Annotated in this window: 44 protein-coding genes and 1 pseudogene (1 of these 45 running past the window's edge); 28 read left to right on the plus strand and 17 right to left on the minus strand. The window is 37.0% G+C overall.

Annotated elements, in window-relative coordinates; genetic code table 11:
- Positions 1 to 447: 447 nt before the first annotated feature.
- From mreB to BMX40_RS04340, 6 genes are all read left to right on the plus strand, one after another.
- The gene (gene mreB / locus BMX40_RS04315; protein ID WP_090867219.1) at positions 448 to 1,449 is read left to right on the plus strand and encodes a rod shape-determining protein; all 1,002 of its coding nucleotides are present in this window, start codon (positions 448 to 450) and stop codon (positions 1,447 to 1,449) included.
- A gap of 52 nt (positions 1,450 to 1,501) precedes the next feature.
- Positions 1,502 to 2,308 carry a flagellar hook-basal body protein gene (locus tag BMX40_RS04320; RefSeq protein ID WP_090867221.1) on the plus strand — a complete coding sequence of 269 codons (807 nt, stop codon included), beginning with the start codon at positions 1,502 to 1,504 and terminating at the stop codon, positions 2,306 to 2,308.
- 48 nt (positions 2,309 to 2,356) lie between these two features.
- Positions 2,357 to 3,178 carry a flagellar hook-basal body protein gene (locus BMX40_RS04325; RefSeq protein ID WP_090867223.1) on the plus strand — a complete coding sequence of 274 codons (822 nt, stop codon included), beginning with the start codon at positions 2,357 to 2,359 and terminating at the stop codon, positions 3,176 to 3,178.
- 85 nt (positions 3,179 to 3,263) lie between these two features.
- A complete protein-coding gene (locus BMX40_RS04330; protein ID WP_090867225.1) occupies positions 3,264 to 3,629 on the plus strand; it encodes a DNA-directed RNA polymerase subunit beta in 366 nt (121 codons plus the stop codon).
- Between the two features lie 107 nt (positions 3,630 to 3,736).
- Positions 3,737 to 4,156, plus strand: coding sequence for a 3-hydroxyacyl-ACP dehydratase FabZ (gene fabZ, locus BMX40_RS04335; protein ID WP_090867227.1), 420 nt, complete (start codon positions 3,737 to 3,739; stop codon positions 4,154 to 4,156).
- Positions 4,157 to 4,362: 206 nt separating this feature from the next.
- Positions 4,363 to 4,719, plus strand: coding sequence for a hypothetical protein (locus BMX40_RS04340; protein WP_090867229.1), 357 nt, complete (start codon positions 4,363 to 4,365; stop codon positions 4,717 to 4,719).
- Between the two features lie 134 nt (positions 4,720 to 4,853).
- On the opposite strand, the gene BMX40_RS04345 is transcribed toward BMX40_RS04340, so the two are convergent.
- Positions 4,854 to 5,042 carry a YjfB family protein gene (locus BMX40_RS04345; protein ID WP_090867231.1) on the minus strand — a complete coding sequence of 63 codons (189 nt, stop codon included), beginning with the start codon at positions 5,040 to 5,042 and terminating at the stop codon, positions 4,854 to 4,856.
- 331 nt (positions 5,043 to 5,373) lie between these two features.
- Here BMX40_RS04345 and BMX40_RS04350 point away from each other — a divergent pair, with 331 nt between their 5' ends.
- The 4 genes from BMX40_RS04350 (at position 5,374) to BMX40_RS04365 (ending at position 10,669) form a co-directional block, all read left to right on the plus strand.
- Complete coding sequence (locus BMX40_RS04350; RefSeq protein ID WP_090867233.1) at positions 5,374 to 6,237, plus strand: TetR/AcrR family transcriptional regulator; 864 nt, start codon at positions 5,374 to 5,376, stop codon at positions 6,235 to 6,237.
- A 19-nt stretch (positions 6,238 to 6,256) separates the two neighbouring features.
- Complete coding sequence (locus BMX40_RS04355; protein WP_090867234.1) at positions 6,257 to 7,120, plus strand: efflux RND transporter periplasmic adaptor subunit; 864 nt, start codon at positions 6,257 to 6,259, stop codon at positions 7,118 to 7,120.
- A gap of 3 nt (positions 7,121 to 7,123) precedes the next feature.
- Positions 7,124 to 10,192 (plus strand): efflux RND transporter permease subunit, encoded by a 3,069-nt coding sequence (locus tag BMX40_RS04360; protein WP_090867236.1) that lies wholly within the window; start codon positions 7,124 to 7,126, stop codon positions 10,190 to 10,192.
- Between the two features lie 204 nt (positions 10,193 to 10,396).
- Entirely contained in the window at positions 10,397 to 10,669 is a 273-nt protein-coding gene (locus BMX40_RS04365) for an HU family DNA-binding protein (protein ID WP_090867238.1), read from the plus strand.
- 346 nt (positions 10,670 to 11,015) lie between these two features.
- Here the strand turns inward: BMX40_RS04365 and BMX40_RS04370 are convergent, their stop codons facing one another.
- From BMX40_RS04370 to BMX40_RS04385, 4 genes are all read right to left on the minus strand, one after another.
- Positions 11,016 to 11,219, minus strand: coding sequence for a DUF2187 family protein (locus tag BMX40_RS04370; RefSeq protein WP_090867240.1), 204 nt, complete (start codon positions 11,217 to 11,219; stop codon positions 11,016 to 11,018).
- Positions 11,220 to 11,615: 396 nt separating this feature from the next.
- Entirely contained in the window at positions 11,616 to 12,062 is a 447-nt protein-coding gene (locus BMX40_RS04375; protein ID WP_090867241.1) for a threonine/serine exporter family protein, read from the minus strand.
- A gap of 199 nt (positions 12,063 to 12,261) precedes the next feature.
- Positions 12,262 to 12,972 carry a threonine/serine exporter family protein gene (locus BMX40_RS04380; RefSeq protein ID WP_090867698.1) on the minus strand — a complete coding sequence of 237 codons (711 nt, stop codon included), beginning with the start codon at positions 12,970 to 12,972 and terminating at the stop codon, positions 12,262 to 12,264.
- A 153-nt stretch (positions 12,973 to 13,125) separates the two neighbouring features.
- Positions 13,126 to 13,530, minus strand: a complete 405-nt coding sequence (locus BMX40_RS04385) for a hypothetical protein (protein WP_090867243.1) — start codon at positions 13,528 to 13,530, stop codon at positions 13,126 to 13,128.
- Positions 13,531 to 13,709: 179 nt separating this feature from the next.
- Here BMX40_RS04385 and BMX40_RS04390 point away from each other — a divergent pair, with 179 nt between their 5' ends.
- Entirely contained in the window at positions 13,710 to 14,786 is a 1,077-nt protein-coding gene (locus tag BMX40_RS04390; RefSeq protein WP_090867245.1) for a glycosyltransferase family 4 protein, read from the plus strand.
- 135 nt (positions 14,787 to 14,921) lie between these two features.
- Here BMX40_RS04390 and BMX40_RS20085 read toward each other — a convergent pair whose 3' ends face one another.
- Positions 14,922 to 15,071, minus strand: a complete 150-nt coding sequence (locus BMX40_RS20085) for a hypothetical protein (protein ID WP_170840660.1) — start codon at positions 15,069 to 15,071, stop codon at positions 14,922 to 14,924.
- Positions 15,072 to 15,196: 125 nt separating this feature from the next.
- Between BMX40_RS20085 and BMX40_RS04395 the strand changes: the two genes are divergently transcribed.
- The 6 genes from BMX40_RS04395 to BMX40_RS04420 all read left to right on the plus strand — a co-directional run bounded on the left by BMX40_RS04395 (position 15,197) and on the right by BMX40_RS04420 (position 24,767).
- On the plus strand, positions 15,197 to 15,496 hold the full coding sequence (locus BMX40_RS04395) for a PTS sugar transporter subunit IIB (RefSeq protein WP_090867246.1): 300 nt from the start codon (positions 15,197 to 15,199) through the stop codon (positions 15,494 to 15,496).
- 269 nt (positions 15,497 to 15,765) lie between these two features.
- Entirely contained in the window at positions 15,766 to 15,969 is a 204-nt protein-coding gene (locus tag BMX40_RS04400; protein ID WP_090867248.1) for a hypothetical protein, read from the plus strand.
- A 430-nt stretch (positions 15,970 to 16,399) separates the two neighbouring features.
- On the plus strand, positions 16,400 to 19,477 hold the full coding sequence (locus BMX40_RS04405; RefSeq protein WP_090867250.1) for a S8 family serine peptidase: 3,078 nt from the start codon (positions 16,400 to 16,402) through the stop codon (positions 19,475 to 19,477).
- A 460-nt stretch (positions 19,478 to 19,937) separates the two neighbouring features.
- Entirely contained in the window at positions 19,938 to 21,395 is a 1,458-nt protein-coding gene (locus BMX40_RS04410) for an APC family permease (protein WP_090867252.1), read from the plus strand.
- 125 nt (positions 21,396 to 21,520) lie between these two features.
- Entirely contained in the window at positions 21,521 to 22,954 is a 1,434-nt protein-coding gene (locus tag BMX40_RS04415) for a sodium:solute symporter family protein (RefSeq protein ID WP_090867254.1), read from the plus strand.
- A gap of 163 nt (positions 22,955 to 23,117) precedes the next feature.
- A complete protein-coding gene (locus BMX40_RS04420; RefSeq protein WP_090867255.1) occupies positions 23,118 to 24,767 on the plus strand; it encodes an amidohydrolase in 1,650 nt (549 codons plus the stop codon).
- Positions 24,768 to 24,814: 47 nt separating this feature from the next.
- On the opposite strand, the gene tagD (BMX40_RS04425) is transcribed toward BMX40_RS04420, so the two are convergent.
- The 5 genes from tagD (BMX40_RS04425) to BMX40_RS04445 form a co-directional block, all read right to left on the minus strand.
- On the minus strand, positions 24,815 to 25,207 hold the full coding sequence (gene tagD, locus BMX40_RS04425; RefSeq protein WP_090867257.1) for a glycerol-3-phosphate cytidylyltransferase: 393 nt from the start codon (positions 25,205 to 25,207) through the stop codon (positions 24,815 to 24,817).
- A 230-nt stretch (positions 25,208 to 25,437) separates the two neighbouring features.
- A complete protein-coding gene (tagD, locus tag BMX40_RS04430; RefSeq protein ID WP_090867260.1) occupies positions 25,438 to 25,830 on the minus strand; it encodes a glycerol-3-phosphate cytidylyltransferase in 393 nt (130 codons plus the stop codon).
- A 38-nt stretch (positions 25,831 to 25,868) separates the two neighbouring features.
- On the minus strand, positions 25,869 to 27,044 hold the full coding sequence (locus BMX40_RS04435) for a CDP-glycerol glycerophosphotransferase family protein (protein ID WP_090867262.1): 1,176 nt from the start codon (positions 27,042 to 27,044) through the stop codon (positions 25,869 to 25,871).
- A complete protein-coding gene (gene tagD / locus BMX40_RS04440) occupies positions 27,037 to 27,435 on the minus strand; it encodes a glycerol-3-phosphate cytidylyltransferase (protein ID WP_090867264.1) in 399 nt (132 codons plus the stop codon). The genes BMX40_RS04435 and tagD (BMX40_RS04440) overlap by 8 nt, the downstream gene beginning before the upstream one ends.
- Positions 27,436 to 27,657: 222 nt before the next feature.
- Positions 27,658 to 30,225, minus strand: a complete 2,568-nt coding sequence (locus BMX40_RS04445; protein WP_090867266.1) for an SH3 domain-containing protein — start codon at positions 30,223 to 30,225, stop codon at positions 27,658 to 27,660.
- Positions 30,226 to 30,622: 397 nt separating this feature from the next.
- Between BMX40_RS04445 and BMX40_RS04450 the strand changes: the two are divergent.
- From BMX40_RS04450 to BMX40_RS04485, 8 genes and pseudogenes are all read left to right on the plus strand, one after another.
- A pseudogene (locus BMX40_RS04450) lies at positions 30,623 to 31,819 on the plus strand (CDP-glycerol glycerophosphotransferase family protein); the annotation flags it as partial.
- A gap of 121 nt (positions 31,820 to 31,940) precedes the next feature.
- Entirely contained in the window at positions 31,941 to 32,768 is an 828-nt protein-coding gene (locus tag BMX40_RS04455) for an ABC transporter permease (protein ID WP_090867269.1), read from the plus strand.
- Between the two features lie 15 nt (positions 32,769 to 32,783).
- The gene (tagH, locus tag BMX40_RS04460) at positions 32,784 to 33,557 is read left to right on the plus strand and encodes a teichoic acids export ABC transporter ATP-binding subunit TagH (protein ID WP_090867271.1); all 774 of its coding nucleotides are present in this window, start codon (positions 32,784 to 32,786) and stop codon (positions 33,555 to 33,557) included.
- Between the two features lie 151 nt (positions 33,558 to 33,708).
- Complete coding sequence (locus BMX40_RS20755) at positions 33,709 to 35,532, plus strand: S-layer homology domain-containing protein (protein ID WP_090867273.1); 1,824 nt, start codon at positions 33,709 to 33,711, stop codon at positions 35,530 to 35,532.
- Between the two features lie 345 nt (positions 35,533 to 35,877).
- Positions 35,878 to 38,553: an S-layer homology domain-containing protein gene (locus BMX40_RS04470; protein ID WP_090867274.1), complete on the plus strand. Its 2,676-nt coding sequence runs from the start codon at positions 35,878 to 35,880 to the stop codon at positions 38,551 to 38,553.
- 509 nt (positions 38,554 to 39,062) lie between these two features.
- Complete coding sequence (locus tag BMX40_RS04475) at positions 39,063 to 39,323, plus strand: hypothetical protein (protein ID WP_090867275.1); 261 nt, start codon at positions 39,063 to 39,065, stop codon at positions 39,321 to 39,323.
- A 226-nt stretch (positions 39,324 to 39,549) separates the two neighbouring features.
- Positions 39,550 to 41,544 carry an acyltransferase family protein gene (locus BMX40_RS04480; RefSeq protein ID WP_090867277.1) on the plus strand — a complete coding sequence of 665 codons (1,995 nt, stop codon included), beginning with the start codon at positions 39,550 to 39,552 and terminating at the stop codon, positions 41,542 to 41,544.
- Positions 41,545 to 41,869: 325 nt separating this feature from the next.
- Complete coding sequence (locus BMX40_RS04485; RefSeq protein WP_090867280.1) at positions 41,870 to 43,645, plus strand: phosphodiester glycosidase family protein; 1,776 nt, start codon at positions 41,870 to 41,872, stop codon at positions 43,643 to 43,645.
- 86 nt (positions 43,646 to 43,731) lie between these two features.
- Here the strand turns inward: BMX40_RS04485 and BMX40_RS04490 are convergent, their stop codons facing one another.
- Together BMX40_RS04490 and BMX40_RS04495 are read right to left on the minus strand one after the other, a co-directional pair.
- Positions 43,732 to 45,705 (minus strand): CDP-glycerol glycerophosphotransferase family protein, encoded by a 1,974-nt coding sequence (locus BMX40_RS04490; protein WP_090867282.1) that lies wholly within the window; start codon positions 45,703 to 45,705, stop codon positions 43,732 to 43,734.
- Positions 45,706 to 46,130: 425 nt separating this feature from the next.
- Positions 46,131 to 47,687: a glycosyltransferase family 2 protein gene (locus tag BMX40_RS04495; protein WP_090867284.1), complete on the minus strand. Its 1,557-nt coding sequence runs from the start codon at positions 47,685 to 47,687 to the stop codon at positions 46,131 to 46,133.
- Between the two features lie 354 nt (positions 47,688 to 48,041).
- Between BMX40_RS04495 and BMX40_RS04500 the strand changes: the two genes are divergently transcribed.
- The gene (locus tag BMX40_RS04500) at positions 48,042 to 50,615 is read left to right on the plus strand and encodes a bacterial Ig-like domain-containing protein (protein ID WP_090867285.1); all 2,574 of its coding nucleotides are present in this window, start codon (positions 48,042 to 48,044) and stop codon (positions 50,613 to 50,615) included.
- An 83-nt stretch (positions 50,616 to 50,698) separates the two neighbouring features.
- Here BMX40_RS04500 and BMX40_RS04505 read toward each other — a convergent pair whose 3' ends face one another.
- From BMX40_RS04505 to BMX40_RS04520, 4 genes are all read right to left on the minus strand, one after another.
- Complete coding sequence (locus BMX40_RS04505; RefSeq protein ID WP_090867287.1) at positions 50,699 to 52,468, minus strand: S-layer homology domain-containing protein; 1,770 nt, start codon at positions 52,466 to 52,468, stop codon at positions 50,699 to 50,701.
- Positions 52,469 to 52,644: 176 nt separating this feature from the next.
- Positions 52,645 to 53,646, minus strand: a complete 1,002-nt coding sequence (locus BMX40_RS20530) for a cyclin family protein (RefSeq protein WP_211753613.1) — start codon at positions 53,644 to 53,646, stop codon at positions 52,645 to 52,647.
- Positions 53,647 to 53,745: 99 nt separating this feature from the next.
- Positions 53,746 to 55,065: a nucleotide sugar dehydrogenase gene (locus BMX40_RS04515; RefSeq protein WP_090867291.1), complete on the minus strand. Its 1,320-nt coding sequence runs from the start codon at positions 55,063 to 55,065 to the stop codon at positions 53,746 to 53,748.
- A complete protein-coding gene (locus BMX40_RS04520) occupies positions 55,049 to 56,335 on the minus strand; it encodes a glycosyltransferase family 4 protein (protein WP_090867293.1) in 1,287 nt (428 codons plus the stop codon). Before BMX40_RS04520 ends, BMX40_RS04515 begins: the two co-directional genes overlap by 17 nt.
- Positions 56,336 to 56,621: 286 nt before the next feature.
- On the opposite strand from BMX40_RS04520, the gene BMX40_RS04525 reads away from it, so the two are divergent.
- Both BMX40_RS04525 and BMX40_RS04530 read left to right on the plus strand, forming a co-directional pair.
- Positions 56,622 to 57,233 (plus strand): sugar transferase, encoded by a 612-nt coding sequence (locus BMX40_RS04525; RefSeq protein ID WP_090867700.1) that lies wholly within the window; start codon positions 56,622 to 56,624, stop codon positions 57,231 to 57,233.
- A protein-coding gene (locus BMX40_RS04530; RefSeq protein WP_244513357.1) for an acetyltransferase crosses the window boundary here: on the plus strand, positions 57,226 to 57,671 show its 5' portion. The gene runs 178 nt beyond the window's last position; 446 of the gene's 624 nt are visible here — the first part of the coding sequence; it begins with the start codon at positions 57,226 to 57,228; the stop codon falls past the right edge of the window. The genes BMX40_RS04525 and BMX40_RS04530 overlap by 8 nt, the downstream gene beginning before the upstream one ends.

The following is a 57,671-nucleotide window of genomic DNA, read 5'->3' on the forward strand; positions in this document are numbered from 1 at the left end:
TCACCTCCAAAGAATCGACGTTCAACCCGATAAATCAACGCTCACCCCCAAGGAATCGACGTTCAACCCGATAAATCAACGCTCACCCCCAAAGAATCAACGCTCACCCCCAAGGAATCAACGTTCACCCCCAAAGAATCGACGTTCAACCCGAGAAATCAACGCTCACCTCCAAAGAATCGACGTTCAACCCGAGAAATCAACGTTCACCCCCAAAGAATCGACGTTCAACCCAAAGAATCAACGCTCACCCCCAAAGAATCAATGTTCAATACCAATAAATCTCCCCCTTTAAATAATCATTCACCAAATTTCCAATAAAAAATTCCATCCTTTTTCCTATAATTTGCAGTTTATTGTATATATTTGTGGTAAAATATCATATAAGTAGCATTGTGTTTTCGGACAGGTGCAAGTAATAATTAATGTTGGGAGGATTTATCGTTCATGTTTTCTAGGGATATAGGAATCGATCTTGGAACTGCAAATGTACTGATACATGTAAAAGGTAAAGGTATTGTGTTAGATGAACCATCGGTTGTTGCGATGGATAGAAATACAGGTAAAGTTTTAGAAGTTGGGGAAGCAGCACGTCGAATGGTAGGACGTACGCCGGGGAATATTGAGGCTATTCGACCTTTGAAGGACGGAGTTATTGCTGACTTTGATGTGACAGAAGCGATGTTGAAATATTTTATAAATAAAATTAATGTAAAGGGCTTCCTTTCTAAACCGCGAATGCTCATATGTTGCCCAACAAATATTACTAAAGTAGAGCAAAAAGCGATCAAAGAAGCGGCTGAAAAATCTGGTGGAAAGAAAGTTTACTTAGAAGAAGAGCCGAAAGTTGCAGCAGTTGGAGCAGGAATGGAAATATATATGCCTAGTGGAAATATGGTCGTTGATATCGGTGGCGGTACAACGGATGTAGCGGTATTATCCATGGGCGATATTGTAACATCGGAATCGATCAAGATGGCTGGAGATAAGTTTGATGGAGAAATCCTTCAGTTTATTAAGAAAAAATACAAGCTGTTAATTGGGGAACGTACAGCTGAAGATATAAAGATTAACGTCGCAACAGTTTTTAAAAATTCTCGTGACGAAGCAATGGATATACGTGGTAGGGATATGGTTACAGGATTACCTCGTACGATTACAATCCGATCAAATGAAATTGAGGAAGCATTACGTGAACCAGTATCACTTATCGTTCAAGGTGCTAAGCAAGTTCTAGAGCGTACACCACCAGAGCTTTCTGCGGATATTATTGATCGTGGAGTGATTTTAACTGGCGGTGGAGCAATGATCCACGGAATTGATGAACTATTAGCAGAAGAGCTTAAAGTTCCAGTATTCATGTCAGAAGAGCCAATGCATTGTGTTGCAAAGGGTACAGGAATTATGCTTGAGAACATTGATAAAGTTGAAAAAAGTAAGATTGTTTAATAATTACCCATATCATACGAAAAGTAAACCTGAAAATTAGGGGGAGAACGACTTGTTAAGAGGTTTTTATACAGCGGCTAGCGGAATGATCTCGCAGCAACGCCATCAAGAAGCACTTGCTAATAACATTGCAAATGCGAATACACCAGGTTATAAAGCGGATCAAGCAACCTTGAGAGCATTTCCCGAAATGTTAATGCACGAAATGGGTGGAAAAAATATTCCGACACAAAATAACGTAAAATTTCCAATTAGAAACCCAATTGGATCCCTAAATACGGGAGTTTATGTTGATGAAATGGTTCCTAATTACATGCAAGGTGATATTCGCGATACAGGCATATCAACGGATTTAGCACTTGTTAATGGGAACATGCCAGATGAAACAGGAAGTATATTCTTTACTGTTCAAAATGCTGCCGGAGAAGAGCGTTATACAAGAAACGGTAATTTTACAGTGGATGGTCAAGGTTATCTTGTTTCCAACCAAGGGTATTATGTATTAGATCAAGCTGGAAATCCAATCCAAACAGATGGTATGGAATTTCATGTAACGGATAATGGAGTTATTCAATTGGATGGTGGTCAAAATATTCCATTAGGTATAGCATATACCGAAAATGCCAATGACCTTGAAAAAGAAGGAAATGACCTTTTTGCTGGAGAAGCAGGAGCGGTTCCAGAGGGTGCCACTTTTACAGTACAGCAAGGATTTTTAGAGGGGTCAAATGTTGATGCAATGCAGTCCATGACAGAAATGATGGAAGCGTATCGTATGTTTGAAACGAATCAACGTGTTCTAAAAGCTTATGACGAAAGCATGGATAAAGCAGTAAATGATGTGGGCCGTATTGGCTAATTTATATAGAAATTACGATCAAGAATTTGATCAGGAGGAAAAATTGTTATGTCTAGAATGATGATACAAGCAGCAACAACGATGAACCAGCTGCAAAACAAGTTAGATTTAATTGGACATAATCTAGCAAATAGTGAAACAACCGGTTATAAAAACCGTACAGCACAGTTTTCATCCTTGTTGGTTCAACAACTGAATAATATGAATGATCCGGCAAATGCAGAAGGGAGATTAACTCCTGAAGGTATCCGCGTTGGTTCCGGAGCAAAATTAGGTGCCATTAGCAATGATTTGTCATTAGGTTCAATTAAAGAAACTGGTCGCTCATTAGATGTTGCTTTACTAGAAGAAAATCACTTGTTTCAGGTTGAAGTAACTGAAAATGATGTTACAGAAACGCGCTACACAAGAGATGGATCGTTTTATTTAAGTCCCGTAGAGAATAACCAAGTAATGTTAACAACAAAGGATGGTCATCCAGTTTTAGGACCAAATGGGGCTCGTATTGTTTTTGCAGATGGCTTTGATTCAATTAGTATTTCAGAAAATGGGGAAATACTTGCAAAGCGCGGTGACCAAATGGAAAATGTTGGAGAGTTAGAAACAGTTGAAGCAGTTCGTCCTAGGGTATTGGAAGCAACAGGGGATAATAATTTTCGCTTACCCAATTTAGATGAGCTAGGCTATGACTTAAATGATATCATTCAGCTTGCAGCCCCATCTATGAAAAGCGGAGCACTGGAGACATCCAATGTTGATATTGGGAATCAAATGAATGATATGATCTTGACACAACGATCCTATCAATTTAATGCCAGAACCATTTCAACAACAGATCAAATGATGGGACTTGTGAATCAATTAAGATAGTTGTATCATATGACGATTTACTCTTGATAGTAGGTTGTTGTATCGATAAAGTAAACTAAGAAGTAAGGGTAAGGAGAACCAAAACATGGAGAACCAATCGGAACAGAAATCCAATCAAAAGCGGACAAAAAGCAAAGAAAAAGAAGCTTCTGTTGAGAAAAAAAGAAAGAGATCAAGGAACTACGAAGAAGAGATAACAGAAACGGATAAGAAAACGAGAAAAGAACAAAAGAAAAAACAAAAGGCAGAAAAAAGAAAATATAAGCGATCTCGTCGTCGTATTTTTCCGATTTGGCTACGTATCATAGTTGTTCTTTCGTTAGCTGGGGCTGCTTTGATAGGTGGATTGATGATTGGGTATGGCGTTATCGGTGATGGGGATCCAAATGATGCACTTAAATCTGAGACATGGCAACATATTATTGATATTATAAAAAAAGAAGAAGAATAATTCTAGGGAAGCTTACACATTGATGAAAAACTGTTGTAAGCTTTTTTCATTTTCGTAACATTTTTTGCTATAATGAGAAAAGATACATATGAGAAAGGGCGTTATACATGGATATTGAACAAATAAAAGAAGTCATTCCTCACCGGTACCCTTTTTTATTGGTGGACAAAGTGACTGAAGTTGAAGAAGGAAAACGCGTTGTTGGTTTGAAAAATGTTACCGTTAATGAACCTTTTTTCCAAGGCCATTTTCCTGAATATGCGGTAATGCCAGGCGTCTTAATTGTCGAGTCATTGGCCCAGGTTGGAGCAATTGCAGTCTTAGGGAAAGAAGAAAACAAAGGTAAATTAGGGTTTCTTGCTGGTGTAGATAAATGCCGTTTTAAGCGTCAAGTAAGACCTGGAGATCAATTGAAGTTGGAAGTAGAAATTACGCGCTTAAAAGGACCGATCGGAAAAGGTAAAGGAATTGCAACGGTGGATGGCGAGATTGCTTGTGAAGCGGAAATTATGTTTGCGATCCAATAAATTCCTGCATGAATCCTTGTAGTTCACACAAACTAGAGTAACTATCTAAACGATAGTTATTCTTTTTTTATGGTCGAATGATGTTTTTCAATAATTAATTTCTACAAAATGCGCATAAACCAACGATTTTCACTAAATTTTGTATCACTTAGAGTAAAAGTGGGTAGACTATTGACGAAAGTGAACAACTAAAGGAGGAAATTGTCATGGAAAGGAAATGGTTAGTAAAGCTAGGTACACCAATATTGGCTTTATCCTTAGTCACTGCATGTGGTACTGATGATGAAGAAGATCCGGTAGATGATGAAATCATTGAAGACCCAGCTGAGGAAGATGATGCACCATTAAATAATGATGAACTGGAAGATGACATGAATGGTGACGAGGGTCAAAATGAAGATGGTACTGGAGAAGATGGTACCGGTGAAAATGGTGACCAAGGTGGAGATAATGGCGAAGGTCTAGGCGAGGATGAAGGACTTGGAGATGACAATGGCCTAGATGAAGACGGTACTGGTGAAAATGGTGGCATGAATACAGATGAGAATGACGACGAAGAATAATTTCTCGTCTTAAAAGTATCCCCTGTTGTCTCAAACAGGGGATTTGTTTTGAGAAACTGTACTAATAAAACAGGCATTCACCGTATGGATAGTGAATGCCTGTTTTTAAGCAACTTTTCTTGTTATGTATTAACTTATACTTGAAGATCGATTTGGTTCCCGATAGAAGGGTGTGGTGCATCACTAACAGACTGCTGAAGCATATCCGTTAACTGTGCTCCTTGTTGTTCCATCGTATTCATCATCTTGTCCATTAAAGCAACACTTGCATCCGAACGAACTTGGTTCTGACTCATTGCGACTGACATAGCAGCAACATCCATCCTAAAACCTCCAATCAACTAAACTTACATTAAGTGTAACATAAACAACCCCAAACCATAACCCCAATCGGTGCCAGGCACCGACAATATTCGACGTGATTTACTAGGTGCCAGGCACCGACGATATCCGACAATATCCACTAGGTGCCTGGCACCGATTAAAGTACCGATTTTGGTGGTGGTGACCGTTTAGTCATTTTTACATTTTGTTAACGTTATTCTGCTTGTTATTTTTCTTAGGGTGCGTGTATAATGAAAAATGTGTTCAATTTGCAAACGGGAATGACTGACCGGTCAGTCAACAAGATTCACATAGAAAAGAGGTGAATGTGTGAATACCAAAAAAATGAAATTGATTGAAATTGGGTTAACCTTGTTTGCGGAGAAGGGATACCATGCAACTTCGATTTCAGAAATCGCAAAGCAAGCTGGGATTTCTAAGGGAGCCTTTTATTTATATTTTCAATCAAAAGAAGACTTTGTAACGACTGCTTTCCAGTATTTTCATGAAAAGATTTCCGAACAGATGGAGAAGGTAGATGAATCCCATGATGATCCGAGAATTTCTTTAGCGAGTCAAATTACCGTATTAACTGAATTTATCTACTCCTATAAAGGGTTTATCACCATGCATTTACGGGAGAATATCTCCATAAGTGGGAAGACGGATGAATTAATTAAACAAATGAAAGTAGAGAATTTCTATTGGTTGCGTAGTAATCTACTAGCGATATACGGAGAGAAAGTATCACCAATTCTGCTTGATTGTATTATTCAATTGGAAGGTTTAATAAATAGTTATTTCAAGTGGATTGTAATAGATGATATTAACATTGATCGTTCGAAGGTAGGCGGCTATATTGTCCGACGAATTGATCAGTTGATTCAGGCCATGCTTGAAGAAGGAGAAGAACCTCTTGCAACAATTGACAACTTTCCAAAGGACACAGAAGAATCATCAAATGTCCAACACATGTTAAACAAGTTACGGGAAAAAATAAAAACATTACCTTTAGATCAATCAAAGTTATCTGATTTAAACGAAGTACTTGATGAAATTGAAGTTGAAATGACGAAGGAAGAGCCGAAAAAGCTACTAATACAAGGCTTTTTAGCACATGTTCAGCGATATCCTGTTTTACAAGAAGAATGTGAACAAATTGCAAAACAGTTTGATATAGAATTATTAGATTAATACGGAGGAGTTTGAAGAGATGAAAAAGATGTTAACAATTGCAGTAGCTTTCCTATTCATTGGAATACTTACTGCATGTACGGAAGAGGATGAACCAAACGAAGCTGCGGAAGAAAGAATTGCTCCAGTGGAAATAGAGAAGGCAACAGAAGGGGATTTAGTTGTAGAACGCTCTGTTTTTGGGCGAACTTCTCCTAATCGTTTAACTCCAATAATGGTTCAGAACCCAGGGGAAATCGATGAGTTAGAAGTAGAAGATGGTGATACCGTAGAAGAAGATGATCGCATTGCCAAATTAAAAACAGCTGTTGGAACACAGTATGTAGATGCGGACGAATCAGGGAAAATTGTCAATTTGGAAGCAGAAGAAGGATCGATGGTGTCCGATGCGGATCCATTAGCAATGATAGCGGACATGGAAACAATGAAGCTTGAATTCAATGTAACATCAGATATGTTAGCACACATCGAAAAAGAGGATGTGTTCATAGCTGTAATTAATGAGAAGGAATATGACGCTGAAATTACGAATGTTGGTGAAATGCCAAACGATTCTGGGATGTATTCCGTGATCGCAACGGTTGATAATGAAGATGAGGCAATTTTAACCGGTCTCGTAGCTAAAATGGATATTCCTATTTCACGGGTGAAAGATACCGTACTCGTTCCAACAGCTGCAATTGTTGATGAGAGCGATGAGACATTTGTATACGTCATTGCCGATGATGAGGCGGTAAAAACAAGTGTAACCATTCGTGAAACACAATCAGGTCAAACAGCGGTAGAAGCTGATATTCAAGCAGGGGACCAAGTAGTTGTAAATGGCCAGCTCTTGCTATCAGACGGAACCAAGGTATCGATTGTTGAAGAAAGTGGGGAATAAGCAGTGAAGCTCGTAAATACATCCGTAAAGCGTCCTGTTGGGGTTATCATGGTCGTATTAGCTGTAATTGCACTTGGAGTTGTTTCACTTCGCGGGTTAGCGGTTGACCTTTTCCCGAAAATTGACTTGCCAATTGCAGTTATTGCTACTTCATATGATGACGCAGCACCACAGGAAGTAGAAAATTTAGTAAGTAGGCCGATCGAATCGGCGATAAGCTCTGTGGAAGGCATTGATACAATCCAATCCCAATCTCAGTCCGGAGCATCTCTTGTTGTGATGATGTTCAATAATGGGGTCGATTTGGATCAAGCCTTGCTCGATGTTCGAGAGCGGGTTGATCAAACAAAAGGATTTTTACCGGAAAGTGCTGGGGAGCCAAATATCATGCGTTTTAACCCGGATCAAATGCCGGTAATGTGGGTTAGTATCACTGGAAAGGATGCTGCAGCATTAACAGAGATTGCGGACGATCAAATTGTTCCGTACTTTGAACGCCAAGGCGGGGTAGCTTCTGTAACAGTAGAAGGTGCCAAAACAAGAGAAATTCAATTGGTTCTTGACCAATCAAAAATGCAGCAATATGGTGTAAATCCGCAAGAAATTACCCAAGCTTTAAATAGTCAAAATCAATCTGCTTCGGTTGGAACTGTTGAACGTGGGGATAAAGATTTACAGCTACGTATTACAGGGACATTTGATTCATTAGACGATATTTCACAAACCATTATCCAAACGCAAGCAGGAGCTACAATTCATGTAGAGGATGTAGCGGAAGTAAACGATACATTTAAGGATTCCAATGGATTGACATTAGTAAATAGCAAGGAATCCATTGTATTATCCATCATGAAGAAGACAGACGGCAATACAGTAGAAGTTGCTTCCAATATCAAAGATGGTATTGCTGATTTAAACGAGGAATTAGTCGACGGTGTTGATTTGGATATCGTAATTGATACGTCGGAATTTATCCAATTGTCCATTGATTCTGTTGTTAAAAACATATTACTTGGTGGCGTCATGTCACTTATCGTACTCCTATTGTTCCTGAAAAGCGTTCGGGCAACGATTGTAATTGGGGCTTCCATTCCAATTGCCATTATTTCTACCTTTACACTCATGTACTTCACTGGTGAAACGTTAAACGTACTGACATTAGGTGGATTGGCACTAGGGTTAGGTATGATGGTGGATAGTTCCATCGTAATTTTAGAAAATATATATTCCTATCGACAAAAAGGGTATAGCCTGAAGGAATCTGCGATGAAAGGTGCTTCGGAATTAGCGCCAGCAGTTATCGCGTCAACAACGACGACATTGGTTGTATTTTTACCAATTGTATTTGTTCAAGGGATTGCTTCCGATCTGTTTACACCATTAGCATTGGCGGTTGCTTTTTCCTTAATCGCATCGCTTGTTGTCGCATTAACACTCGTTCCAATGCTATCATCTAAATTGTTATCAAAAGCAATGGAGGACCACGGAAGACGCTATTGGTTTAACCGCTTCCTAGATCGGGTCGGAAATGGCTATGCGAGAATTTTAAAATGGACGTTAAAACATCGGAAAACAACGGTTGCGGCAACTATTATAGCTATCATTGGAAGTTTGGCACTTACTCCATTAATCGGTGCCGAATTTATGCCAGCCTCTGATCAAGGTCAGGTGCAGGTCAATGTGGAAACAGCAACAGGTACCTCCTTGAGTCAAACAGAAGAAGTTGTGGAAAAAGTAAATGAACGTTTAGCTGCCTATGAAGAGTATATTGAAATGAATTACGTAAGTGTTGGCGGTGGAGATATGACAGGCATGGGAGGTGGCGGAGGAAATCAAGCTACCTACATGATGCAGCTAATCCCAGCTAGTGATAGGGATAAATCAACAACAGATATTGTGCAAGAAATGGATGAAGATCTCCAGCGTGTGCCTGGTGCAGAAATTTCTGTAAGTGCATCGGATGCTGGTATGAGTATGGGTGACCCAATTCAAATTCAGTTAAATGGAGCCGAGCATGAGGTGCTACGTGAGCTTGCAGATCAGATCGTAACAGAGATTGAATCGATTGATGGGATTCATAATCCGTCATCTGCTGCCTCAGAAGGTGTACCGCAAATGAATATTGTGGTAGATAAAGAAAAAGCAGCAATGCATGGTTTAACACAGGATCAAATTTTAGGTCAAATTAGTTTGCAGTTTACGGGCCAATTGGCAACGCAATATCGTGAAGAAGGACATGAAATGGATGTCACACTCATTTATCCAGAAGAAGAGCGTAGTACCATTAGTGACTTACAAGACTTGAAAATATCAACACCTACTGGAGCGGTTATCCCATTAGAGGAAGTAACGCAATTCCAGGAAATGCAAGGACCTGTATCCTTGCTACGACAAAACCAGCAGCCACAAATGAACATATCTAGTGATGTTTTAGATCGTGATTTAAACAGCGTGGTATCGGATGTAGAAGATAAATTGAAATCCATTCCGTTCCCAGAAGGATATAGTTATTCCATGGGTGGGCAAGCAGAAGACATGGCTGAATCGTTTGCGGACTTAGCATTAGCCTTGGTGTTCTCGATATTCTTGGTTTATGCTGTCATGGCGATTCAATTTGAGAACTTCTTGTTCCCATTCATCATCATGTTCTCCCTACCGGCAACGGTTGTAGGGGTCATGCTTGGGTTATTTATTACCGATCTACCGCTAAGCATCCCAGGATTTATTGGGATTATCATGCTTGCAGGTATCGTAGTAAACAACTCCATTGTCCTTGTTGACTACATTAACATTTTACGAAGCAGGGGTATGGACCGATTTGAAGCAATTATTGAAGCTGGAAAAAGTAGGCTACGCCCAATTCTAATGACAACATTGACGACAATTCTCGCGATGATTCCATTAGGTCTTGCCTTAGGTGAAGGGGCAGAAATGCAGCAGCCGCTTGCGATTACAATCATTTTCGGATTGACGGTGTCCAGTCTATTTACACTTGTATTAATTCCAGTTGTTTATTCCATGTTCGATGATTTAACAGCGAAGATGGTACGAAGAAAAAAGAAAAAGGCTTAAGAAGATAAGTTGAAGGAAAGAGCTTCCATATGGGGGCTCTTTCAATGTGTTGATGACTTTGAAAAATAATAGGAATATTACTTGGGAATTTTGCCAAAATAGAACTTTCTCTACAAATTTTTACATAATAAGCTATTTATACTTTGCTAAATGGCGCGAATATAGTAGAATAGAGACAAACTTATAATAGGAGAGTTGATACATATGAACAAAACAGAATTAGTTTCTGCAGTAGCAGAAAAAAGTGAACTTTCAAAAAAGGATGCAACTGCTGCAGTTGAAGCAGTTTTCGAATCAATTTCAGATTCATTAAAAGAAGGCGAAAAAGTACAATTAATTGGCTTTGGAAACTTCGAAGTACGTGAGCGTGCTGCTCGTACAGGAAGAAATCCACAAACTGGTGAAGAAATTCAAATTCCAGCAAGCAAAGTACCTGCTTTCAAACCAGGTAAACAATTAAAAGACTTAGTAAAATAAGTCAGACTTAAAAGGTGTTCTCGCTTCAAGTAGAAGTGGGAACACCTTTTTTAAATAGTTTTGTATATGGATTTTGGTGTACGCTCTTTCTAAGCAACCGCTTTTGATTAGTGGCTAGCTCATGTTGAATTACTCTTTTATGTTTTTACATAGACTGGGTGGAATATCGTTCGCAGAGATCGTAAAGGTCCTGCCTTTTTTATTCCGTATATAAGTGGCAGTAATATAACCGCTTCAAAGTTGATAGTTAAAACCAAGAAGAATATGTGGAGAACCAGTTGCAAATAATTGTTTGATTCGTTCGTTTAGCATCAGTGGGGAATGAAGAACCCCACTGATTGAGGATTTACTTTATTGTGTAATTACCATGTCTAACAACTGTGTTTGGCATTTCATAGCCTAATACCTTTGCAGATTCCTTCGATATTTCCACTAGTACACTATTGTCTCGAACCAAAAATACGGTACCTTCGTATAAGTTGTCTTTTCGATCAAAAAGAATAACATCTCCTATATTTGCAGTAGTCTTTCCGGATGATACATTGTTCATATTTATCTTCCTTTCAGAGTTCATTTTGTAAGTTGAGTTATCTTTTCACGTTCATAAGTACAAGGTGTCTATTCGGCATACGCTTATTTGCTATGTATATGAATTGGGTGATTATAAAAAAAGCCACCTTAATACAGGTTGGCGGATAACGGTTTAATCACCATACATGTAATTAATCGGATCGTGTGTGCACCATCGATTTAAATGATTGTTGCGACCTTTTTTCTATAAGTATGCCTTTATTTTTATATTTATTATTTCTATTTTATAACTATGAGTAATTATTTTCAATCTATTTCGTCAATTTTAGATATTTTGTCATAGATTTGTTTTGGGACTTTTATACTATATTGGCGAGATGCGAGATTTAAAAAAGGAGGGCTTAACAAAAAATGTTTAAGCCCTCCTTTTGGATCGTGCTACTTTTCGAAAGATCTGGTTTGCTACTTCAGAAAACATAAGACCAATCGCGATCCCACCCGCTAGTAGCATTACTTTTGCAGAGTACTGTACTGCTGCATAATAATCATTTACTACAAAGCTTCGCATTGCTTCATAAGCCATTCCACCAGGAACAAGGGGGATGATCCCAGATACAGTAAAGATAATAATTGGCGTTTTATAGACCTTGGCACAAATTTGCGTTAAAACGGCAACTAACATAGAACCAAAAACAGTTGCTGGTACCGTATCCATCCCATTATCGACTAACACATAATAGAGGATCCAACCAGCCATACCTACGAAACCACATTGAATTAACGCACGACGCGGAGCATTAAACAAAACCCCAAAACCAGCAGCCGCTACAAAACTCGTAACCAACTGAGCAACAATAACCACACAAACAACCCCTAACTACACCGGTGCCAGGCACCGACAAAATATGACAAAACCCAACAAACGACAAATGCCGACACTATTTGGCAGGTGCCAGGCACCGACATTTTCCGACAAACATCAGGCGTGCCAATGTTCGACAACATCCAACAGGCAGGTGCCTGGCACCCCTGGGTCACCCCTGGTACCTAATCAGAGGTGTTTAGATGAAGGCGAGGACGCTGGCGATTCCGGCTCCGATGGCGAATGCAGTGAGGACGGCTTCGGCGCCTTTGGATACCCCTGCTACGAGGTGTCCTGCCATCAGGTCTCGGACGGCATTTGTGATATGTAAGCCTGGTACTAGCGGCATGACAGCACCAATGATAATTTTGTCGAGCTCTAGTCCGATTCCTAATGTAATAAATCCTACAGCAATCAATCCTATAATCAGCGAGGCGAAGAATTCTGCGATAAAACGGATTTCAACCAATCGCTCCGATCCTAGCATTGCTGCAAAGCCAAGTCCACCCGCAATACACGCTGGAATAAAGTCTGCCCACGTTCCACCGAACATAATTGTAAAGCAACCACTCACAAATGTAGCCGCAATCACCAACAACGTATTCGAATAGACAGAATGATTCCGGTCTAACTCCTTTAATGAGTCAAATGCTTCATTCAATTCCAATTCCCCAGATACGATCATTCTAGAAATTCGATTTACTTCAGCAATTTTATATAAATCGGTAGTACGCTTGGCGATACGCATGAAATTAGCTGCTTCTGCACGATCGACAGAAAAATTAATACCAGTAGGCGTTGCATAGCTTTGTGGATTTTCCACTCCAAAAGCGATGGCAATTCGGTCCATGGTATCTTCAACTCGGTATGTCTCCGCACTACATTCCAACATGATTTTTCCAGCGAGCATACACACCTTGGCAATATTATTTTGATTTTCCACATGACTACCAACTTTCAAGCTTTGAATATTCTCTACATATTATAGTAGCTATTTGTAAGATATGAAAGGAAAATAAAAAAGATGCTCTACATTAAAACCAAGCATCTTTGTAACAGTTTATTATGGAGCCATCATAAATAAAGAAACAATGGATATGATCGGTATCGCATTCATAAGTGCTAAACTTACAAAGGAAAATGTATTTACTGCTTCTTTATTTTCTTTCGTGACATCAACAGAACGCTGTAACAATACGAAGAATGAACCTATAGCCATGATCAAAATGACAATCATTCCAGGGATTAATAATTCATCAAAGGAACCAACCGTTTCCATATTGGCCATGCCAAACACAATCAAAATGATCGGAATTGCTTCACTGATTCCAACACCAATAAAAAGATTGGTTTGATACTTCTCTTTTAGCGTCGGATTTTCCTTTAACTTTTCAAGATTTATTTTGTAGAAGAATAAAATCGGTATAACTGCAAGAACCGCTGCTAATACAAACACATAAGGACTCACATAGGGTCACTCCTTTTTCAGATTTTTTAAAATTAAGTACTAGATAATATTACCATATTAATATAACTACCTCAATGGAAGACTAAGAATGTTGTAAAATTTGCATCGCTTATATTGTAAAGCTATAATTTAGTCTAGAATTAATAGGGAAATTGATAATATTTATATAGGAGAATTTTATGTTTTCAATTGCCGATTTTACAATCGCTTTTTTTATCTCATTATTTTCAGCTTGGTTGTTAACTTATCCCGTAAATAAACTTGCTGTCAAAATAGGAGCTGTTGACTTTCCTAATGATCGAAAAATACACACGAAAGTTACACCAAGATTAGGTGGGTTAGCAATATTTGTTGGAGCTTTTTTAGGAGCTATTTATTTGCAACCTTACCATGAACACTTGCCAGAAATTATATTTGGAGCTATCACGATTATCATTACAGGTGCGTTGGATGATCGATACACGATTAGACCCGTTGTTAAGCTTACTGGGCAGTTAATAGCAGCCTCTTTTCTAATATCGGGAGGGTTAATAATAGAGAGAATAACCTTGCCGTTAATTGGTGTTGTTGATTTAGGTTTTTTTAGTGTATTAATAACCGTACTATGGATCGTAGGCATAACAAATGCTATAAATTTAATTGACGGTTTAGATGGGCTTGCAACAGGTGTGTCTTCAATCGCGCTCATAAGTATTTTTGTAATGGCAATCATTGATGCGCAGGTATTGGTTGCTTATTTTTGCATTGTCTTAATCGGAGCAAACATTGGTTTCTTATACCATAACTTCTATCCAGCAAAAATTTATATGGGAGATACCGGTTCTAACTTTTTGGGGTATATGATTGCTGTTGTGTCCATACTGGGGTTGTTTAAAAATATAGCTATATTCAGTTTTGTTTTACCTATTGTCGTGTTAGCAGTTCCTATTTTTGATACATTGTTCTCTATTATCCGACGTGCAATAAAAAAAGAAAACATCATGATTGGAGACCGAATGCATATTCATTACCAGATATTAGACTCGGGGTATAGTCATCGTAAAACGGTCTTGATCTTATATGGCATAAGTGCATTATTTGGGACATTAGCCGTATTACTTTCCAATGCCTCGATAACTACTAATTTAATTGTCATGTTCTTCCTATTGATTTTACTTCATATTCTTGCTGAGATAGCAGGACTTGTAATGGGCGGAAGAAGACCGATTCTAAGTATGGTTGGAAATGTTTTGAAAATGAATAGAAAGGTTGAATAGACCTTGCTAAAGCTGGTGGAGAACCTAACGGTGATTTAAACCTTCAAAGGTTTGCATCACCGTTTTGATATTTCTTTTGAGCGTGTTAAGTGTTTATTCCCTTGCCTCTAGTTAATATGAAAAACAACTGAAATTCTATTTAACCCATTTCGGGACATCCAAGGAACATAAAATTTCTAATTCCTTTTCTCTTATATCTGTATAAGAACTTATTTGGATTAAATCCTCATCAACGAATGCCGGATGCGTCATTACTTCAACTGATTCAACATTTAACTCTCGCAATCTACTAAATATGTCTTTGTTAACGCCGCTCCCGTAGAAATCAAGGTATAGTTCTTCTGTTAATAATAGTTCAGTATACTCTTTTAATGAATCTACATATCGAATGGTTACGAGGAGGAAAAATGATGAAAATAATTCTTGTTTGCTCAGCGGGGATGTCTACATCGATGCTTGTGAAAAAAATGCGTACAGCTGCAGAAGAACGTGGGATCAAAGTTAATATTGACGCGGTGCCGGAGTCACAGTTAAAGAATAATCTTGAAGGTTTAGATGTTGTCCTAATAGGTCCTCAAGTTCGTTATCTTGAGAAAAAAATCAGAGAATTTGTGGAACCAAAAAACATCAAGGTCGATATTATTGATTCAATGGCATATGGTATGGTGCAAGGTGATAAGGTATTGGAGCAGGCAATTAATTTGAAGTAAAAAGTAAGTCTGTAATTGCACGGTTTTATCTGTGCAAGCAATGGAAGAAGCTATCCAATGATTCATATTTTGGATAGCTTCTTGTTTTATAGGTAAGCAGCGTTTATGAACTCTAATTCGTATTACTAACAAATTAACAAATAGAGGGATTGTATAGAGTTTCCATATCCGATGGAAGCTTTTTTCTTACATAAAATATACCAATCTCCTATTAAATAGGTCGTTGGCACCAGTGGAAGTTAGGTTTATAAATAGGCTTTACTCAATACGTGAAAAGTAACAACCATATTTTCCAACGACAAGTAGGAGATTATGCACCTGGATTAGCTTCCGATGAGAATGGTGCTTCTGCAGAAAGTACGTACATTTATGCAGCTGGAGAATTTGAGCAGTTAACAGCTGAAGAAGGAAACTTAATGATCCGTGCACGTATCGCACAGCCTGTTGATGGAATGGTAACGAAGCGAATGTAACATTATTACATAAGAAAACATTTCTTTATAGTAAGTCTCTATAGATTTTGCCCTTACAGAAATCATATTAGTCTAGCAATCTATTTATTACTGATAATTTGTTCTTTTTAAAGAATTTAAACCAGTTCTATTTACCTAACTCGGCGCGCTAGGTACACATGTATAATTCATTATATCGAACCGATTTTTCCTAATATTCACTAATAATAATTTTATTAGTCCGATATACCTAAATGAGTTTTGTAGAATCAAGTAAGAATTTCACTATTTTCATAGAATCCATAAGGAATTATCACCAGGACTTTCGGTACTTGTCTAACTATTAAGAATTATCTATCATAAATGTACCTCATAGTAATTAAGTCATAGAGAATGAAAAGGAAAGGAGAAGGAGGAAGCTTGGCAAAAAATCTTAAAAAGGAGGAAGTATATGGTTAAGAGAATATCAGCATTTTTATTAGTCTTTTTACTGGCTTTTAGTAATGTATCCTTTGCAACAGGGAGTATTGTGCAAAGTGGGGATTTGCAACGGGAAAACCTATCGAATTCTGATACATTAGAAGAAACAATTGATCCAAATAAAGAAGTTCGTGTGATTGTTGAATTAGAAGGTGAGGCTCCGATTGAGAAGGCAACAAAGAAAGGTGTAAAGTTTGGTGATTTAGCTAAAGTAGAAAAGAAACAACTGAAAAAAGCAGCTAAAGAAAAGAAAAAAGCTGTTAAAAATGAATTAAAAAAGAAAAAAGTAAATGCCGAATACTTACAGGAATTTGACATTGTTGTTAATGGATTCAGTGCAGAAGTGAAGTACGGAGAAGTCGAATCTATTAGTGAAATTGATGGAGTTAAAGATGTTTATATTGCCAATGAATATGAACGTCCAATTGCTGAGCCAGATATGGTCAGTAGTAAAGAATTAGTTGAGGCGCAGCAAGCATGGCGTGACTATGGCTTCAAAGGGGAGGGTATGGTTGTCGGTGTCATTGATACTGGTATCGACCATAACCACCAAGATATGGTTCTTTCTGATAGCGAATCGGTTGAATTAACGGAAGAAGAGGTTAATCAAGTTATCGCAGAAGAAGAGTTGCCAGGTCTTTATTACACGGAAAAAGTTCCATATGGTTACAACTACATGGATGAGAATCATGAATATACTGATGATTTTCCAGGCGCATCCTCTCATGGTACTCATGTAGCTGGTACGGTAGGTGCAAATGGTGATGAAGATAATGGTGGAATCTTAGGTGTTGCTCCAGAGGCACAACTTTTAAATTTAAAAGTTTTTGGTAATGATCCAGAGAATCAAACAACATTTGGGGATGTCTACATTAAAGCGATCGATGACGCGATTAAGTTAGATGTAGATGTACTAAATATGAGCCTTGGTTCTCCATCTGGATTTGTAAGTGAAGAATCACCTGAGCAACAGGCAGTGACAAGAGCAGTAGAAAATGGCGTATTAATGTCTATCTCTGCTGGAAACTCTGCAATGTTTGGGGACGGATATTTTTATCCATATGCTTCTAATCCTGATTACGGTGTAAGCGGATCTCCTGGTGTTGCTTATGATTCATTACAAGTTGCTTCTCTTGAGAATAGCTTTATGTCCGTTGAAGCATTAGAGTATTCGATTAATGGTGAAACGGAAACCGCTGGATATTTATCAGCCGGTCAAACCCCTCCTCCAATGGATGGAACAACCGTTGAATTAGTTGAAGCAGGTCTTGGATATCCAGAGGATTTTGAAGGGAAGGACGTTGAAGGGAAATACGCATTGATCCAGCGTGGTGAACTTGCCTTTACAGACAAAGCACTAAATGCACAAGCAGCAGGTGCAGCAGGTGTGTTCATTTATAACAATGTGGATGGAATCGTTAACATGGCAACAGATCCGTCTATTGTTATTCCACAGCTTTTCTTACTAAAAGCTGACGGTGATCGTTTTGCAGAAGCTTTAGCAAATGGTCAAGACGTATCCGTAGCATTCCATGGTGAGAAAACGTCTATTGTAAACCCAGCAGCGGGACAAATGAGTGAGTTTACTTCTTGGGGATTAACGCCAAACCTTGATTTCAAACCAGAAATCACTGCTCCAGGAGGACAAATCTATTCCACGTTAAATAATGGGGAATATGGAATTAAGAGTGGTACTTCTATGGCAGCTCCACATGTATCTGGTGGTGGTGCACTTGTTCTCGAACGTGTTGATACGGAATTTGATTTACAAGGAGCAGATCGTGTAAATCTAGCAAAAAATATTATGATGAACACTGGTGAAATAGTAGATTTTGATGGCGCACCTGTTTCCCCTCGTCGCCAAGGTTCAGGTAATATGCAGCTACATGCAGCATTATCTACACCTGTCATGGTAACAGAAACTGAAACTGGTGAAGCAAAAGTTGCTTTGAAAGAGGTAACAGAAGATGTTGTGAGCTTTGAATTGACTGCAGAAAACTTCACGGATGAAGCGGTAACATATGAAGTCGAAGCTAATGCACAGACGGATTCTCCGGTTGATGGTGGGGGAGTCTTCGTAGCCGCACCTAATTTATTCGGTGCATTAGAATTAGACGGTGTAGCAAGTGTTGATAATTCGATTGAAGTACCTGCTAATGGTTCAACTACATTTGAAGTTACACTTGATGTCAGTGAATGGGATGCAGATTTAAATGACATTTTCACAAATGGCTACTGGTTAGAAGGGTTTGTAACTCTTACGGATCCAAGTGACGTGAATCCAAGTCTAACTGTTCCTTATGTTGGCTTTAAAGGCGACTGGGATGCATCTCCTATTTTTGATACTGCAGATGACATGTCTTTTTATGGCATGACTGGTATTGCCAATGATGTAGGCGGAGGAGAATATAGCTTCTTTGAAGGCGATGCAGTAATTTCTCCAAATGGAGATGGCGAATTAGACGATGCATTGCTCGTTGTTTCCTTCCTAAGAAATGCAGAGGATGTTCGATTTAATGTGTTAAATGCGAATGGAGACGTAGTGGAAACCATAACGGAAGAGAGCTATGTACGCAAAAATTATTATGATGGTGGCTTGGCACCACATTACTCACTAGATCCAGCACGTACTTGGGATGGAACAATTAGAGGGGTACCTGCTCGAGATGGTCAATACTTCTTACAAGCAGAAGGGGTTATTGACTTTGATGGTGCAGAGTGGGATTCTATTGAACTACCAATCTATGTAGATACTACCGGTCCAGAAGTTGATATGCAGTATAACCGTGGTCCGCGTGACGTTACACTATCAGTAAGTGATGCCCATGGTGTTGCTGAATGGGAAGTAATTGTTGATGGTGAAACCGTAGCAACGCTTACTGAAGAAACGGAATATCAACTATCTCGAATTCGTCCTAACCAAGTAGTAACTGTTATTGCTACAGATAGTCTTGGTAACGTATCTGAGGAAGTTGTTATTGGCCCACAAGGAAATGCATATGGAAAGCTAAGAGGCAATAATGGCAAAGGCCCAGCAAGATTGAATTAATGATAATAGTACAGCATTAGCAGAAAACGGTGTCCTTAACAATCGGGACGCCGTTTTTTTCTTTATAGGTGCCAGGCACCACCGCGATAGCAGCAATAAATCAACACGTGCCAGGGACTCAACAAGTTTCTGGCGAAGTTCCCCGGGTGCCAGGCACCCGCCTAATTAATAGTAAAAATTCGCCAGGTGCAGTTATCAAAGAAGTATCCGACACACTTCCTTAGGTGTTGGTTAGGTGCCAGGCACCTAACCAACACCTACCTACTACTTGGGGAACAATCTCCAAATTCAAAGAATTCTCTACATATTTTCCTGAAATTTAGTGTTTTTTTTCGTAAATCTTTCACATACACCGTATTGTTTCCATATCAATTCATATTCTAACAATATCTAAAATGTAATAAAGGCTTGTTTTTGAGATAATTAGTTAGTGAAACGAAATATAAAAAGGGGTTAAAGTATGAAAGAACGAACGACATTGAAGAAATCGTTAAAGGCACACTGGGTATGGGCGATTGCACTTGGATCGTCAATCGGCTGGGGTGCGTTCGTACAACCAACAACATGGATGTCATCTGCTGGTCCGCTTGGCGTTATTGCAGGGTTTGGGATCGGTGCATTACTCATGATGCTTATTGCTGTTAGTTATGGTTTTCTGATTAAAAGCTTTCCCGTATCAGGTGGAGAGTTCGCGTATTCCTACATTAGCTTAGGGCGCACCCATTCATTTATCGCTGGTTGGTTCCTCACACTAGGTTACATATGTATTGTCGCACTCAACGCGTCAGCATTTGCACTTATGTTTAAGTTTGTTTTTCCAGCATTAATTGAAAATCTACATCTTTATCAAGTAGCTGGCTGGGATGTGTACGGCATGGAAATTGTTGTTGCATCTGTTGCATTGGGAGTTTTCGGCTTCTTTAATGTAAAAGGCACAGGCCTTTCCGGTCGAATGCAATTTATTTTCTGTAGTATTATGGTAATCAGCGTGGTTGCACTTACCCTATTAGTTGGTGCACAGCCTGGAGCGGGACTATCAAATGTTAAACCATTGTTCCCGGCAGAAACAACTGCATTTGCTGCAATTATTTCAATTGTTGCGATCGCACCGTGGGCATATGTAGGCTTTGATAATGTACCACAAGCTGCAGAGGAATTTCATTTTTCCTCTAGAAAAGCATTTACATTAATCATTTTAGCTATACTATTTGCAGCCATTTTATATAGTCTTATGATTTTGGCAACGGCAATGATCTCGCCGTGGGAAGAACTTGTTGCTCAGGATGTCGTTTGGGGTACAGGTGCTGCCATTCAGGATCTACTAGGAACAATGGGATTAATCATTTTAGTAACGGCATTAACAATGGGAATATTTACTGGATTAAATGGATTTATTATTTCATCAAGCCGTTTGTTATTTGCAATGTCACGTGCTAAAATCATCCCTAAAGCATTTTCAAAGCTACATCCAAAGCATAATACACCATACGTTGGGATTATCTTCACGGTAATTGTATCGATGTTTGCCCCTTGGTTTGGTCGTGAGGCCTTATTATGGGTAGTGGACATGTCTTCGATTGGAGTGACGGTAGCCTATTTCTATACGTGTTACACGGCGTTTAGTCTATTTCGAACGAAAATGGGACCTGGATTTGATCCAGCAAAAAACGTTGTCGCTCCACTCAAAAAAGTAATCGCTGCAATTGGAATGGCTGCCAGCCTAGTATTCTTAGCACTACTATTATTCCCAGGTTCACCAGCATTCTTAGGAATTGAATCAAGAATTGCTTTAGTAGCATGGATCTTGCTTGGAGTTCTGTTCTATCTGATCAAGCGCAAGGAATTTAATAGCATCCCAGAAAAGGAATTGAACTATTTAATATTAGGAAACGAAAAAATAGAAGCAAAAAACCGCTAGGGACAAAGGGACAGGATCCTTGTCCCTTTCCTGCTTTAAAAAGAGGGCGTGGTGGGACAGGAAACCTGTCCCCCTGTCCCTTGTCCCCCTGTCCCTGCAACAAATGAAAAGGAGTATTTTACAACATGACGTGGTATTTGAGTTATATTTTGGTTTATTTTATTTTAATGTTTGCAATGGGTTTTTACTATTTCTTTAAGGTGAAAACTTATGATGAGTATTTGATTGGAAGCTGGAATACTGGCTTTTGGAAAATTACAGGAACAATCGTTAGTACATGGTGTGGTGCAGCTGTATTTATTGGCTGGGTCGGCATGGGCTTCACGGTAGGGCTCTCTGGGTTCTTTAAATTTGCCTTACCAGGAATATTATTTTGTTTATTATTAATTGTCGCTTTTGCAGGGCCATTACGCAGGCAACGGTTGTATACGTTGGCAGACCTGTTTGGAGAACGTTTTGGTGGAAGAGCAGGTATCATTCCTTCTATACTTTCTGCATTTATTTACTCTGTTCCGACACTAGCCTTACAAATGGTGGGAATGTCAACAATCTTCAATATTACGTTAGATATTGAACCGAGCACAGGAATCGCATTATCCTTTGTCTTGATTTTAGGATTTACGATCCTTGGTGGGCTACCAGCAACAATCATTACGGATGCGATTCAGTCGATTATTGTTATCATTGGTATTGTTGTTTTATTCATTGCTAGCATCGTATATGCAGGTGGACTTGGTGATGCGATTGTCAATACACCAGCCGAGTATTTAAATCCACTTGGTGCAGAAGGATTAGGAGAGATTTTGCTCTATGCATTGTCTGTTGGTCCGTTCTACATGGTATGGCAATCCACATGGCAACGAATTTTTGCATCCGAAAGTGAACAAGTAGCGAAAAAAGCTGGAATCACTGGCTTTGTCATTGCTGGTGCCATTTCTTTTCTACCATATTCCATCGGGGTAATTGCACGTCAATATGTCCCATTAGATATGGATCCAGATTTATTATTCTCTTATGTCACAGCAGAACTATTGCCGCCAGCTGTAGGGGGGATCGTATTTATTGGTCTACTTGCTGCCTTAATGACAGGAGCAACATCGTTTATTTTACAGGGGAGCTCGAATCTAACACGTGACCTGTACCAGCGCTTGATAAAACCAAATGCAGATAATAAGCAATTGATGATTACAGCGCGTATTACGGTTGTTATAATTACCGTTCTAGGCTTAGGGGTATCTTATTTAGTAACAGACATTGCAACAGCCTATCAATGGGCATTACGTCTATCAGCTACCGTGCTTGTATTCCCATTCCTAGCAGTAATGTTCTGGAAACGAACAACAAAAGCAGGAATGATTGGCAGTATGACGTTGGCATTACTTGCTACCTTAAGCTGGCCATTTCTAGGAATTGCACTAGACCATACGATCTTTGGATTCTTGGTGTCCATTATTAGTTTAGTCGTAATTAGTTTACTAACACAGCATGATAAAACGGAACAAGTTCGCGCTGTATATTGGGACGATCTTGATTCAGCTAACGAAACCGAACAAGCTTAAATTGTGTGTTCAAATAGGAGGATAAAAGGAATGAGGACGGGCTAATTTTGCAAAGTTTAAAAATAACTGCGATACTAGTTCGTCCAATACGATTTCTTATTGCGCCAATTCCATCCGCTTTTTGAACAATTCACTCCAAACAATGAAAGAAGGATAAATCAACATGAGTACTGTAGATCTCATTATTAAAAATGCAACGATATTAACCGTTGACGAGAAAAATTCCAAGGCAGGCTCCTTGGCGGTAGCGAACGGCCGTATTGAAAAAATATGGCCACAGTTGGAACCTCCATTAAATGAAATTGAAACAAATCCAGCTACAGAAGTAATTGATTTACAAGGAAAAACGCTTATTCCTGGATTTATTGATACACATAATCATTTGCTGATGTATTCGCAATTTCGCAAGCAAGCAAATTGCAGTACACCACCTAATGAATCCATTCAAGACATTCTCGATCGGGTAAAAGAACTTGCGGCCAATACACCAAAAGGCGAATGGGTAATGGGCTGGGGCTATGATGATACCCTTCTACAGGAAAAAAGACATCCGACTCGAGATGAATTAGACGAAGTAGCGCCAGAACATCCAGTATTTCTACGACATATTTCGGTTCACTTTGCTGCCGCTAACTCAAAAGCTTTGGAATTGGCTGGAGTAACAGAAGAGACACCGAACCCTAAAGGGGGACACTTTGGAAGGGATGAAAATGGTCGCTTGAATGGTGTGTTACACGAGCTACCAGCACTAGAACCAGTACAAGCGATCATACCAGAACCGTCTGCTGAGGAATTGGCTTCTCTAATTGGTGAAGCAACAGAAGACTTTCTAGCAGAAGGCATCACAACTAGCTCTGATGCAGGTGTGGGGCTTGATCAAGGGAAAATTGAATTAGAGGCTCACGTGAAAGCATCTGCAGATGGAAGAAACCCACTAAGAATGCGTTTGATGGTGCTGCATCACCTCTTAAATGAAGAAGGGCCATATCATGGTTACACGGCAGCAGAACTAACAAATGAAATAGAAAAACGAACAAATGGAAATGCAACGCTTGATAGTGCCAAGCATTTCCAAGATGGTTCGATACAAGGGATGACGGGAGCGCTACGGAAGCCATATCATAATGATCCAAACGAATATGGAGAGCTCCTCAATGACCAAGACGACTTCAATGAAGAAGTATTAGATCTACACAAAAGAGGCTTCCGTGTAACCATACATGGAAATGGTGATCGAGCAATCGGATCCATATTAGACGCGTATGAAAATGCCTTGACAAAGGCCCCTAGAGAAGACCATCGTCATCGGATCGAGCATGTTCAAACAGCAACATCAGAGGATTTAGACAAATTTAAGACACTGGATGTAGCGGCGTCCTTCTTTATTAACCATGTGTATTATTGGGGAGACAGACATAAAAATATCTTCCTTGGACCAGCACGTGCCAAGCGGATTAATCCACTAGCAGACGCGTCTGAGCGGGATATCCTTTATACGCTTCATTCTGATTGTCCAATAACCCCAATCTCCCCCCTGTTCTCTATTTGGGCAGCGGTGAATCGAGTAACACGTGATGGAGAGATCTTAGGTGAAGACCAACGCATCAGTGTGGAAAAAGCTCTACGTACCATGACGATTGATGGAGCGAAATTAAACTTTGATGAAAACAACACAGGCAGTATTGAAGTCGGCAAGCTAGCTGATTTTGCAGTGTTGGATGAGGACCCTACATCGATTGATCCGATGAAAATTCGAGATATAAGGGTATGGAGTACGTTTGTCGGTGGGGAGAAGGTCTACGAAAGAAATTAATATAACAAGTAAGGGAGCATGCACATTGCATGCTTCTTTCTTCTTTATTATTTTCTACTTTGTAAGTCCGTTTTTATTTTTGTTGTAGATATACCTACTGTTCGTGGTAAATAGATGACTTCACAATATTCCTTTAAATAATCAAACTTACCTTTCCAATCATCTCCCATTACAAATACATCAATCTTGTATTTTTGTACATCTTCTACTTTTTGTTCCCACTTGTCTTCAGGGATTACCTTATCTACGTAACGAATCGAATCCAATATCGCTTTTCGTTGCTCATAACTGTAGTATGCTTGCTTGCCTTTTAAAGCATTAAATGTATCGGAAGAGATGGCAACAATTAAGTAGTCCCCGTATTCCTTGGCACGACGCAGTAGATTGATGTGTCCAGTATGGAGAATATCAAAAGTACCATAAGTAATTACCCGTTTCACGTTAAACCCTCCAGCTATGCTTTCATTATGACTAGTATGGAGGAAATGCTTGATTTTTATCCCGGATACAACTGGCCACCACGGCGTCTTGTCGCATTGGCGGCACTAGTACGTCCGGCGCGTCATAGAACCTCTACTGATAGAATTAGAAGTCAAAAGAAGTTCGGACGCAATACTAAAAAAAGATCAAAAATCCACTTCACACATGAATTTCTGATCTCCAGAAAAAATTATTTCTTCTTTAATAAGTCCTCTTTTATCTTACTTGTTGAAATACCAACCGTCCTTGGTAAATAGACAACCTCACAAAATTCTTTGAAAGAATCGAACTTTCCTTCCCAATGATCGCCCATTACTAATATATCAATATTATGGCTTTTGATATCATTTTCCTTTTGCTCCCAAGCGTATTCCTCAATAACCTCATCGACATATTTTACAGCCTCTAAAACTGCCTTTCGCTGTTCATATGCATAATAAGCTTGCTTTCCCTTCTCAGCATTAAACTCGTCTGAGGAAACACCAACAACAAGATAATCTCCTAAGTTCCTTGCCCGACGCAAAAGGTTTATATGACCCGTGTGTAAAATATCAAATGTTCCATAGGTTATTATTTTTTTCATAAATAAACCCTCCAAGTGATATAAATAATAATTCTAGATTATTGTGGGAATCGTTGTCTATCTTTATATATTGCTTGTACCGTATTACTACTTGAGTTTCCATTAGAATACTGATTCCAATCTTTTGCAAATGTTTTTACCTGCTCAAGGTCAAATTCATCTCTTAGGATTACCGTCACAAGCTCCTCGGTAGTTCGTGCGACGGGACCTGGTACCAATGTTTCGTAGTCCTCCCAAAAACCACGTTCCTTCCGATAGGCTTCTAAATCATATGCGAAGAAAATCATTGGTTTTTGTAGTAATGAAAATTCAAACGGGATGGAAGAATAGTCTGTAACCAGGATGTCGGTAACTGTAAGTAAGTGACTGATTTCGTATCCATTGGAAACATTAATGACAAAATCCGGATAATCATTGTCAATCGTTCCATTAATGGAAGGGTGAAGTTTTAATAATAAAACATACTCTTCATGTAATTGTTTATACATGTTTTCGATCTCTAATCCGATATGAGGGTCGGTCATTTGGTTATTACGAAATGTTGGCGCATATAAAATAACCCTTTTCTTCTTTATAGTGGGAAACACCTTGTATAAGGATTGGGCTGCTTGTCCCATGGAAACTTCATCAAAAAAGAAATCACTTCTTGGAATTCCGGTTTTTAACATGTTTTCATCCGTTAACCCGAAGCTTTGTTTAAAAATATCTGCCATACGGTCTGAGCCAACAGTAACGTGATTAAACTGGTTGTATACATTATGAAATCGATTTAATGCAAGCTGGGATCGATTCTTATTCGAAGGATCGAATAAACCAAATTTTTTAATTGCTCCTGCTGCATGCCATAATTGAATACAGCGTACGTTAGGTCGGAACTTTGATACCGCTAAGAACCCGTAGTAATTATCAATAAATATCGTAGACGCAGTTGCAAGGTGGTATATGGAGCGAATCCAGTCTAATAGTTGTTTGGGTTCAAAATTTATGATTCTTCGTTCCAAATGGTCTTGATGAAAATTGGTTTTGCATTGGGAGGTTTGAAGAATTACAACTTGATCATTAGTCTGCTTTTCAACCTCTTTTAGTGTATATAAAATATTATCCCCAAATGAAGCAACAAATACTGTTTTCTTCTTTTGGGGAAACCGTTTAAATATATGAAAGAGTATACGAAAAGCAAAAAGGTATAGGGTAATAAATACTTCCCTAGCCATTGTTTGCTTCGTTTAGATCGGATTTAATTTTTGTTGTTGAAATTCCTACTGTTCGAGGTAGATAAACTACTTCACAATATTCATTTAAAAAGTCAAATTTACCTTCCCAATCGTCTCCCATTACAAAAATATCGACATCATGCTTTTGAACATCTTCAACCTTTTGTTCCCATGTGTATTCAGGAATTACTTCATCAACGTAACGGATTGCTTCTAGAATTGCTTTACGCTGTTCAAATGTATAATATGCTTTTTTTCCTTTTAGTGCATTAAATTCATCAGCTGAGATAGCAACAATTAGATAGTCGCCATATTCTTTTGCTCTGCGCAATATATTAATATGACCAGTATGAAGTAAGTCAAATGTTCCATAAGTAATTACTTTTTTCATTGATGAAACCTCCGTATATATTGTTTTATCCTATGCTCTGTAGTTGTCTTTGTTCGTATTGGAAATAAAAATAAAAAACTAGTATACGGCATTAAAATATGCCATTTACTATTTTAAGTATAGTATACTATGAAATTTGCGTTATATAAACATGTTTTTTACACAAACTTAACACTTCATAAAAAAGACACAGCCTAAATTGGCTGTGCCTCCATGAGTATATTATTTTACGGTTACATATTCAGTAGCATCTTTTCCGCCACTTATCCAATATTTATTGTTTCCATGATAAATATTGTACCATTCATCCTGGCGTATTAGATTATTATCTTTATCTAAAACTCCTGCTACTAATTGCTTATCTATTTGACTCTTTAACGTTCCATTTGGAGTTTCACGGACATTAAGTTTATTAACGGTTACTTCTAATAAATTCAAAAAGTCAACGTAATCACCATGGACCCAACCAGTTTTTCCACTATACGTTACTTTATGCCATGTACCGTTCGTTCCATGAACCTCTATTTTGGAAGCTGGTGGTATACTACCAATGATATCACCATCTGGATCATCCCTTAAGTTTAAGTTAGACGATTCAGTAGTTGTTACCCCAAAGACGTTAGCAGGGTATTCAGTCATACTTTCACCTGAAGTATCAGGAGGGCTTGAAGGTTTCGTTGCTCCCGTGAACTTAGGTACATCATACACCAAAATATAATTATCTAGAGAATTGTATATCTCTGCTATTCTCTTCGTTTGAATAACTGCCCATTGTACATGTGTTGCATATTGATGGGTAGCAGGTTTCTCTGGATTCCATTTCATTTTGTACAATGTATCCTGACCACGAGAAATATAATTTTCTGATACCTTGCCTGCACCACCCAAAATAGCATCTTCAGGCTTAAACCAACCTTGGTCGAAGGCATATTTAGCACCACATTCAAGTGGGCAGGAATCCTTCGCCCCATAACCATACATATTGTAAACGGTATGGGCAGCTTTGGAGCCGTCTGATACAACATTTCCTTTAGCATCTACCTTTACACCACTGGCTAAAGTTGATTTTCCATTCCCAGTTTCATGTAAGGTATGGGCAATGAGATAGGCTTCATTTATATTGTATTTCTTACCCGCATCAATAAATGCTTGTCCTGTTCCTTCTAACGAGCCTTTCCCTTTTAGGATGTTTTCATTAATTTCTTTGACTTTAAGTCCAGCAGGCTGTGTTAAATCTAAAAATTGATAGTATGCTTGCGTTCCTTTTGTGAAGTTAGCAGGATTTACATAATAAGCTACTTCGTCTTCCGTTGCTTTTACCTTCCCTGCACCATCAGCTTTTGGACCACCATACTTCATTTGTTGGTCTACCATATAATCTAAAGAGTAATCATAATTTGTAACGTTGGTAATATCACCAGTTGTAACATCGCTAACTGCTAAATAACCTGTTTTCTTCTTACCATTCACATAAACGGTAACCTCGTACCAGTTTTTAGACAATGTCCTCACTTTTAGGATACTACCCTCTTTATAGGACTTTAGGCTACTTGATGATTTGGATGCTCGTGAGTATATTCTCGTTGGGCTTTTTAATGCCCGAGCATCTAGCGACTTTTGCTCCTCTGGTAGTAAGCCTTCTACATGACTAGATGAGATGTAGCCCGTTTTCTTCTTACCATTCACATATACCGTTGCTTCGTACCAACCACTCACAAATGTTCGGTATTTTAAGATTGTTCCGGCTGGATAAGATTTTACTTGTTTCGAGCTTGTAGAAGCATCTGTGTAAATAATAGTTCGATCTTTCAAACCGATACCTTGAAGTGATTTCGAGTTTTCTACAGCATTCTCTACATCATTTTTGTGTATGTACCCTGTTTTCTTCTTGCCACTTACATAAATTGTTGCTTGGTACCAGTTTTTACTGAAAGTTCGATAGTATAGCACACTTCCCTTACTGTAGGATTTCCAAATGCCACCATCCTTCGTTGCTTCCTTATAGATTGGTGTTTTTTTGGCTGCTACTCCTTTTAAACTCGAACTATCTTGGGCAGCTGGTTCTACATGTGAATGGTGAATGTAGCCAGTTCGCTTTTTCCCATTTACATAGACAGTTGCTTCATACCAATCAGAAGAGAAAGTCTTAAATTTCAGCTTCGAACCAGCAGAGTAGGATTTAATTGCTTTCGAACTAGTACTAGCACTAGAATAAACACTTGTTTTATTTTTAAGGGCTAGCTGTGTTTTGGTTTGCTGATCTTGAATGGAATTTTCGACAGCTGATTTAGCAATATAGCCTGTAACCGGCTTACCGTTTACATACACGGTTGCTTCGTACCAATCAGAAGAAAACGTATTGTAATAAAGAATCGATCCTTTTGAATAGGACTTGATACGTTTAGAATTGGAGGAAGCTTGGCTATACACGGCAGTCGGATTGTCTAGTGCTACCCCTTTAAGCCTAACTGGATTGTCCACTTTATCTTCCACATCTGCTTTATGAATGTATCCTTTTTTCCAAGTTCCATTTACTTTAACGGTTGCACTGTACCAAGAATCATTATAAGGCTTGTACACGAGAACGGTCCCTTTCGAGTAATCCTTTAGTACTGTCGAGCTTGTTGACGTACTTTCATATACATTCGTCGGGCTTTTCAAGGCAACCCCAGACAAGGATGTATCAGCATGTGCGGTCAGTCCAGAAGGGAAAAAGCAAATTGCTGTGAATAAAAGGAAAGACAAGGTAACGAATCCAATGGAATATTTTTTTATATAGAGTCTATTCAAATACTCACCACCTTTCGGAAATTTGATAATAGGTAAATATAATTAACCTACTATTCTTGTATATTATCGCAAGTATCTAGTAAAAAGTTAAGAGATTTTGTCAAAAAAACAAGTTAAATTGATAAATTAATAGAAATTACTCATAAAATAGCATAAAATGTCAAAGGGTATTGTGAATGTGATAGACTATTAATATGAAAAACTTTTAATAATCAAGTCGGATTTGGTTGATACATACCAGTTCACAAAAATGCACTTTCCTTCCCAAAAGTAATTGATGTATAATCTGTTTTAGTAATTATGAAAGAGTAAGGCGATTTTGAATGATATTTTGAATACATCCAATAATAAGCGAACATCTTAAATGGAAGACATATATAAACAATGTAGGGAGATTTTTATCTGTATGAACAAAAAGAAAATGAAAAAGAAGCTAAAGCGATTTGTGAAGCGAACATATAAACGAGCATTTCGGATTATAAGTAAATTACCTAGAAAAAAAGGGTTGGTAGTATTTGAAAGTTTTCACGGCAAGCAGTTCAGTGATAATCCGCGTGCAATCTTCGAATATATGAAAGAAAATCACCCCGAATACAAGCTATATTGGAGTGTTGATCGCCGTTTCACGAACTTATTTGATGAGTCAGGAGTAATGTATGTGAAGCGATGGTCTATTAAATGGCTTTTTGTAATGGGAAGAGCGAATTACTGGGTAATGAATTCCCGGTTGCCATTATGGATTCCGAAGCCAGAGGGAACCATTTATTTACAAACTTGGCATGGAACTCCGTTAAAAAAATTAGGAGTGGATATTGAAGACGTGAAAATGCCAGGTACGAATACAGAAAAGTACAAACGTAACTTCCTTAGGGCATCTCAAAAATGGGATTACTTAGTATCCCCAAATGAATATGCATCGGAAATATTTAAACGTGCATTTGGTTTTGAAAACACCGTTCTGGAAACGGGCTATCCACGAAACGACTTCTTAATTAATGAAAATAAGGAAGAAACAAGGTCTTCTATTAAGGAAGCATTAGGGATCCCAACTGAAAAGAAAGTAATTCTATATGCACCAACGTGGCGCGATAATCAGTTTTATGGAAAAGGACGATACCGATTTAATTTACAGCTTGATTTACAGAAGATGCAGGAGAGCTTTGGGGACGACTATGTTATTGTCTTACGATTGCATTATTTAGTTGCGGAGAATTTAGATATTCGTGAATTTGAAGGATTTGTTTATGATTGCTCCAAATACCGAGACATCCGTGATCTGTATTTGATTTCTGATTTATTAATAACCGATTATTCTTCTGTCTTTTTTGATTTTGCGATCTTAAAAAGACCAATTATCTTCTACGTTTATGATATAGAGGATTATCGAGACAATATTCGTGGCTTTTATTATAACTTTGAGGAAGAAGCTCCAGGTCCACTCGTTAAATCAACAGACGAAATAATCGAAGTAATTCATCATACGGAAAAAGAGAACTATGAATTGCCTGAAGCATTGGAACAGTTTCATCAGAGATTTTGCTATCTAGAAGATGGGAATGCTAGTGAAAGAGTAGTTGAGCATGTTTTTAATTAATGGAATTGGTGTACAATAGATGTAGAAGTTAACGTTCGATTGTTTTTTAAATAATGAAATTGTATAATCTAATAATGTGCAATAACACGGTTAAGAGAACCTGGTTTGAGAGGAAAAGTATATGAAATCTTCTATAAAAGTCGTGAAAGAACAAATTGAAAACTTTTATTTGGTAAGACGACTTTCTCTATATGAATTAAAAAGTAAAAATAAAAGCAATTATTTAGGGATGGCATGGGAGATTATCAATCCAGTCATTCAAATCCTAATTTATTGGTTTGTATTTGGGAGTATTCGTGAAAAGTCCGAAATAGAGCTATCGAATGGGGAAGATGTTTCGTTTATTGCATGGCTACTAGGGGGATTTATATTGTGGATTTTCTTTTATAAATCTACAATTGAAGGTTCGAAGTCCATCTATAGTAGGCTGCGAATGCTTTCCAAGATGAACTTTCCCATGAGTGTTATACCGAATGTCGTTATCTTTTCTCAATTTTACGTTCATTTATTTATGCTTTTGATTACGATTATCATCTTACATTTCATGGGGTTTTTTATTAATATTTATTATTTACAATTCTTTTATTTTATATTTGCTACATTTTGCTTGTTGTTTTCACTATCATTAATTATGTCAACATTATCTACTATTATACGAGATGTTCATATGTTTCTAAATGCGACACTACGAATGCTACTGTATCTTTCGCCGATCCTTTGGCCGATATCAGAAGCATTAAGTGATAATCAATTGTTAATTATGATTTTGAAGCTTAATCCGCTGTATTATTTAATAGAAGGATATCGTTCGGCTTTATTTGGAACGGATTGGTATTTTGTAACCAACTGGGAATATACGATCTATTTCTGGGGATTAATTATTGTATTATTCCTCTTCGGCTCCATGTTACACGTCAAATTTAGAAGACATTTCATCGATTACTTATAAAGGCTTGTGATTATAATGGAATCAGCGATTATTACTAGCAATATAACGAAAAAATATAAGCTATATCAATCTGGTCGGGAAAGAATCCTCGATCTGATTACTCCGAAAAGCTATGGGGATGACTTTTATGCCTTAAGGGATGTCAGTTTCGTAGCGGAAAAAGGGGATGTAATTGGCTTTGTTGGGATTAATGGATCGGGTAAATCAACATTGTCCAATATTATCGCAGGGATTGTTCCAGAAACATCTGGATCCGTGAAAGTGAATGGAGAAACTGCGCTGATCGCTGTTTCGGCTGGATTAAAGGGAGATCTTTCCGGCCGAGATAATATTGAATTAAAATGCTTGATGCTTGGTTTTTCCAAAGAAGAAATTAAAAAGATGGAACCAGAAATCATTGAATTCTCGGAGTTAGGCAGGTTTATTGATCAGCCTGTTAAGTCCTATTCTAGTGGGATGAAGTCGAGATTGGGTTTTGCGATTTCCGTTACGGTTGATCCAGACATTTTAATTATTGATGAAGCGTTATCCGTTGGGGATAAGGCATTCGCCGAAAAAAGCTTACAAAAGATGAAAGAGTTTAAAAAACTTGGTAAAACGATGATTTTTGTTAGCCACTCGATTGGACAGATGAAACAGTTTTGCGAGAAAATTTTATGGCTAGAGTTTGGTAAGGTAAAGGAATTTGGAACAGTTGATGAGGTTATCCCAAAGTATGAAGAATTCCTCAAGAAATGGAAAAAGATGTCTAGTAAAGAAAAACAAGCCTATCGAGACGCGGCCGAATAGTAGTAACAATAATTATAGAAGACTTGTACAGAAGACATGTGCTTGTCTTCTTTTTTTGTTGAATTATGTTTTAAAAAGACGAATATTGTTGTAAAATTATTTCATATAAATATCAATCTATAATTCTATTTGATAAGGGGATAGCTATTCTATGAAAAAGTCAATCATCACTGTTACCGCATTTTTGAATATTATTCTATTATCTTCATTTCATCCTGTATCTGCAGCGGAAAAAGAAGATGAATCCACTACAATAAAAAAAGGTACGGAAGTATATGGGGAAGATATAAGTGAACTTACCGAGGAAGAATTGCAGTATGTACCTGAAGGATGGCGTGATGGAGTTGTAGAAGATGATCATATTCACGATCCAATTGAGACTGATGCACGGAATATACAATCCGTATACCCGGATGTAAATAACTATATCTCTTCTAGGAATCTAGCAACACCTTCTATAGAGTTTGATCATAAATCTGTCTTTCCAACAATCTTTTTTCGGTATGGTAAGCCAGAAGGAGTTGTAGCACATGAAACAGCGAATAACTCCTCAACAATTACTGGTGAAATTTCGTATATGACAAGAAACTATAAAAATGCTTTTGTTCATGCATTTGTTGACGATGATCGTGTGATTGAAATCCACCCGACCAAATATGCATCATGGGGGGCAGGGCGTTATGCGAATGAGCGCTTCATTCATGTAGAACTAGTACGCGTTCATACCTTCAACGAATTTGCTCGTTCGGTTAATAATTATGCAACCTATATTGCTTCCTTATTACACAAACATGACCTTGGAGTCGTTAGTGCAGAGTATAACGGCACCGGTACTTTATGGTCACATAATGCCGTTAGTCGCTTTTTAGGTGGTACAACCCATACCGATCCTATTGGTTATTTTTCAAAATGGGGTTATTCATGGGAGGAGTTTGTCATGTTAGTAGGGGAAAAATACAACGACATGGCAACGTTTGAACGTACGAGTAAGCTTGGTCATATTCGTTCGAAGCAGGTGCGAATTTACCAAGACCCATTATTAAAAGACGATTATGAAACAGCTGGTACAGAATACACCAACCATGTATATTACATCAAACAACAATTAAAGAAAGGTACTGAAGTCTATTATTTAATTAGCAAGAAACCAAGTAGTAGTGAAGGAACTGTTGGATGGGTAAATAGTAAGGATATGCAGGTTTATTCGCATGTTGGTGTAGATCGAAGGGAAAAGGAATTTGAAGTAATAAATGGATCAGGAAAAGCGTATAATCGTGCGTGGGGTGGAAGTAAGAATTTAGTCTATTCCGACTTATACCCGTACTTAGGTAATACTTTCCTTGTTAATTTAACGGAAGAGGTTGGAAATAACACTTGGTATCGAGGTTATCTTGCAGGAAAACAGGTTTGGATTCATTCGAATCATTTGGAGGAGAAAATCCGTTTTATTGATGTGGCATCAAGCTCGTCCCATTATGATGGAATTTATGCATTAGTTGACATGGAGGCCATTACTGGATATCCATTGCAGGATGGATCTAAAGCATACCGACCAGAACAAGAGGTATCACGTTCACATGCAGCAGTAATCTTTACACGTGCTCTAAACATACCAACACCAAGCAATGTAAGTTCGATATTAGACAATTATAGTGATATTAGCAGTTCTCATGATTACGCCAATCAAATTGCAGCAACGTATAAGGAAGAAATATTTCGTGGAAATAATGGAAGATTTATGGATGGGCCGTTAACTCGTGAACAAATGGCTACTGTAATCGCAAATGCATTTGAACTGGAGGATATTGGTGTTGAAACAGGAGTAAATCTTGAAAATGTATCACCTTCACACAAAAAAAATGTTGATCTATTAGCTCAGCATGGGATTACGGTTGCACTTGATGATTATCGACCTAGTGAAACGGTCACTCGGGGTCAATTTGCTACTTTTATTTACCGAGCAATACAAAAATAATAAGTTTTCAGTTAAAAATTGGGTATAATGGGTCTAATTTACCGTAAAAAGGACTTGCAACCTACTATTCTAGGATGTAAAATGTAGACATGCCTAGAAGTTATATTGGTTTTGATAGACAAAACATGCACTAATATTTCATCTATAAGAATATGATTCTATAAATATAGTTGACAATAGTTGACAGAATTTACTACTACAATTATACTATATTGGAATCAATGTCTACTAGGTTAATAATCTGTCACTTAGGCCCTATATTCTTCATTTAGTATTTATACATAGATATATGTGGTCTGAAAGGGCAGAAAATTATAAATCATTTTAAGGGAGGATAAAGTTTTTATGGCTAACAATAAAACTTTCCGTAAAGCAGCAATTTCAACAATGGCAGCATCTACTGTAGTTGCAGCTGTTGCACCAGCAGTTTCTGCTGATTCAGCATCAGGTTTCTCTGATGTAACAAAAGAAGGTATTCCAAGTCATTACGATGCAATCATGAACTTGAGTGCACAAAACGTAATCACTGGTTACGAAGATGATACTTTCCGTCCTTGGGAATCTATCTACCGTGCACAAGTTGCAGCAATGCTATCTCGTGCTAAAGGTCTAAAAGCTCCAAGTGACCTTGAAAGTTCACTAGACGTTTACACTGACGTAAATGTTGACTCTGATAATGCGGCTGAAATCGCAGCTGTAACAGAAGCAGGATATTTCCAAGGTAACTCTGGTGTATTCTCTTCTTGGACAGAAATCAACCGTGAGCAAATGGCAACTGTATTAGTTCGCGCATTTGACCTTGATTCTTATGATCTTGAAGACGTTGCAGTTAACCTTGACAACGTAAGTCCAAGTCACCAAGCAAATGTACAAATTCTTGCTAACGCTGGAATTACTACTGAAACAGAAGATTTCAACCCAACAGGTGACGTAACTCGTGCATCCTTCGCAACTTTCTTAGATAGAGCTCAAAAATTTGTTGCTGAGCAAGAAGCTGCAGCACCAGAAGTTAAGAGTGTAAGTGCGATTAACGCTGAAGAAATTCAAGTAACATTCAGCAAAAATGTTGATATAGCAACTGCTTCTAATGCGGCTAACTATGAGCTGGAAATTAATGGAGCAGATGAAACTGGTAATATCGAAGATATTTCAGTATCTGGAAACACAGCGACAATCCGTTTAGATGGCGTTGTATTCTCTAGTGGAGATAAATTCGTACTACAAGTTAAAGATTCAGTTAAAGGTGTAAATGGTGAACAAGTTGAAAGATTTACTACAAATGAAGTTCCTTTCGATGTAACATCTGCACCAGCTGTAGTTTCTTCTGGCTTTAACGGTGCTGACTTAGTACTAGAATTTGACAGACCAGTTGATACTACAACTACTTTAATTAAATTAGATGGTGTTGCTCTTGGATCATCTTCTTTAGCTGCTGTTGATGATACTGCAGCTGGCAACTATAAGTATACAGTATCTGGTCTTACTGCTGATGAACAAACAAAAGCAGGAGAGGCTGGAGACCATGAGGTTGTTATTTTTGATTTAGCTGATACAAAAGGAACTGTTGCTAATGTAGCTAGCGTTGTTACTTCAACTTACAACCTATCAGCTGATCAACAAGCACCTGAAGTTGTATCAGTAGAATCATTAAATGCTAATAAGTTCTTTATTGAGTTAAGTGAAGCTGCTACTGCTACAGATGCATCATTCATAGTGGAAAAAGGTAACCATACTTTCACTGTAGGTGGAGATAACTCCCAATTAAGTACTGATGTAAGTGCAGGTGCTGGTGATGAGAATAATAAAGTATACTATGAACAAGGTACGTACCTTGGTAAACCTGGTTACTATGTAACAATTACTGAACCTGCATCTGGCGAATTAAATCCATTATATAAAGATGGGGAAACAAGTGTTTCTTTAAATGTTACATTCGAAAATTACAAAGATTCTGCGGATTATGTTGGTTCAAAATATGAAGGTACAGTGACTCTATCTAAAGATTCTAACAAACCAGCTATTGAAACAACTGCTATTTCTGGATCAAACTTAGTAATTGATTTTGATGGGGCTTTATCTGGTGCACCTGCACTATCTGATGTAGTTGTAAGAGATAAAGATGGAGTTATTATTACTCCAACTGGTATTACATTAAATGGGTCTGACGTCGTAGAAATCACACTTGGATCCGTGGCTGATGAGCCATATACTGTAGAATTTGCTGAAGGTAAAGTTCAGTACGAAGTAGTTAAAAATGATGTATCTGCATATAACTTAAATGCAAATAAAAATGATGTATTAACAGCTACTGTTCAATCAACATCAAATAACTTCTTTAAGTATGTTGAATTTGTTACAAATGGTACTACTCCATCTATAAATACAGACAATGAAATCACTGTTGATTATGGTGTTGAAATGGATAATTCAGCATTATCTGTTTCTAACTATCAATTAGATGGTAAAGCGTTGCCTGCTGGTACTGAAGTTGACTTTGTTGGTGATAAAACAACAGTACAAATAACATTACCTGAAGGTTCATTCGAAACATCTACAGACTACAAGTTCACAATTGATTCAAGTGTAACTACTAAAGATGGCGTACGTGTTGTAGGTGACTTACAAACTAAAAAAGCTTATGAAACTGTTTTAGGCCTAACAGATAATGTTGCACCAACAGTTGCTGGTGGTCAATACTTAGTTGCAAATGATACAGATACAACAACTACTGATCTTATTGTTAAGTTCTCTGAAGTAATTACTACTCCTGATAGTGATGACTTCAAAGTAACTGTACAAGGATCAACTCAAACTGTTGCTTCTATTAGTGATACAGATACAAGTGACGAATATGTAGTTATTACATTATCTGACGCTGTTAACGTAGGACAATCTGCTACTGTAGAAGTTGTTCCAGAAGGCGACGATAACGCTGTATTATCTGTTGAAGATGCAGATGGTAATAAAGCTACTGGTTCGGTAACAGTTTCAACTAAAACTAAAGATAATCAAGGTAACTAATTAAATTTGTAGTAAGTCATATTACTAACAAGTATTATGGTACTAAAGTAAAAATAGAGTCCTGTAGAGATTTCTGCAGGACTCTTCTTTTTTTAGTTTATTTATCATTATATTCCCCACTACTCTATACAACCAATTTAATATTTCTATATATTAACTATGCCATTATTAATTATAATTGAAAACTATAGTTTGCTAAGATGTAAAACAAAATATGTAGAAGTTATTATAGTCGCCTAAACATGTAAATTCTTAAACTGTCTATACCTCAGTCCCCCTTAGAATATTCAAATAACCATTACGTTTTCGTCCTTTATTTTTTTATCTCACTAATTAATCACCATTATTAATTACTATATACCTATTATTTGGTTGTCTACGGGAAATATTATGATAAAATGGGTATTGCCAAGGTGGAAAAGTGTGGTAGTTAGATGCTTTTTTAGGGAATAGCTGAATGTTTAACAATAAAAAGAGAAAAAGTACGATCATGAGGAGAGTATGAATTTATGGGAGCATCAAAAGTAGCTTATCATATAAGCAGCTTATTACAGATTTTATTAACCATCTTTCTATTTTTATTTATTGGTGCAACAATTAATGATATAGCTTGGTATGCTGATAATGCATTTATGGGAACGGAGGAAGTAGCATATATCGGAGGAATAACGGATATAGTAATTGGTCTTGTAATCTATTCAATAATTATGGCAATCTTAAAGGCCGTAAAGAGCCCTTATAAAAAAATAAAGCAAACGAGCAGCAAATGAACTTTTGATAGTATAGTGAAATTGGAATTCTAGATAACGAAACAGTTTAAACCTTTCTATTAGTGAAATGATTTACTATAGGTGTGGGCGAGAATGGTTTTATCACAGTTTGAATTATAACCCCTCTTTTACCTCCATAGCATCAACTAACAATGCCTATTAAACCCAATTTCTTTATGATATAATTTTAAAATACTATGTGTATTTAAATAGGAGCTGGACTGGAATGGATCAACCATTAATTAATATCGAGCGAAAGTTTAGGCCTGAAATAGAAGGACTACGCTTTGTAGCTGCAATGCTAGTGGCTGTATATCATATTTGGTTCCATAGGGTTTCTGGTGGAGTTGATGTGTTTTTTGTTATTTCGGGCTTTTTAATTACAACATCGATTATTTCTACTATCAATAAAACGAGAGCCTTTCGTTTTTGGCCGTATGTATCAAAATTGATGAAACGGCTTTTTCCTTCCGTGTTTTTCATTTTAGGTATTGTTTTGGTTTGTAGCTTCTTTTTTTTGCCTGCATCCATTTTTCATAAAACAATACGCGAAGTGATCGCTTCGATGTTTTACTACCAGAATTGGCAATTAGCGATTTCGAGTACAGACTATTTAGATGTTAGTCAAATGAAGTCACCTGTGGAACACTTTTGGGCATTGTCCATTCAAGGCCAGTTCTATATCATATGGTTCCTAATTTTTACTGTTATTTTATTGATGATTAGAAAATTTAAATATAACCCGAGAAAGCTTATTAACATCGTATTGGGATTGTTGTTCATTATTTCATTGTGTTATTCCATTTATCTAACTCATGTCAATCAGCCTTTAGCCTACTTTATAACCTTTACGCGCGTGTGGGAATTTGCTTTGGGAGGTTTGATTTGCGTCAATTTATCATCGATAAAGCTTAACAAGTTTATCGCCGCTTTTATAGGTTGGCTTGGCTTAGTTGGCTTAATTGTGACAGGAATGATATTTGAAGTGTCACAAATGTTTCCTGGCTATATCGCCTTATGGCCGATGGCATGTGCCTTGCTCATTATCTTATCCGGCGAACAGGAAACGAAATACAGTGTAAAACGTTTCTTAGGCAATCCTCTCATGGTAAAATTGGGAGGAATTTCGTTTGGAATATACTTATGGCACTGGGTTTTACTTATGTTCTATCGATACAATATAGCGGAAGATCCAGGAATAATAATAGGAATGTTAATTATTCTTATATCTATTATCCTGTCTTTCTTGATGACAAAATTTATTGAAGAACCAGTTAGACGAGCGAAAGTAAATCGATTCGCTTTTCGTAGACTAGCGATAATGGGAATAGTGAATATACTAATCATTGTGGCTCTGATAGTTAATGTACAACTCGAACCTAAAGCCAAGATTACCTCTGCAGATTACCCTGGTGCAATGGCAGCTAGTGGGGTTGTTGATGTACCGTATCGAGAGCCCATCCCGTCTTATTCGGAGGTTTTTGATGACTTACCGATTTCACATCTTGATGGTAGTAATCAAACGTTGGAGGAAACGAGTGTACGTGTTGGGGAATACGGAGAACTAGAAATGTACGATGCAACCATCGCACTGGTAGGAAGCTCTCATGCTGAACATTGGTTGGGGGCCATTCTAGAAGCGACGGAGAATCATAATTTTCGCGTTTTGTCATTGACACGATCTGGAACACGTTTTTCCACTGGTTATAACGAGGGTACGCCTAAAGCAACATGGAATAAGAACGTGCTAGACTACCTTGAAGATGCCGATATCGATCTCGTCATAGGTCAAGGGACGGCTTCTGATACAACTAAGCCAGAAATCCAACAGCAAATGATTGATCAACTGGAGTATGTGAAAGAAGAGTATGGTATGGATGTCTTAGTTGTTCGTGATAACCCAAGGTTTGGATTTAATGTGCTAGAATCCTTAGAGATGAACGGGGTCGCTAAGACAAAAAAGAAAATGAACGAAGAAAAGAAAAGTCAACAAGATGAAGCCTATTGGATCAACTTTGAACAGGAGAACAAGTCTCTTTATACATTTGATTTAAGTGATTACTTTAAAGTCGATGGAGAATATGAACCAATCATTGGTAATATCATCATTTACCGTGATGGTGATCACATAACAAACACCTATGCAGAAAGCTTCGGACCAATTTTCGAAAAGAAGATTATGGAAATACTAGAAAAAAGGGGAAGATTAGCTTCTTATTAGGATCCCTTTAGTATTAAAATGAAACCCCTTTGTTGGAAGTAAGCAAGGGGGTTTTTGGAACCCTGTTATGTCTGAAATGCTGCTTTTAATAGTTTTCTACTAATGAATAGATTATAATTAGTACCAACCTATCCAAACCCTCTTTATAAATTGATAGATTCTTCGATGAATTATATATGTGAAAAAGCTATATATATGAGGTAATAGATAGGTTTCTATACTATATGGAAGCACGTGGTACGATGTAATAAAATAAAAGAAAAAGGGGGCATGATAACGTCCGATGAATATAATTTTGTAAAATAAATAGAGGGAGAACTGCAGCATGAACAAGCACAATATTTTTAATTTAAAGAGACTTATTATAATTTTATTGGTCTATATACTGTTTGCATATCATATCGATTCACCTTCACCGACTCACGCTGCTACACAAAAGGTGAATGAGCAAATTAAACTATCATACGGAATTTCCTTTAAAGATTTAACATACATAGATAGTATTTCTCAAAATCACATTAATTCAATGCAAATTAATTTGTCGGATCCTTTTACAAAGGTTAAATTAGGAAAAGCAGACCCATTAAATCATCTAGAAACCGTTCGTTTAAAAGCCAAAAAATATAATCAGCCAGGAAATCAAGTCTTTGGTGCGATAAATGGTTCCTTTTATAATGTAAGGGATCATATACCTATCAATCTTATCTCAGAAAATAATCAGTTGGTTTTTGCTGGGTCAGTTTCGACTGATAAGAGTAGCCATGTGAATGAGCCAATTTCTTTTGGAATAGATGCTAGTGGAAAGGGCTTAATTGATTACTATAAATTAACATTCAATTATACATATAAAGGAAAAACTTTCAACATAGACGGAAACAATGAACCACGTAAATCGAATGATATGATTCTGTATACATCAGATTTCTATCAATCTACTACTGGAACAAATGAATATGGAACAGAAGTTTTATTTGAAACATCCTTTCACCCAGAACTTACCTTTGGCTCTACATATAAAGCTGAAGTTAGTGCTATTCGAAAAAAGGGGAATAAAACGCCTCTGAAAATACCGGAGAATGGTTTTGTGCTTTCTGGACATGGCACAGCGTCTAACCAACTTGCGAAAATGAGAATAGGCGATACAGTTGAAATGAATATTGATATCAATGATAAGTGGAAAGGCTCGGAGTTTATGCTTGCTGGTGGGCCACAACTTGTAAAGGATGGGAAGGTTGACATGAAAATTGACCCAACTAGTCCACTAGCAAAAAAGGTTGCACCCAGAACAGCTGTTGCTGTTGATCGTAATGGAAACAATGTATATTTTATTACAGTTGACGGTCGACAGGGGAATGAGAGTCCCGGAATGGACCTACATCAATTTGCAACCTATATAGCTAGCTTAGGCATTGACCGTGCGATCAATCTTGATGGTGGTGGATCGACATTAATGGCTGTGCGCTACCCAGGTAATACCTCCCTCGACGTTGCCAATACTCCATCTGATGGCTCCGAAAGAGGAGCTTCAACGATTTTAATGGCTGTAGATACGGAACCGAGTAATAGGATTTTCAATGATGTTAGCTATCGGAATTCACATTACAAAGGGATAAATTGGATCAAGAGTAAGGGAGTAAACGGATACCCACATAATATGTTTGGCGTAAATGAAGACTTAAGTCGATCACATGCTGCAATTATGTTCACAAAAGCATTAGGATTAACATTACCAAAAGCGAAAGAGGTAGAGCAATTATTTGTGGATGTGGAAGCGGATGATGTATATGCTGATTACATTGCAGCAGTTGGAAAAGCTCGTATATTTATTGGGAGTAATCGGAATTTTCTTCCTGATCATATGATGTCAAGACAACAGATGGCTACAACACTTGTGAATGCTTTTGGGTTGGAGGATAATAGATCATATAAGAATATCAATTTGTCCAATGTTGACCCATCGCATAGAAAGAGTGTACAAATATTGGCCAATTTAGAGATCACCAATCAATTAAGAGATTTTCATCCTAATGTTCCGATAACAAGAGGTCAATTTGCAACCTTTCTGTACAGGGCTGCTAATTATTCAAATGAAATAGAATAAAAGAAAACGATAGAATAACAAAGATTACAAACAACCAAAATATTATAGGTTCGTTTGTAATCTTATTGTTTACTTTGGTGAAGTGTTTAATTACCTTGGAACGATTGTTTTTCCTTTAATGCTTTAACAGGAATCTCTTCTCTGAAAATGTGATTGTAGATGTATCTATATGTGTTTTCTGTATTATTACCACTATTATATTCAACTAACTTTGTAAAGTTATATTTAAAATTGTATGATTGTTGTCTTGAATAATTAAATTCTATAAGTGGTTGTAATTCATGAAATCTATATGCAATGTCACCGAATGCAATCTCCTTTTGCAGAATATTCGGTGCACCATATTCTCTTTCAGCTATTACTTTGTCTTCCCAGTAAAAAATGATATTACTTCCACCAGCAAATGCATAAAACACAACAGATGAATAATCAGAGATAAGAACCTTGCTCCTGATTAGAGCTTCCTTAATGTCTCCTTCATAAAACAAGTGTTTATATTGCTCATAAATTTGCGGGAACTGGTCTTGGAGAATAATTTTAGATTTTGGATGAAGAATCACATTTACTTTTTTATTAGCATAGAAATGCTGTTCTTCAATCATCTTTAAAAATGAAAAGTAGCGGTCTAAATAACTTTCACTTTTAATATCTCCAGTTAAATCCCAAGGTCTCCATGTTAGCATAAAGGTTATTTCTTCCTTGGATTCATTTCTAGTATCGAAATAAAGATCAAGGTTTGGAAGACCTGTAGGTATCAGTCTATCTGCTCCATAATTTGTTTTATCAATAAATAAGTCCATTTCAAATTTAGAATTAACCAAAACATAATCTGGCGAAATTGGTACCTTTCTATTATAATAACCTCTTTCGAACACATTAGTGGCAAGACTTACACCATGTTGTAAGAAGATTTTATTCTTATTTTCTAATATTTTCTTTTTAATTAAATAATCATTGTCATATAACCTCCTTTGGATGTGTGTTGACAAATCGGAGGATATAAAACTTCGAGCTAAAAAAATGTAATAAAAAGAAGCAAAGCTATTTTTAGCAACCAATGCATTTTTAAAAGTTGATTTAAGAGATGAAAACTGGGGGTGATTTCGATCTAGAACATAAATACATTGATCACCTTGAGAATAGGCATGTTTGAATAATTCAAACGCGGATTCAGAAGCCCCAGCTGCAAACTTTTCAAAATAAATATTATACTGATGTCTGTTAGAGGTAATTAATTTCCCTAAAAAGTATGCTAAATACTCTTTAATAATAACAGTTTTATTCAAAATGTTCGTTGTCACTATTACATATTGTCCAGTAATTGATTTACGAATAAACAATTCCATGTTTTCTCTTTTTAATCGAAGAGAACGAGTGTTATAAAGATAATGTTTCTTGTTGTATTTATGTTGTACATTCGACTTCATATTATAAATAAAATGAATGTCAGGGTTAACTATTCTAATGTAAATAGGTGTATTTATATCACTTGTACGAACATAGTGCTTGTAGATATCTTTAATGGGGATCCGTACCCAATACAGATGTATGAATAGGGATAATAAATTCGTATTCATACGAAATTTGGACCTGATGGTAACGGGAAATAAAAAGTTTATTTTATAATCAATGGACTTATCATAGCCTAAGGTGAGTTTAGCTTCATTAAAGTCATAATTCCTAAAACGCATGATTCCAATGAAATAAAAAGCAGAGAAAAACAATATAATCATATTTCTAAAGATAGGAGTTTGTTCAACTTTATTTATTACTTTATCAATGGAATAATTCGATTGTTTGGTCCGAAAAAACGACACACGCTTCTGTGAATCGATATAGAAAACAATCCTTTCATTATCCAATTGAACCTGATCTATGATTTTCATTTGTTCATGGTCGTTTTTTATAATTGCTTTACCGAATTTATCATATACAATATACTTCTTATTATATTTTCTTCTTTTGTTTATAACGGATTTGTTTCCATTAAAATCACAATAACCATTAATAAAAGAAAGTCTTCCATCTTCTACTTCTGCAAACTTTTCTTGGTGTACCACGTATTTCCAACTCCTATTCTTAATAGATGACAGAAATCGAATATTAAATGTGAGCTGTTCTAGAGTTGTTTTTTTATTATATCTAAACCCTTTTCGAATTAAACTACCATTTATTGGGAAGCAATGGGACGGTTCTTTTGCTTCCCTTCATACGGAGAAGTGTGAATAGCCCCTAACCAAATAGAAGTACTTAGCTTCCTGTTATTCATTTATCCCATATTAAACTGCAGGCTAACATAAACGTGCTGTCCTGTCGCGTCGCATAGTGTACACTAACAGGTTCTGTGCGCCGTAAGACCCCAACTTCAAACTATGAAGTAATACCGAGGTGGTTAAGTGGGTGATTAACTGAAAGCCAAATATCCGTCCGATTAGCTCATACAACAATCAGTGGGTGATAAAGAATTCCTCAACTGATTGAAAGATCAATTTATTTTAAGAGCAAGGTTGGAATAATTTGTTCGGTAAATATTAAATTGCCTATTTTTGTATCGATGTTTAATTTCATCTTTAATCTGCTGTCTAATATTCATTCTCATATAATCATTGTATCTTACAAAAATGGAGTAATTGGCAGGTGGTAGTTCCCTGTCTAATAAGTCAAGATTGAACTGGATAAACCCTTCTCCATTTTCTTTTATATCCACGGGTAACGCATATTCGTTGTGGGCATTTTTTTGGTCGCGAATTAATATATCTGTTATCGAATGGATGGATTCTCCATATACTTGAAAGTGAAGCTTGTACATATTTCCTTCACAATTATGCATTTTAAATGTGATATGTACGGGCAAAGAAATATACTTATATTTTTCCTCCGTAAAGGGTGTAACAATATAAGGCTTCTGGTTTTTAATGACTATTTCCTTTACTTTTTTTGATTTATCCCATTCCAACAGCTTTGTTACCGCACGATATTTACCCTCACGTAATAATTCATAGATTACCTTGTGAATAGGTTGAAAAAAACGCTCCGAAAAATCATAGGCGAATTTCTTTTTCGTTGTCCTCATGATTTGTTTGAACAAATAATAGTAAAGCAATTTTAATTTTGTATTCTGGAAATGTGGTGTTGTAAAAAGACCTCTTAATAAATCATACTCATAGATTCGATTTACAATCATTTTTTCAATTTCGATGTCAAGTTCGCGATTTAAGATGTAGTGGATTACTTGTAAATTATAATTTGTTTTTTGTAATATATTTGTTTGATTTGTTAATCGGGTATTTTTCGTCTCCTCCAATCGATTGACATAATAAATTGGTTTTGTAGTTGTTGAGATGGACTTACAATTGGTTAGAACATCAATGAAAAATTGTTTATCCTCTCCGAATTTCATCTTTGGGAACTCGATCTGCTGTTCTTTAATAAAAGCAGCTCGCATCATTCTTGCAGTAGGCCCAAGATGGTGAAATATATGTGGGATGGAAAGGGGAGATACACTTCTCCTTTCTTTACAGCATTGGTGTTCCCCAATTATTTTCGTTCCTCCTTTTTCTACTTTAATTGTTCTTCCTACAACATATGGATCTCCTGTACTTTCTGAAATTTCATAGAGAACTTGTAAGCCATTCGGGTGAAGCCAATCATCCGAATCTAAAAAAGTGATATAGGGTGAAGTAGCTAATTTCACACCAACATTACGAGGTAACCCAGGTGAACCAGAGTTACAATCTAACAGAACTACGGTAATGTTTTCATATTTCTTTTGGAATTCCAATAATATTTCCTTCGAACGATCTGTAGAACAATCGTCAACTAGTATGTATTCGATATTTTGAAACCCTATAGTTTGATCCATTACAGACTGAATCGACTTTTTTAAAAAGCTTTCCCCATTATAAACGGGGGAAATTACAGTAACGAGGTAATCTTTGTGGGTATTTGTTGATTGTTTATGAACGGTATAGTTTTGCTGTTTTTTAAGTTTATTAAAAGGTTTTAAAAATGTATTATTTAATAAATTGGTTTTATTCATCATGTCTTCACGTCATTCCTTTAGTAGGGCGTAAATTTGATTATGTTGCTGAAACTAATAATTTATAAACTTGGATAATCTTAGCAACTACCATTATTTTGGTCACAAAAAGAATTACTTATTCGATATTTTATCGTTTAGCATCCCTTGTAAAGTCATCTGATGTAAGACTTATGAACCCCTACCATAATTGGGCAAGGGTTACTTTCTATCCAACGCCTTCCATTAATGGTTAAAGGTTTCTTCAAGTTTATAGCCATAGTCATGTTAAACTAAGAGAAGTGTATAATATATTTTCACTCAGTTGATGCTTTTTCGGCATCAACTGAGTTTTTCATTTATATTGGAGGTAGCAATATGATCAAAAAGAGTTTAATAGCTTGTTTCATCATCTTACTTAGTGTAGCTTTATTCTATCCATACAATACGTTAGTTAGTGCTGATCAACTATCCGAGGTGCCAGATGGTTATATAGGAGTTTATACGGTAGAGGATTTAAATAATATACGGGGGAATTTAAGTGGTAATTATATTCTAATGAATGATATAGACCTTTCTAGTGCGACTTCACAGGGGGGAACATATTATAATAGTGGATCTGGTTGGGAACCAATTGGAACGAAAGCAGACCCATTTACAGGTGTGCTTGATGGAAATGGCTATCAAGTTACCGGGATGAAGATTAATATAAAATCGGATCAAGAAATTTATGCTGGTTTATTTGGTTATGGAAAAGAACCCACTATTAAGAATATCGAAATGGTAAATAGTGTAATAGAAATTGAAAACACATCAGTATTTTCTGAAACATCCGATGTTTATGCGGGATCGATTATTGGGTATATCGATTCGCTCTCTTATAATGATATTGATCCAGTCATAGAGAACGCAAATAGCAATGGAAGTGTACGCGCAAGCTCTATGTTTGATTCCTATGCTGGGGGATTAATAGGATATGCGGAAAGGACAATCATTCTTGGATCTTCGAATTCTGGGACTATTGAAGCTAACAATGCAGGTGGTATTGTTGGAGAAATAAGGTATGATGGTTCAACGATAAAAGACAGTGATAACCTAGGTGATATAACCGGTAATGATAATGCAGGTGGAATCACCTCCTATTTTTCAGGTACAGAAATAAGAAATACGTCGAATACGGGTAAAATTAAAGGAAGTAATTTGGTAGGAGGAATTGTCGGATCTTCTAGCTCCTCAATTATCGATAGTGTAAATAAGGGAATTATTACATCTGATTCTGATGCGGGAGGGATAGCTGGAAGGCTCACAAACTCTTCTACAATTATAGGCAGCAGAAATACAGCTACCATCCAAACCGATAGATATGGAGGAGGAATCGTTGGATACTTGGGAAATAGCTCCATTATTACGGATAGTTATAACAATGGAAACATTATTTCTGATCTCATCGCTGGTGGTATAGCTGGTATTTTATATAACTCTACCATTCAGAGAACATATAATACTGGAGATATAGAAGGAAATGGACATAGTGCCGGTGGAATTACTGCATCTAATGGGTCTAATTCGAAGATCCAGGATAGTTATAACATTGGTTATATAAAGGCGCAGTATAATGCAGGAGGAATTGCTGGAACAAATGAAGCACATATCAAGAATACGTATAATATAGGTGATATTTATGTCGTAAGTATGTACCCTCGAGACCGTGGTGGAATTGTAGGGGAGAATAAAGAATCAGGAACGCAGGTAATCAATAATTATTATTTAAATACTGAGAGTTATGGAATAGGATCTAGTACAGGTATGGGTTCTGATGAAGGGACATTGAAAAGCACGTTTGAACAATTACTAGATCCAACTACATTCTTGGACTTTGATTACCAGACTACATGGACGACAGAAGGAAATGAGGCGTATCACTTTCCTGAGCTTAGTAATCTAGCTTTAGTGGGTGCAGAGGAAGAAATGATAGATATCATCATTAAATCTGAACCAGATAAGGATACCTACATCGAAGGCGAAAACTTTGATGTAACAGGTACCGTTATAGAAACACGTTCCAATTTTGGTACAACTACTGACGTGGAAGTGACCACGGACATGGTAAGTGGCTATGATACGAATCGAATTGGAACACAGTGGTTAACAGTCACCTATCATACTGAAACAGTTAATTTTCGAGTAGAAGTAAAAGGAAAAGATCGAACACCTCCACAAGAAGTGACTGATTTACAAGCAGATACAACAACGGATACTGTAGAGGTTCGTTTTAAAAATCCTTCTGATACAGATTTTACGAAAACGAATGTATACCTTTATGGAGAGTTAGTTGGTGAAACGACTTCCGGAACGTATCAATTTGAAGGTCTTACATCAAATACACAATATCCAATAACTATTACAACTGTAGATGATAAGGGAAATGAAAGTGACGGTGTATCGATAACAGCGATTACGAAAAAAAGCTTTGTAGACAAGCTTCTTGATAAAGTAGATCAAGTAATGGAAAAGCTCACTAACGCTATAGATACCGTTAAGCTGTGGGAGTATGACACGGCTAAAGAAGGTAAAGAACATGTACCTGATAACAAGAAGGAAGAACTAGAACAACAGCTAGAAAAGTATAAAGCATCCACCGGGCTCAAAGATATGACAGAAGACTCACCTACGTTACGTGATATGGAACCAATGAAGGTACTTAAGATTGACTTTTCAATACCAATTGATCCAAGCACTGTAGTGAAGAATGAAAACGTGTATATTCGTCATCAAGCTGAGTTTGTGGAAGGCATTGATCTGCAAGTAACAGAGGACGGAAAAAGTGTTTATATTTTTGCACCTACCGATGGATATCCAGAAGGGGAATACTCCCTTTATGTGGATACCTCCGTTAAGTCTGAGGCAGGAGTAGAACTGAAGAATCCGATTGTGGTTAATTTTGAGTTGTAAGCTTTTGTTTTAGGAAATGAAATATGTGCTTTTATATATAGGAACCCTACAGAGGTTTATTTCTGTAGGGTTTTTAATTATGTTTACTGATTTGTAGCTTGTTCTGCTCGGTATAAAAATGTTGCGAATTGTCCACGCGTGACCGGATCTGCTGGGCGGAAATTCGTTAATTGGTTTGTTATTTCAAGGTTTGCGATGATTTGTACATTTTCTTGGTGAGAAGGATCGACACCTTCCATATCCATTGCTACATTATCACCGTTATCTTGCAGGTTATAGGCTTTTACAAGAACGGTTGCCATTTGTTCTCTTGTTAGTGAACGATCGTCCATAAATTGTCCATTATTACCTTTAAAAATCTCTTCTGCATACGAAGCTGCAATCTCGTCAGCATATGGGTGATCTTCTGAAATATCATCAAAATTGGTTAGAATAGAATCTACATCCTGAGGTACAGGTAGATTCAATGCTCTACTAAACATTACTGCCGTATGTGAACGACTTAGATTATCATAGGATTTAAATTCCTTAATTCCATCCTTACCAGGGAAGCCATTGATGACATTCTTCTCGGACCAATAGATGATCCCATCATAATGAGAGTTTTGTGCACTTACATCAGAAAAGTTGCTAGTTGTAACATCAATATAGTCTGTATTCGCTTTATCATACTTATTGTAGACATGATTGATTCGAATGAAGTCCTCTACATAATCAACAACAGTATTAGTGGAAAGTGCTTCTAAATTCTTTTGGCTCAATTCATTATATGTTGTCTCATATTCAGATCCTGGACCACTGTTTTTCCAAGCCATAAATTGCATTGCTCGAGGTATATTAATAAATACATTTTTTTGGAACATCGGATTAGTTGCTCCACTAACTAAAATTCCTCGGTTATTATTCCCTGAACTAGGGTCGACATCTTTGAAGCGGTTGTTTTCGATAATTGCGTTACTCCAGTTCATTACTCGAATCGGATCCATGCGCATCTTTTCGATTTTATTATATTTTATGACAATCTGGTCATGGTACTTCCCACCGGAATATTTATGAGTACCAATAGCTCTATCTAAATCATAAAAGGTGTTATTTTCAATTGTTACATCCGAATTTGGAGTCCGGTCGTACGTGCTCCATTTTTGACTCCAGCCATTTGTGGCCTTATCAGGTGTATCCAGATTAATTGCTTCTTTATTTTTTTTGGAAGAAGGTTTAGAACCTATGAATTCGTTGTTGCTAATAACAGCATTCTTTGTTGCATCCATTTCAATAAAGTGACCAGAGTACATGTTTTGGAAACGGATATTTTTGATTGTTATATTTTGGTTATGTCCTGCAATGATTGCAAGACTATTTTTAATATACTTTAAGTCAATAGTTGCTGAACCATAACCAATAATTGAAATGTTTTTCTCTCCATTATATCCACCGTATATACCTTCTTTTTTAGAGACAGAAGGTGCAACGAATTGGAATAATGATTTCGATGCATTGAATTGATCCGTACCTGAATCAGATCCTTTTACTAGTTTTACTCCATCTTGTAGCTTAATAGTTACATTGGACGGTACATACAATACATTCGTAACTGTATATGTACCTTTCTTTAAAACTAGCGTACCTCCACCAGTTTCTTCTAACTGCTCCAAGTACGAGCGAATCAAGTAATAATGTTTTGTTTTAGAATTATAAGTAGAATAATTCGTAAAATTACCATTATAGGTCTTGCTGTTAGGTGTAATCGTGTATGTAGGTTTTCCTGCTGCTTCTGTAGTAGTGAGATGAACGGATGTTATAAGTCCAAAAAATAACGTCGCTACTACGAAGATTAATAGATTTCTCTTCTGCATAAAAAGTCCCCCTGTGTATAATAATGGAAATCGTTTCCACTACAATCATACCGTAAATCGCATGACTTTTGAACCACTTTTTTATGGATCTCCAACTTTTTTTGATTATATAAAAAAATACTCTTTGTAGTATGCGACTTCTACAAAGAGTATTCGAAAAAGGTTTTACTGGTTGATTACTTTTTCAATTCATTCTCTAATATAGTTGTAAGCTTGCGATAATTTGTTGATACTGTACCAGCAGAGGCATTATATTCCTCAGCAAGTTGACTCTGAGTTAACGATTCATTATTCAACAGGGATTTTTGTACTAAATACTCTAGTGCCGCTGCGTATGAATCTACATTTTTAAGCGATGGGTTTTCTTTTTCGCAATACTGTTTCCAAAGATTAACCCCTTTAAAAAGAATATCATCTGGTATGTTTTTATCGACTAAATGATTAGCAAATACTTGTGCTACTTGTTCATGTAACGAATTACTCCATTCAGATGTTTCCATACCAAGCGTAAGGGTATCTCCTAAAAAGTCTGGAAAGCTCTTGCTAAGCTTATCTTTTCCATCCGAATATTGTTCGAGTAAGTGTTTGATTCGTTCTTTATCATGCTGATATAGCTTAATAATTGTGAAGAAGAAGCTATAGTGGTCTGCTAAAGGTACAAGTATCCCAATGACGAGACTACCAATTGAGAATTCCTCTCCTTGATGGTATGGGATTTTATATGTTTCGTTTGTTCCTAGATCATTCACGGTTACAAACGTTTGTTCACTTGATTTTGATACAATCTCATATACAGATGGAGAGCAGTTTTTCCACTGTGCAAATAAACCTTTCGCTTGTCCACTAAGAGCTGATGACTTTTTCTTAGAAAACACATCAAATATTGTTTCGTTATTTTTGAAACACGGAACATGGAACGGCATCCAAAGGTTTAGCCCGGTGTTATATATTTCTAATGCCTCACCCTGTAATGTTGGCTTTTCGTATTGTTGGTGTACTTCTTCCATCTTATCCCCGTACTTATTGATCGCATCGGTAATGAAATCTTGATGGATACGATTCAGTTCATCATTCATCTTTGGGGTATTCTGATTTGATGTTTTATGGAAGCCACAACATTTTTTATACTTTTTACCACTTCCACAAGGACAAGGATCATTTCTCTTTATCTTGCTCACATCTGGCACCTCACGTTTCATATATATAACTTTTTTCATTATGAGGGAAAGCTTGGATAAATTCAAGTTGTTCGAATGCGGTGTGCAGACACTTGCTGATTATAGTCTCCAATAACGATATCCTTTATTTACCATTTCCCGCTTGTTCATGATACTCTTTACATCAATAATAACTTTTTCGTTTGCATCAAATTCGCCAAACATCTTGCTAATTTCCTCTTGGGTAAGATTTTTGAAATCATTATGTGCGACAGCGAATACAAGGCAGTCTGCATCGTTAATTTCATGTAATTGTTTTAATTCAATTCCGTACTCTTTCTGTGCATCTTCCGAATTTGCGAGTGGATCAACGACTACAGGTTCGATAGAATAATCTTGTAGTGCAGTTATAATGTCAATCACTTTTGAATTCCGAATGTCAGGACAGTTCTCTTTAAAGGTAACACCTAGTATAACAACTTTTGATTGTTTGACAACTTTATTTGCTAAAATGAGATTCTTTATAATAGCGTCTGCTACAAATTTACCCATACCGTCATTGATTTTCCGACCAGATAAGATGATTTGGCTATGATATCCGAGTCTTTCCGCTTCATATACAAAATAATACGGATCGACTCCAATGCAATGACCTCCAACGAGACCAGGATGGAAGTTTAAGGCATTCCATTTTGTGTTCATTGCATCAATTACATCTTTAGTATCGATGTTCATCCGATCAAATACCATAGCAAGTTCATTCATGAACGCAATATTGATATCCCGTTGACTATTTTCAACAACCTTAGCAGCCTCGGCAACCTTTATGGAACTTGCTTTGTAAACCCCTGCTTCGATAATTAGTTCATATACCTTAGCGATTTCTTCTAATGTTTCCTCGTTCATTCCTGAAACAATTTTAATTATCTTTTCAAGTGTATTCACTTTATCTCCTGGATTGATTCGCTCTGGTGAGTAACCGATCGTGAAGTCAACACCACATGTTAGTCCGGATTCCTTTTCCAGTATCGGCACACAAATATCTTCGGTTACTCCAGGATAAACGGTCGATTCGTACACAACAATTGATCCCTTTGTAAGGTTGCGTCCAACGGTTGCACTCGCTTTCTCAACTGGTGAGAGGTCTGGGGTTTTATCTAAATTGATCGGTGTTGGAACAGCGACGACATGAAATTTTGCTTTTTTTAATTGCGTTTCATCGGAAGTGAATTCAACGCTTGTTTCTTCAATGGCTTTATCTCCCACTTCATTCGTAGGATCAACTCCACATTTATACATGTCTATTTTTTCTTTATTTAAATCAAGACCTATAACACTCAATTTTTTCGCAAATGCTACAGCCAAAGGCATCCCTACATACCCAAGCCCGATAATAGCAACCTTTTCTTGTTTGTTCATTATTCTATCGTATAGGCTCATTTGATGATCCCTCACTTTCGGTAACATGCTCCACTATGTTGATCAGTTTATTCGTAAGTATAGAAAAGTCGAAATCATAAGCAGCATTTCTAGCATTGTTTCCCATCTCTATGGTCTCTTCTTCATTACTACAGGCCGTAATCACGGCTTTTGCAATGTCTTCAGGAGTTTGTTTTGGTGCACTAATTCCACAATGATATTTTTCAATAACGCTATATCCTGTTGTATACGTCTGTACAATACATTTTCCAGCTGCAAGGTATTCGAATAGCTTATTCTGGCTTTGACCAAATCGATCAAGAGAAGTACTAGAATTATGTAAGATATTGATCGTTGCCTTTTTCAAAATTGCAGGCACTTGTTTTTTCTCAACCTGCCCTTTGAAAATAACGTTATTTATCTTTTCATCCTCACATCTTTTTTCTAGCATGTCCAGTTCGTTTCCTGAACCGTAGATCAAAAACCGTATATTTTGGTTTCCTTTTTGCTGAATAATCTTTGCTGCATCTAATAGTGCTCCGAGGTTATTTACCTTTCGGATCGATCCAGTATAGACGACGTTTTTATAATTATTGTTTTCTAAATCAGCATCTTCTATTGGATAATTTGTGCTATTTTGATCAAATGTATCCAAAACCACACCATTACTTATATGATAAACCTTTGATACATCGACCGTTGTATCCCAACCTTGTTCAACTATATAATCCTTACCACCTTCCCAAGACATGATGATCGCATCTGCTTTTTTATAAATCCATTTCTCTCCTTGGTAAAGTAGTTTAGCGAATGGGTTTTCTCGTTTTAGAATTCCATAAGCAACAATGCTTTCTGGCCATAAATCTCTTACTTCGCAAATGCAAGGAACCCCTAGCTTTTTGGCGATTTTAATTCCTGCTACTAGGGTAAGTGGATGAACACTTGATGCTAAAATAACATCTGGCTTTCCGTATTGGTTAGCAATTTCCTTTGCAACTGGAAATAAGTTCTTATAAAAAGAAAGCATATTTTTGATCCGATCGATACCGTTATCATGGTAAGGACTTGTTTTAACAAAAACAAATGGAATCGTATCAGATACTTTTGAAGCGAATTTTCCGTGATCAATATGGATTACATCATTTGAATTATGTCTAGTATTGGCACAAAAAATGGTTGGTTCGTATCCATTTTTTATTAGGTTTTCAGCAAACCAATAATGACGCCCACCCTTGTTGTAAAAATTATCTGTTGCATAGTGGTTCATTATCCAAATCTTTTTATTATGCATGCTCTCTATTATCTCCTAACTGTTAAAAGCTCTTAATAATCGAGTGTACACGATTAAATGATGTGTACTTTTCTAGTCAATTTGTTATCTACCCGTGAACTTTGGTATATAATTATACCATAAATTAAATGGCTATAAGTAAACATACACTTTCGTACTTGTATAAGTAGTTTCTTTCTGAAAATGTGGTTAGAGATGGTGCGTTAGCTGAATTGTTTTTTCGTGTGTTAAAATAGAGTGACTAGATTGTAGATTACATAATAAAACATCGGTGAGTTGGGTGATGATGGTTAAAAGAAGCTTTGATATTCTAGTTTCAATACTAGGAATTATACTATTTTCGGTAATTATGGTGATCGCGGCCATTTTAATACGAATGAAGCTGGGAAAACCCGTTATTTTTAAACAAGTACGTCCTGGACAATTTGGAAAGCCGTTTGAAGTATATAAATTTCGAACAATGACGGATGAGGTAGATGAAAGCGGAGCGTTGCTTCCAGACCATGTCCGTTTAACAAGGTTTGGGAAGTTGATCCGTAAATTGAGCATTGATGAGCTTCCGCAGCTTTTTAATGTGCTAAAAGGTGACATAAGCTTAGTTGGCCCACGTCCTTTATTAATGGAGTATCTATCATTGTATAATCCTGAACAGGCACGTCGTCATGATGTTAAACCAGGCATCACAGGTTGGGCTCAGGTTAATGGAAGGAATGCGTTAAGCTGGGAAGAAAAGTTTAAGCTAGACGTATGGTATGTGGATAATCAGTCCTTTTGGCTCGATTTGAAGATCCTTTTTTTGACTGCTTTGAAGGTCGTAAAATCAGAAGGAATTAATCAAGAAGGACAAGCCACTATTGAAAAATTCAGAGGAACACCGGGGGACTTTGAGCATGAGTAAATTGATTTTAATTGGTGCAGGTGGTCATAGTAAGGTAGTTCAGGACATTGTAGCAACTAATAAAGAATTGCAATTATATGCAATTGTTGATGAAAAATATGAGCAAACGGTTGAAAAGAACGGAGTCATCTATGCGAACACGAGCTATATTAAGCAATTGGATTATGAGTCCTATGACTTTTGTATTGCCATTGGAAATAATGCGATTAGAAAGAAAGTATACGAAGAGCTCGATATTCCATTATCAAGGTATAAGTCACTCATACACCCTCGTACCGTAATCAGTAATTCGGCTAAAATTGGGAATGGAACGGTAATCATGCCAGGTGTTGTCATCAATGCAGATACAGAAGTACAACATCATTGTATTATTAATACAAATGCTGTCGTCGAGCATGATAATAGGATTTCTGATTACGTACATATTTCTCCAAATGC

The sequence above is a fragment of the Oceanobacillus limi genome (genome assembly GCF_900111445.1).
GTDB lineage: Bacteria > Bacillota > Bacilli > Bacillales > Amphibacillaceae > Ornithinibacillus > Ornithinibacillus limi.

Bases quoted from the DNA above. Each gene is read 5' to 3' on its own strand.
- mreB (WP_090867219.1), top strand. From the start codon at position 448: ATGTTTTCTAGGGATATAGGAATCGATCTTGGAACTGCAAATGTACTG.
- BMX40_RS04325 (WP_090867223.1), top strand. From the start codon at position 2,357: ATGTCTAGAATGATGATACAAGCAGCAACAACGATGAACCAGCTGCAA.
- BMX40_RS04330 (WP_090867225.1), top strand. From the start codon at position 3,264: ATGGAGAACCAATCGGAACAGAAATCCAATCAAAAGCGGACAAAAAGC.
- fabZ (WP_090867227.1), top strand. From the start codon at position 3,737: ATGGATATTGAACAAATAAAAGAAGTCATTCCTCACCGGTACCCTTTT.
- BMX40_RS04340 (WP_090867229.1), top strand. From the start codon at position 4,363: ATGGAAAGGAAATGGTTAGTAAAGCTAGGTACACCAATATTGGCTTTA.
- BMX40_RS04345 (WP_090867231.1), bottom strand. From the start codon at position 5,042: ATGGATGTTGCTGCTATGTCAGTCGCAATGAGTCAGAACCAAGTTCGT.
- BMX40_RS04355 (WP_090867234.1), top strand. From the start codon at position 6,257: ATGAAAAAGATGTTAACAATTGCAGTAGCTTTCCTATTCATTGGAATA.
- BMX40_RS04365 (WP_090867238.1), top strand. From the start codon at position 10,397: ATGAACAAAACAGAATTAGTTTCTGCAGTAGCAGAAAAAAGTGAACTT.
- BMX40_RS04370 (WP_090867240.1), bottom strand. From the start codon at position 11,219: ATGAACAATGTATCATCCGGAAAGACTACTGCAAATATAGGAGATGTT.
- BMX40_RS04380 (WP_090867698.1), bottom strand. From the start codon at position 12,972: ATGCTCGCTGGAAAAATCATGTTGGAATGTAGTGCGGAGACATACCGA.
- BMX40_RS04390 (WP_090867245.1), top strand. From the start codon at position 13,710: ATGTTTTCAATTGCCGATTTTACAATCGCTTTTTTTATCTCATTATTT.
- BMX40_RS04395 (WP_090867246.1), top strand. From the start codon at position 15,197: ATGAAAATAATTCTTGTTTGCTCAGCGGGGATGTCTACATCGATGCTT.
- BMX40_RS04405 (WP_090867250.1), top strand. From the start codon at position 16,400: ATGGTTAAGAGAATATCAGCATTTTTATTAGTCTTTTTACTGGCTTTT.
- BMX40_RS04410 (WP_090867252.1), top strand. From the start codon at position 19,938: ATGAAAGAACGAACGACATTGAAGAAATCGTTAAAGGCACACTGGGTA.
- BMX40_RS04415 (WP_090867254.1), top strand. From the start codon at position 21,521: ATGACGTGGTATTTGAGTTATATTTTGGTTTATTTTATTTTAATGTTT.
- BMX40_RS04420 (WP_090867255.1), top strand. From the start codon at position 23,118: ATGAGTACTGTAGATCTCATTATTAAAAATGCAACGATATTAACCGTT.
- tagD (WP_090867260.1), bottom strand. From the start codon at position 25,830: ATGAAAAAAATAATAACCTATGGAACATTTGATATTTTACACACGGGT.
- BMX40_RS04435 (WP_090867262.1), bottom strand. From the start codon at position 27,044: ATGGCTAGGGAAGTATTTATTACCCTATACCTTTTTGCTTTTCGTATA.
- tagD (WP_090867264.1), bottom strand. From the start codon at position 27,435: ATGAAAAAAGTAATTACTTATGGAACATTTGACTTACTTCATACTGGT.
- BMX40_RS04455 (WP_090867269.1), top strand. From the start codon at position 31,941: ATGAAATCTTCTATAAAAGTCGTGAAAGAACAAATTGAAAACTTTTAT.
- tagH (WP_090867271.1), top strand. From the start codon at position 32,784: ATGGAATCAGCGATTATTACTAGCAATATAACGAAAAAATATAAGCTA.
- BMX40_RS20755 (WP_090867273.1), top strand. From the start codon at position 33,709: ATGAAAAAGTCAATCATCACTGTTACCGCATTTTTGAATATTATTCTA.
- BMX40_RS04470 (WP_090867274.1), top strand. From the start codon at position 35,878: ATGGCTAACAATAAAACTTTCCGTAAAGCAGCAATTTCAACAATGGCA.
- BMX40_RS04475 (WP_090867275.1), top strand. From the start codon at position 39,063: ATGGGAGCATCAAAAGTAGCTTATCATATAAGCAGCTTATTACAGATT.
- BMX40_RS04480 (WP_090867277.1), top strand. From the start codon at position 39,550: ATGGATCAACCATTAATTAATATCGAGCGAAAGTTTAGGCCTGAAATA.
- BMX40_RS04485 (WP_090867280.1), top strand. From the start codon at position 41,870: ATGAACAAGCACAATATTTTTAATTTAAAGAGACTTATTATAATTTTA.
- BMX40_RS04495 (WP_090867284.1), bottom strand. From the start codon at position 47,687: ATGATGAATAAAACCAATTTATTAAATAATACATTTTTAAAACCTTTT.
- BMX40_RS04500 (WP_090867285.1), top strand. From the start codon at position 48,042: ATGATCAAAAAGAGTTTAATAGCTTGTTTCATCATCTTACTTAGTGTA.
- BMX40_RS04505 (WP_090867287.1), bottom strand. From the start codon at position 52,468: ATGCAGAAGAGAAATCTATTAATCTTCGTAGTAGCGACGTTATTTTTT.
- BMX40_RS04515 (WP_090867291.1), bottom strand. From the start codon at position 55,065: ATGAGCCTATACGATAGAATAATGAACAAACAAGAAAAGGTTGCTATT.
- BMX40_RS04520 (WP_090867293.1), bottom strand. From the start codon at position 56,335: ATGCATAATAAAAAGATTTGGATAATGAACCACTATGCAACAGATAAT.
- BMX40_RS04525 (WP_090867700.1), top strand. From the start codon at position 56,622: ATGGTTAAAAGAAGCTTTGATATTCTAGTTTCAATACTAGGAATTATA.